Raw genomic sequence first — 57151 nt, 5'->3', positions numbered from 1 at the left:
CTTCCGCAGCGTCCCGCGCGAGGTTCCCCGACCGACTCCTGACGTTCACCCCGACCTCGCCGTCCCGTACCCCGACCCTGTCTGACTGGCCGGGTGAGGACCGGGACGCCCCGAGCACCCCTGACCCGCCGCGACGTGGTCGTGAGCGGCGTCGGCTTCACCGTCGGCGCCGGCGCCGTCGTCGCGACCCTGCGACCGTCGCCCGCCCCCGCCAGCCGCCACCGTCACTTCCAGCACGGCGCGGCGTCGGGCGACCCGGTCGCCGACGGCGTGGTGCTCTGGACCCGGGTGACGCCGACGCCCGACGCCCGCCCGGGCTCGGGACGCGGAGCCCCGACCGAGGTCGACTGGGAGGTCGCCGCCGACGAGGACTTCGTCGACGTCGTCGCCGCCGGCGTGGCGCGCACCGACGCCCGCCGCGACCACACCGTCAAGCTCGACGTCCGCGCCCTGCAGCCCGCGACGACCTACTGGTACCGCTTCCGGCACGGACCCGACACCGTCGGCGGCCGCACGCGCACGGCACCGGCCGAGGACGACGACGTGCAGCGGCTGCGGCTCGGCGTCGTCTGCTGCGCCAACTGGCAGGCCGGCTACTTCGCCGCCTACCGGCACCTGCTCGACCACGACCTCGACGCCGTCGTCCATCTCGGCGACTACCTGTACGAGTACCAGCCGGGGAAGTACTCCCACGGACCCGACTGGACCGACGTGCGGCGCCACGACCCGCCGCACGAGACCGTGTCGCTCGAGGACTACCGCCGTCGGCACGCGCAGTACAAGACCGACCCCGACCTGCAGCAGCTGCACGCGGCGCTGCCGATGGTCGCCACGTGGGACGACCACGAGATCGCCGACGGCTGGTACCCCGGCGGGGCCTTCGAGCACCAGCGCTTCACCGAGGGCCCCTGGGGCCGCCGCAAGCGCGCCGCGATGCGGGCGTACGACGAGTGGATGCCGGTCCGCCTGGGCGGCACGGCCCGCGTGGGCGACGGCACCCGCATCTACCGGCGGTTCCGGTTCGGCCGGCTGGCGGACCTCTCGATGCTCGACCTGCGCGGCTACCGCGACGAGCGCGTCGAGGCCGACGACCCGCGCCTGGACGACGCCGCCCGCTCCCTCACCGGGGCCGACCAGGAGGCGTGGCTGGTGGAGGGACTCGCTACGCGCGGTGCCCGGTGGCGGCTCGTCGGGAACCCCGTGATGGTCGCGCCGATGCTGATGCCGCCGCGTCCGCGCGGCCAGGAGCTCGCCCTGCGTCGCACCACCGACCCGATGACCTGGGGGCCCGCGGAACCGAACACCGACACGTGGGACGGCTATCCCGTGGAGCGCCGACGGGTGCTCGAGCGGATCAAGGAGGCGGGCGTCGACGACGTGGTCTTCCTCAGCGGCGACGTGCACACCGCCTGGGCCAACGAGGTCGAGCTCGACGGTGCCCCCGTCGCGACCGAGCTCGTGTGCAGCTCCGTCACCAGCAACAACGTCGATGACTTCATGGGCACCAAGCCCCGCACCGTCTCGCTGGCGATGGAGGAGGCGATCGTGCGCATGAACCCGCACGTGCGCTTCGTCAACCTCGACGACCACGGCTACAGCGTGCTCGAGCTGACGCCCGACGAGGCGCGCATGGAGTGGCACGCGGTCAGCGACCGCACCGACCCCGACGCCTCCTCGCGGCTCCTGGCGACCCGCCGCGTCCCGGCCGGGACGAACCGCGTCCTGCCCACCTGACCGTGCTGGTTCGCCTGCACCAGGGGCAGCGTGAGAGACTGCACGGAGGTCCTGCCGCGGGCTGCTGAGCCCGCGCGACCTCCCGCGTCCGCGCCACGTCCCGAGCGGTTGCGGCACGCACCCCGACCACCACCACCGCAGGAGCAGCACGACGTGAAGAGCACCACCGAGACCCTGAGCCCCACGCGGGTCAAGCTCACCATCGAGGTGCCGTTCGAGGAGTTCAAGCCGAGCCTCGACAAGGCGTACAAGACGATCGGTTCGCAGATCACCATCCCCGGCTTCCGCAAGGGGAAGGTGCCGGCCGCCATCGTCGACCAGCGCATCGGCCGCAGCGCCGTGCTGGACGAGGCCATCAACGGCGCCCTGCCCGGCTGGTACAACGAGGCCCTGCAGCAGGCGGAGATCCAGCCGCTGAGCCAGCCCGAGATCGACCTCACCAAGTTCGTCGACGGCGAGGACATCGAGATCACCGCCGAGCTCGACGTGCGCCCCACCCTCGAGCTGCCCGACCTGGCGAGCATCGAGGTGCAGGTCGCCGACGCCGAGGTCACCGACGCCGACGTCGACGAGCAGATCGACGCCCTGCGTGACCGCTTCGCCGTCACCACCGACGTCGACCGCGCCGCCGCCGACGGCGACGCCGTCACCATCGACCTCGTCGCGCGCGACAAGGACGGCTCCGACATCGAGGGCGCCGACGCCAAGGGCCTGCCCTACACGATCGGCTCCGGCACCCTGCTCGACGGTCTCGACGAGGCGCTCATCGGCCTCGAGAAGGGCGCGACGACCACGTTCGCGACCGAGCTGGTCGGCGGCGAGCTCAAGGGCACGCCCGTCGACGTCACCGTGACCCTGAACGAGGTCAAGGAGCGCCAGGTCGCCGAGCTCGACGAGGAGTTCGTCCAGACCGCCTCGGAGTTCGACACCGTCGAGGAGCTCAAGGCCGACGTGCGCGAGCGGCTCGTCCGCGGCAAGCGCATGGAGCAGGCCGCCGAGGCCCGCGACCTCGTCCTCGACGAGATCGTCGGCCAGGTCGAGGCGCCGCTGCCCGACGCCGTCGTCGCCGAGGAGCTGCAGGGTCGCCGTGAGCAGATCCAGCAGCAGCTCTCCTACGCCGGCATCCCGTTCGAGACCTACCTCGAGGACGAGGGCCAGACCGAGGAGGAGTTCGAGGCCGAGCTCGAGCGCCGGGTGCGCGACTCGATCGTCGCCCAGTTCGTGCTCGACCAGGTGGTCGCCGACTCCGAGATCGGCATCCAGGACGACGAGCTGAGCCAGCACATCTTCCGCCGGGCGCAGGAGTCGGGCCAGGACCCGAACTCCTACATCCAGCACATCATGGAGCACAACCACGTGCCCGAGATGGTGAGCGAGGTGCTGCGCGGCAAGGCGCTCGCCGAGCTGATGCAGCAGGCCGTCGTCAAGGACGCGTCCGGCACGGTGCTCGAGCTGGGCAAGCTGCGCGCCGACGGCTCCCTCGCCGACGACGAGGAGTCCGACGAGGCTGAGGCCACCCAGGCCTGACCCGACCCGTCACCGACGGCCCGACACCCGCACGGGTGTCGGGCCGTCGTGCGTGCGGCTGGCGCCGTGTGGGTGTGCGAACGCTGAGAACCTCGCCACGTGCGGTTCACATCGCGCTCAGATACCGGCAGTATGTAGCCATGCCCGGCTCACCCGCACGCACCACCGACGTGGCCGCGCTCGCGCTGGACCACCTCGACCGGCTGGTCGTCGGCACGGTGCGCGAGGTGCACGAGGCCGTGGCGGCGCGGGCCTTCCGCGCCACCCGTGTGGTCGGCGGCCGGGTGCCCGAGTCGCTGCACGACGCCGTCGTCACCTCCGTCTACGGCGCGGTCTCCGGCGTGCTGCGGGTCGGGAGCGGCTCGGTCCGTGCCCTCTCGGCACGAGGGATCGGTGCGCCGGTGGAGTCCACGCGCCTCGGCCGCAGCGTCGTGGCCGCCGTCAACGGCCTGATCGGCGACGAGCTGCGCATGCTGGACGACCCGCAGGCGATCGTCATGTCGGTGCGCGTCGACGGCGAGGACCTCCCGCCCACCGGCTGGCAGGTGGCCGAGGCCTTCCGCGACGCCGGCAGCCACCTGGTCGTGTTCCTGCACGGCCTCTGCGAGGACGACGAGTCGTGGACGCTCGGCTCCAAGGTGTCGGGCACCTCGTACGCGACGCGGATCTCGAGCGAGACCGACGCGACGCCCGTGATGATCCGCTACAACACCGGGCTGCACATCTCCGAGAACGGCAAGCACCTCGACGCGCTCCTCACCCAGCTCGTCGACGTGTGGCCCACCCCCGTCTCCCGCATCACGCTCGTCGGTCACTCGATGGGCGGTCTCGTGGTGCGCGCGGCCACCAACCACGCGACCGCCGGTGGGAAGACGTGGCAGCACCTCGTGCGCGACGTCGTGTGCCTGGGGACGCCGCACGCCGGCGCGAACCTGGAGAAGGTCGCCCACCTCGGCTCCTCCGTGCTGCGCTTCCTCCCCGAGTCGCGGCCCTTCAGCACCATCCTCGACACCCGGTCCGCCGGCATCGTCGACCTGCGGCACGGCTACATCTCCGCCGACGAGTGGGAGGGCCAGGACCTCACCCGTGCGTGGGGCCTCGACCGGATCGCCGCCGCCCCGCTCCCGCACGCCGAGTACCACTTCGTCGCCGGCACGCTCGGGGCGTCGCAGCGCCACCCGCTCAGCACCGTCCTCGGCGACCTGCTCGTGCACTTCTCCTCCGCCACCGGTGTCGGTCGCACCGGCCCGGTGGTCGAGGGCGCCCGCTTCGAGTACGTGCCGAGCGCCCACCACTTCGCCCTGCTCAACCATCCGACGGTCGCCGACTGGCTCGTCGAGTGGGTGCGTGCGGCGCACCGTCCCGTCCGGGCGCTGAGCGCGTCCGGCCAGGACTGAACCCGTCCCACCCCGCCCCGTCCCCGACACCTTGGGAGTCACCACCGTGCCGAACCGCAGCCTGATCGAGAGCTCCGTCGAGATCGACGCCCCGCCGTCCGTCGTCTGGAGCATCGTGTCCGACCTCAAGCGGATGGGGGAGTGGAGCCCCCAGTGCCGCCGCATGATCATCCGCGGCGGCGTGGTCCGGCAGGGCGCGCGCACGATCAACATCAACCGGCAGGGCTGGAAGGTCTGGCCCACCCGCTCCTCCGTCAAGGTGTTCGAGCCCGAGCACGAGCTGGCGCTCAAGATCGCCGAGAACGGCACCGTGTGGACCTACCGTCTCGAGGCGCTCGGCGGCGACCGGACCCGGCTCACCGAGTCGCGCACCGCACCGAACGGTGTCTCGAGCCTGTCGAACCTGCTGACGAAGCACGTGCTCGGCGGGACCGAGACGTTCGAGGACGAGCTCGAGCAGGGCATCCACCAGACCCTGCAGCGGATCAAGGCCGAGGCCGAGGCCGGGGTCCGTGCCGCCTGAGTTCCCCGCCGGGGGCCTGCCCGCCCTCGAGGCGGAGACCTCGATCGACGCGTCCGTCGACGTCGTGTGGAGCCTGCTGTCGGACCTGCGCTCGATGAGCGAGCGCAGCCCCGAGACCGTGCGCATGGTCATCGCCGACGCTCCCCGCGTCGGGTCTCGCGGTGTCAACCTCAACCGCAAGGGCGCGGTGCTCTGGCCGACGACCACCCGCATCACGCGCTGGAAGCCGCCCACCCACGACGGATCCGCCGCCCTCGCCTTCCGGATCTGGCCGGTCGACGTCGAGTGGTCCTACGAGCTGACCCCCGAGGACGGCGGCACGCACGTCGTCGAACGTCGCAGCGCCCTCCCGTCCGCCGGCCTCTCCACCCGCCTCGTCGGCAAGTGGCTCATGGGCGGCGCCGAGAACCACGACGTCGAGCTCCTCGACGGCATGCGTCGCACCCTCGCCGCCCTGAAGGCGGAGGCGGAGGGGCGCTGAGGGCTGGGTGGGCGGTAGGTGACGCGCGCCTCCTGGGCGCGGAGGTAGGTGACGCGCGTATCCCTGGGCGCGAAGGTAGGTGACGCGCGGAAAGAGCCTCTCATCCCGCGCGTCACCTACCTCTGCACGCGCAGGAGGCGCGCGTCACCTACCGCCCCCACGCCGGACCCGGCCGCGGCCCGGGGGACCCCCCGAGCATCGCGCCAGTCGCCCGGTCGAGGCTCTTGCGGCGGCCGACACCAGCGTGGGCCGAGGCAGCGCACCAGCACGACGAGATCCCCGCAGGCAGCGCACCAGCAGGCCAGACCCCCGCAGGCAGCGCACAGCAACCACAGGCCTGCCCGGCCCTGCCCAGCTGCGCGGCGTCAGCGGTCGACGAGGGTGACGTCGAAGCTGTAGAGGCCCGGGCGGTAGGCGTGGCGGCCGAACTCGACGGCCCGGCCGAGGTTGTCGTAGGCGGTGCGCTGCATGGTGAGCAGGGGCGCGTCGACCTCCTCGCGGAGCAGGCGCGCCTCGACGGGGCGGACGCCGCGGGCGCCGATGCTCTGGCGGGCGACGCGGATGACGAAGCCGGCGTCGCGCAGGTAGGAGTACAGGCCCTGCGCCTCGAGGTCGACGTCGCCGAGGTCGACGATGGAGGAGGGCAGGTAGTTGTGCATGACGGCGAGCGGCTCGCCGCCGGCGATGAAGCGCAGCCGCCGCAGCGACCAGACGGGCTCGCCGAGGTCGACCTGCAGCTGCTCGGCCACCTGCTCGTCCGCGGGGACGAGCAGCTGCTCGAGGACGGTCGTGCGGGGGTGCTGGCCGGCGGCGGCGAGGTCGTCGAACAGGCTGGTCAGCTCGACCTGGCGCCGCACCTGGCCGTGCACGACCTGGGTGCCGACGCCGCGGCGACGCACGAGCATGCCCTTGTCGACGAGGACCTGGATGGCCTGGCGCATGGTCGGCCGCGACAGGCCGAGGTCCTGGGCCATCGTGATCTCGTTCTCGAGCCGCTCGCCGGCGCCGATCTCGCCCGACACGATGGCACGCTCGAGCTGCTCGGCCACCTGGAAGTACAGGGGCACGGGGCTCGAGCGGTCCAGGGTGATCCGAGGGCTCGACATGCACGCAACCTAGCAGTCGAGCGTCCAACGTCAAGATGTCCTGACAAATGCTTGACAGTGACCCAGGACACGGTCCAGAGTCTTCCTCGGACGTCATGTCCTGACATTCGAAACCGCCGCTCTTCCCACTCGAGGACCCCCATGTCGCAGATCGCCTCCCGTTCCCGCATCGCCGGTGCCCCCATCTCCTGGGGCGTGTGCGAGGTGCCGGGCTGGGGTTACCAGCTGCCCGCCGACCGCGTCCTCCCCGAGATGCGCGAGCTGGGCATCGCCGCCACCGAGTTCGGCCCGGAGGGCTTCCTGCCCGACGCGCCGCAGGCGAAGGCGGAGCTGCTCGAGTCCTACGGCCTCTCCGCGGTCGGCGGCTTCCTGCCGCTCGTGCTGCACACCGACCACGACCCGATGCCCGAGGTCGACGCGTTCATCGACGACTGCCTCGCCGCCGGCGCCGGCGTCGTCGTCATCGCGGTCGCCACCGGCCAGGACGGCTACGACGAGCGTCCCGAGCTCAGCGACGTCGAGTGGAAGACGCTGCTCGGCCACCTCGACCGCATCGCCGACCGCGCCACCGAGCGCGGCGTCGTCGCGGCAGTCCACCCGCACGTCGGCACGCTCGTCGAGAACGCCGAGGAGACCCAGCGGGTCCTCGACGGCTCGCACGTCGGCCTCTGCGTCGACACCGGCCACCTGGTCGCCGCCGGCGCGGATCCGGTCGCGATCACCCTCGCCAACCTGGAGCGTGTCGTCCACGTGCACCTCAAGGACGTCGACGCCGACCTCGCCGCACGCGTCCAGTCCGGCGACCTCGCCTTCTCCGACGCCGTCTCGCAGGGTCTGTGGACGGTGCTCGGGCGCGGCAGCGTCGACGTGGCCGCGATGATCTCCGCGCTCGAGGGCCACGGCTACACGGGTTGGTACGTCCTCGAGCAGGACCTCAAGCTCACGGGCGAGCCGGAGGGCGAGGGCCCGAAGGTCGACGTCGCGGCCTGCCTCGCGTACGTCGAGGGCGCGCTCGCCGCGGAGACCGTCGCATGACGTACGAGGTCATCACGCTCGGCCGCTGCGGCGTCGACGTCTACCCCGAGCAGGTGGGCGTGGGCCTGGAGGACGTCGCGACGTTCGCGAAGTTCCTCGGCGGCTCGCCCACCAACGTCGCGGTCGCGGCCTCGCGGCTCGGCCACCGCAGCGCCGTCGTCACCAAGACCGGCGACGACCCGTTCGGCCGCTTCGTGCGCCGCGCGCTCGAGGGCTTCGGCGTCGACACCGCGTTCGTCGGCACCGACCCCGACCTGCCCACGCCGGTCACGTTCTGCGAGATCTTCCCGCCGGACGACTTCCCGCTCTACTTCTACCGCCGGCCCTCCGCGCCGGACCTGCAGCTGCGCGCCGAGGAGCTCGCCCCCTCCACCGACCTGTACCGCAGCGTCCAGGAGGCCGACATCCTCTGGTTCACGGTCACCGGCCTCAGCGAGGAGCCGAGCCGCGAGGCCCACCTCGCCGCGCTCGAGGCGCGGGGCAAGGACCGGCTGACGGTCATCGACCTCGACTACCGGCCCATGTTCTGGTCCGACCCCGCCGACGCCACCGCCGCGATCGCCGAGGTGCTGCCCTACGTCTCGGTCGCCGTCGGCAACCGCGAGGAGTGCGAGGTCGCGATCGGCGAGACCGAGCCGCAGGCCGCCGCCAAGGCCCTGCGCGCCGCCGGCGTGGAGACCGCGATCGTCAAGCAGGGCCCGGCCGGTGTGCTGGGCGTGCGGGGCGACGAGTCCGTCGTGGTGCCGCCGGTGCCGGTCGACGTCGTCAACGGTCTCGGTGCGGGCGACGCGTTCGGCGGGTCGCTCGTCCACGGACTGCTCTCGGGGTGGAACCTGGAGCGGACGCTCCGCTTCGCGAACGCGGCCGGCGCCTACGTGGCGGGCCAGCTCTCGTGCGCGGACGCCATGCCCACGCCCGACGTGGTCGAACAGGTCCTGAGCAACGGGAAGGTCGTCGCATGAGCATCGCCGAGCAGGACCGGAAGGGTCGCGCCACGGTCGACCAGGCCGCGATCAGCCGCACCATCGAGCAGCGCGTCAGCGACCCTGCCTCCATCGCCCGGGCCTGGGCCGAGCGCCGCCGACCGACGTCGCTCGTCGGCAGCACCGGACGCCTCATGCTCGTGGCCGCCGACCACCCCGCCCGCGGTGCGCTGCGCGCCGGCGACGATGCCTTCGCCATGGGCGACCGCGCGCGTCTGCTGGACCGCATGGTCCGTGCGCTCGCCCGGCCCGGCGTCGACGGTGTCCTCGGCACGGCCGACGTGCTCGACGACCTGCTGCTCCTCGGCGCCCTCGAGGGCAAGGTCGTCATCGGCTCGATGAACCGCGGTGGTCTCGCGGGCACGGCCTTCGAGATCGACGACCGCTTCACCGGCCACGACGCCGCGACGATCAAGCGCGACGGCATGCAGGGCGGCAAGATGCTGTTCCGCATCGAGCCCGACGACGCCGGCACCGTCGCCACGATGCAGGCGTGCGCCGAGGCCGTGCGCGACCTCGCCGAGGCGCAGGTCATGGCGATGGTGGAGCCCTTCATCTCCCACCGCCGCGACGGACGGGTCGTCAACGACCTGTCGACCGCCGCGGTCGTGCGCTCCGCGACGGTGGCTGCCGGTCTCGCGCCGACGTCGGCCTACACGTGGCTGAAGCTGCCCGTCGTCGACGACATGGACGCCGTCCTCTCGGCCACCGGCCTGCCGGTGCTGCTGCTCGGCGGCGAGGTCTCGAGCGACCAGGAGGCGCAGTTCGCGGCGTGGTCGAAGGCCCTCGCGCACCCGGCCGTCCGCGGCATGGTCGTGGGTCGCAGCCTGCTCTTCCCGCCCGACGGCGACGTCGAGGCCGCGGTCGACGCCACGGTGGCGATGCTCTGATGTCGCACGTCGTGCGCAAGGGCGAGGGTGCGGTCGCACCCTTCGTCCTCGACGTCACCCCGAAGAGCGCGGGCTGGGACCACACCGGCCTCAAGGTCCTCGAGCTGGCACCCGGTGCCTCGCAGACCGTCGCCGAGGACGGCCACGAGCTGCTCGTGCTCGCCCTGTCGGGCTCGGCCACCGTCGTGGTCGACGTCGACGGCACGCAGACCTCCTTCGACCTGGCCGGACGCCCCGACGTCTGGTCCGGGCCGAGCGACGTGGTGTACGCACCGCTGGGCTCGGCCGTCACCGTCACGTCGGCCGCCGGTGGCCGGTTCGCGATCCCGACCGCCGCTGCCACGGCGCGTCTGGAGCCTGCGTACCTGCCTGCGGCCGACGTGCCGGTCGAGATGCGCGGGGCCGGTCAGGCGAGCCGCCAGGTGAACAACTTCGGCGTCCCCGGCGTGCTCGAGGCCGACCGCATCATCGCCTGCGAGGTGCTCACGCCCGGTGGCAACTGGTCGTCCTACCCGCCCCACAAGCACGACGAGGAGCGCGAGGGCGAGACCCGGCTGGAGGAGATCTACTACTACGAGGTGGCGTCCGGACCTGCCCCGGCGGGGGTGCGGGGCGACGGGCCGCAGACGGAGCGCCCGGGCGTCGGGTACCAGCGCGTCTACGGGCACGAGAAGGCCGAGATCGACGTGCTCGCGGAGGTGCGCGACGGCGACGTCGTGCTCATCCCGCACGGCTGGCACGGGCCGTCGATGGCCGCCCCCGGCTACGACCTCTACTACCTCAACGTCATGGCCGGACCGGGCGACGAGCGGGCGTGGCTGATCTGCGACGACCCCGCCCACACCTGGGTCCGCGACACCTGGGCCGACCAGCCGGTCGACCCCCGACTTCCCTTCGGAGGGCACGCATGAGCAGCATCCCCGCCGCCCGCACCGTGCGACTGACCGTCGCCCAGGCGACGGTCCGCTTCCTCGAGGTGCAGCACGTCGAGCGCGACGGCCGGACGCACGCGTTCTTCGCCGGCTGCTGGGGCATCTTCGGCCACGGCAACGTCGCCGGGGTCGGGCAGGCGCTGCTCGAGCGCTCGCAGTCCGACGACCCGTCGCGCCTGGAGTTCTTCCACGGCCGCAACGAGCAGGCCATGGTGCACGCCGCCGTCGCCTACGCCCGCCAGTACGACCGCCTGCGGGCGATGGCGGTCACCGCCTCGGTGGGCCCGGGCTCCACGAACATGGTCACGGGCGCCGCGCTCGCCACCATCAACCGCCTGCCGGTGCTCCTGCTGCCCGGCGACGTGTTCGCCACGCGTCCGGCCAACCCCGTGCTCCAGGAGCTCGAGGACCCGTCGAGCATGGACACCACGGTCAACGACTCCTTCCGCGCCGTCTCGCGCTACTGGGACCGCGTGGCCCGACCGGAGCAGCTGCCCTCGGCGCTGCTGCAGGCCATGCGGGTGCTCACCGACCCCGCCGACACCGGTGCCGTCACCCTCTGCCTGCCGCAGGACGTGCAGGCCGAGGCCTACGACTGGCCGGTCGAGCTGTTCGAGACCCGCGTCTGGCACGTCGGTCGGCCGGTCCCGCAGCCCGCCGAGCTCGAGCGCGCCGTCGCGGCCATCAAGGCCAGCCGGCGTCCGCTCGTCGTCGCCGGCGGCGGCGTGATCTACGCGGGCGCCGACGCCGCCCTCGCCGCGTTCGCGGCGGCGACCGGCATCCCGGTGGGCGAGACGCAGGCCGGCAAGGGCTCGCTGCCGTACGACCACCCGCAGGCGCTCGGTGCGATCGGGGCCACCGGCACCACCGCCGCCGACGCCGTGGCCGCGGAGGCCGACCTCGTCATCGGCGTCGGCACCCGGTACAGCGACTTCACGACCGCCTCGCGCACCGTGTTCGCCGCCGAGGGCGTCCGCTTCGTCAACGTCAACGTCGCCCGCATCGACGCGCTCAAGCTGTCGGCCGCCACGCTCGTGGCCGACGCCCGCGAGGCGCTCGAGGCGCTCACCGAGGCCCTCGACGGCTGGCGCGTCGACGACGCCTACGCCGAGCGCAACACGGCCCTGGCGCAGGAGTGGGACGAGGTCGTCGAGGCGTCGCACCAGGCCATCTCGGGCGACACGCGACTCGTCCAGTCCGCCGTCCTCGGTGTCGTCAACGAGACGTCCGACCCGCGCGACGTCGTGCTCTGCGCGGCCGGCTCGATGCCCGGCGACCTGCACAAGCTGTGGCGCACGCGCGACCGCAAGGGCTACCACGTCGAGTACGGGTTCTCCTGCATGGGCTACGAGATCGCCGGCGGTCTCGGCGTCAAGATGGCCGCGCTCGACCAGGCCCGCGAGGGCACCGACGACGACCGCGACGTGTTCGTCATGGTCGGCGACGGCTCGTACCTGATGATGAACACCGAGCTGGTCACCGCGGTGGCCGAGGGCGTGAAGATCATCGTCGTGCTGGTGCAGAACCACGGCTACGCCTCGATCGGCGCCCTGTCGCAGAGCCTCGGCTCGCAGCGCTTCGGCACCCGCTACCGCTACCGCACCGACACCGGCCTCGACGGCGACGTCCTGCCGGTCGACCTCGCGGCGAACGCGGCGAGCCTCGGCGCCGACGTGGTCGTCGCGAGCAGCCTCGACGACCTCCGCTCGGCGGTGGTGAAGGCCAAGGAGTCCCCGCGGACGACCGTGATCCACGTCGAGACCGACCCGCTCGTGCCTGCGCCCTCCAGCCCGGCCTGGTGGGACGTGCCGGTCGCCGAGGTCTCCGCGCTCGACTCCACCCGCGAGGCCCGCACCACCTACGAGCAGCACAAGGCCGACCAGCGCCACCACCTGGCGCCCACCGACACCCCTTCCACCGCACAGCAGAGCGAGGACACCTCCCGATGACGTACGAGACCACCTACGACCACTGGATCGGCGGACAGAGCGTCGCCGGCACCTCCGAGCGCGTCGGCGACGTGTACGACCCGGCCCTCGGCACGCCGCAGAAGGGCGTCCGCCTGGCCTCCGTCGAGGACGTCGACGCCGCCGTCCAGGCAGCGCGCACCGCGTTCACGACGTGGAGCGAGACGTCCGTGACGGCCCGCTCACGTGTCATGTTCGCCTTCCGCCAGCTGCTCGTGGAGCGCGAGGAGGAGCTCGCGCAGGTCATCAGCGCCGAGCACGGCAAGACCCTCGACGACGCACGCGGCGAGGTCGTCCGCGGTCGCGAGGTCGTCGAGTTCGCGTGCGGCATCCCGCAGCTGCTCAAGGGCGAGTACAACGACCAGGTCTCCGGCTCGGTCGACTCCTACTCCTTCCGCCAGCCGCTCGGCGTGGTCGCGGGCATCACGCCGTTCAACTTCCCGATCATGGTGCCGCTGTGGATGCACCCGGTCGCGATCGCCACCGGCAACACGTTCGTGCTCAAGCCGTCCGAGCGGGTGCCCGGCGCGTCGGCCATGGTCGCGCGGCTCTACCAAGAGGCCGGTCTGCCCGACGGCGTCTTCAACGTCGTGCACGGCGACAAGGTGGCCGTCGACGCGCTCCTCGACCACGCCGACGTCGACGGGGTCTCCTTCGTCGGCTCCACGCCGATCGCGAAGTACGTGCACGAGCGTGCTTCCGCCTCCGGCAAGCGGGTCCAGGCCCTCGGCGGTGCCAAGAACCACGCGGTGGTCATGCCCGACGCCGACCTCGACTTCGCCGCCGACCACATCGTCGCCGCCGGCTACGGCTCGGCAGGCCAGCGCTGCATGGCCATCTCGGCCGTCGTCGCCGTCGGACCGGCCGCCGACACCCTCGTCGACAAGATCCGCGAGCGCACCCACGAGATCAAGGTGGGCGTCGGCACCGACCCCGACGCCGGCATGGGTCCCGTCGTGACCAAGGCGTCGCGCGACCGCATCGTCGACTACATCGGGCAGGGCGAGTCCGCCGGAGCGAAGGTCGTCGTCGACGGCCGCGACCTCGTCGTCGAGGACCACGAGGAGGGCTTCTTCGTCGGCCCGACGCTCATCGACCACGTCACGACCGACATGAGCGTCTACACCGACGAGATCTTCGGACCCGTCCTCGCGGTCCTGCGGGTCGACAGCCTCGACGAGGCGCTCGACCTCATCAACAGCAACCCCTACGGCAACGGGACGGCGGTGTTCACCTCCTCGGGAGAGGTGGCCCGGACGTTCCAGCGTCGGGTGCAGGTGGGCATGATCGGGATCAACGTCCCCGTCCCCGTGCCCATGGCCTTCCACTCCTTCGGAGGCTGGAAGGACTCGCTCTTCGGTGACCACCACGTCCACGGTCCCGAGGGCATCCGCTTCTACACCCGCGCGAAGGTGGTCACCGCCCGGTGGCCGCACGTGAGCGAGGAGTCCCTCGCCGCCCTCCATTTCCCGACGGCTCACTGACGCCGGGCCCAGAAAGAGAAGGAAACCCCCACCATGAAGAAGCTCAAGGTCATCGGCGCGGTGATCCTCGCCGGATCGCTGCTCGCCGCCTGCTCGGGCACCGGCAAGGAGGACACCGGAGCGTCCAGCGACACGAAGGACCTCACCTACGCGGTCATCACGCACTCCGGACCCGGCGACGCGTTCTGGGACCGCGTCAAGTCCGGTGCCGAGCGCGCCGGTGACGACTACGGCGTCAAGGTCGACTACAACGCCGACCCCGACCCGGCCAAGCAGTCGCAGCTGATCGACAACGCCGTCGCGCAGAAGGTCAACGGCATCGTCGTCTCGATGGCCAACCCCGACGGCCTCGAGTCGAGCATCAAGAAGGCCGTCGCCGCGGGCATCCCCGTCGTGACGATCAACTCCGGTGTCGACCGCTTCAAGGAGTTCGGCGCGATCACGCACATCGGCCAGTCCGAGACGATCGCCGGCGAGGCCGTCGGCGAGAAGCTCAAGGAGGCCGGTCTGAAGAACGGCATCTGCGTCATCCAGGAGGCCGGCAACGTCGGTCTGGAGGAGCGCTGCAAGGCTGCCGCGTCGACCTTCGGTGGGAAGATGACCAACATCCAGGTCGACGGCACGAACGACGCCGAGGTCAAGGCGACCATCAAGTCCAAGCTGCAGTCCGACGACAGCATCGACGCCGTGCTGACGCTCGGCGGCCAGTACGCGATCGACGCCGTCGGCGCCGTGGACGAGTCCGGCTCGGACGCCAAGGTCGCCACCTTCGACCTCTCCGAGGACGTCGTGAAGGACATCGAGGCCGGCAGCATCCTGTTCGCCGTCGACCAGCAGCCCTACGTCCAGGGCTTCCTCGGCGTCACGACGCTGTACCTGAAGTCGATCAACGGCAACGACGTGGGCGGTGGCCAGCCGATCAACTCCGGCCCCGCGTTCGTCACGAAGGACAACGCGGCCGACGTGGCGAAGTTCGCCTCGCAGGGCACGCGCTGACCCCGGGGGACGGGGACGATCCGGGGGATCGTCCCCGTCCCACCCCGGCGGCCCCGCCCGCCGACCAGCACCCCGCGCACCGCCCCACCCGTACGATCCCGCTCGGCCCCCGCCGGGCCCCACGAAAGGAGCTGTCATGACGACAGCCACGGCAGCACCAGACGAGAGACTGGCGACCACGTCGACGGTGTCGCGTCTCCTGACCCGCCCGGAGATGGGCGCCGCCGTCGCGGCCATCGCCGTCATGATCTTCTTCTCGCTCAACAGCGACCGCTTCCTCACCACGGCCGGTGCCGGCGTGTGGCTGGAGTCCGCCTCGACCTTCGGCATCATGGCCGTCGCGGTGGCCCTGCTCATGATCGGCGGCGAGTTCGACCTCTCCGCCGGCGTCATGACCGGCTTCACCGCCCTCGTGGTCGGCATCCTGACCACGAACTACGGACTCAACATCTGGGCCGCGGTGCTCATCGCGCTCCTCCTCGCGCTCGCCGTGGGCGCCTTCAACGGCTACATGGTCATGCGCACCGGCCTGCCGAGCTTCATCATCACGCTCGGCACGTTCTTCATCCTCCAGGGCATCGACCTCGCGGTGACGAAGCTGATCATCGGCCAGGTGACCATCCAGGGCATGACCGACGTGCCCTTCTACGACAGCATCCAGCCGGTCTTCGGCGCGTCGTTCACGATCGCGGGCGGCACCTTCTACGTCTCGGTGCTGTGGTGGCTCGCGGTCACCGCGATCGCCACCTGGGTCCTGCTGCGCACCAAGGCCGGCAACTGGATCTTCGCCGTCGGCGGCGCCCAGCAGTCCGCCCGCCAGGTCGGCGTGCCGGTGCTCAAGACCAAGATCGGCCTGTTCATGACGACGGCCGCCGCCAGCTGGCTCGTCGGCATGATCTCGCTGTTCCGCACCTCCACGGTGCAGGCGAACACCGGCGTCGGCCAGGAGTTCATCTACATCATCTGCGCCGTCGTCGGCGGCTGCCTCCTCACCGGCGGCTACGGCTCGGCGATCGGGGCGGCCCTCGGCGCGCTGATCTACGGCATGACCTTCCAGGGCATCACCTTCGCGCAGTGGGACACCAACTGGCTGCGCACCTTCCTCGGCGCCATGCTGCTGGCCGCCGTGCTCCTCAACAACTGGGTCCGGACCCGAGCGGAGACCTCACGATGACGAACGACACCCCGAAGCACACCACGACCGCCCCGGAGGGCGCCGCTCCCGGCACCCCGCTCATCGAGGTCGTCGACATCGGCAAGCGGTACGGCAGCATCATCGCGCTGTCCGACGTCACCACGTCGGTGAAGGCCGGCGAGGTCACCTGCGTCCTCGGCGACAACGGCGCCGGCAAGTCGACCTTCATCAAGATCCTCGCCGGTGCGCACGAGCACACCGACGGAGAGCTGCGGGTCGATGGCAAGGCGACGACGTTCTCCAACCCCCGCGAGGCGCTCGACGCGGGCATCGCGACGGTCTACCAGGACCTCGCGGTCGTCCCGCTCATGCCGGTCTGGCGCAACTTCTTCCTCGGCTCGGAGCCGAGCAAGGGGTTCGGCCCGTTCAAGCACATGGACGTCGACTTCATGAAGCGCACGACGAAGGCCGAGCTGGCCGCCATGGGGATCGACCTGCGCGACGTCGACCAGCCCATCGGCACGCTGTCCGGTGGTGAGCGCCAGTGCGTCGCGATCGCGCGCGCCGTCTACTTCGGCGCACGGGTGCTGATCCTCGACGAGCCGACCGCCGCGCTCGGCGTCAAGCAGTCGGGCGTCGTGCTCAAGTACATCGCGAAGGCCCGCGAGCGTGGCCTCGGCGTCGTGTTCATCACGCACAACCCGCACCACGCCTACCCGGTCGGCGACCGCTTCATGCTGCTGCGTCGCGGCAAGAGCATGGGCGACTTCCCGAAGAGCGAGATGACGCTCGACGACCTGACGTCGATGATGGCCGGCGGCGCCGAGCTGGAGTCGCTGGCGCACGAGCTGGAGCGCACCATGGGCACCGACTCGGCCGTGGCGCAGCAGCTGAAGGACGAGGTGGGGGCGTGACGCAGGAGACCACGCGGCGCCCGGAGCTGCGCGTCGGCGTCGTCGGGCTGGGCTGGATGGGGCAGGTGCACGCCCGGGCGATGACCCGGCTGCTGCACCACTACCCGGACGCCCCGCTGCGGCCGCGGCTCGTCGCCGTGGCCGAGCCCGTCGACGACGAGCGGACGCGGCGGGCGGTGGACGCGCTCGGCTTCGAGCACGTCCACACCGACTGGCAGTCGCTCGTCGAGCGTGACGACGTCGACGTCGTGTGCGTGACCGGTCCGAACTTCATCCACCGCGACGTCGCGGTGGCCGCGGCCCAGGCGGGCAAGCACCTGTGGGTCGAGAAGCCCGCAGGACGCGACGCCTTTGAGACGGCCGAGATCGTCGCCGCCGTCGAGGCGGCCGGCGTGCAGGCCGCCGCCGGCTTCAACTACCGCAACGTGCCCGCGGTCGAGCTCGCGAAGGAGCTCGTCGCGTCGGGCCGCATCGGTCGCGTCGAGCACTCCACCGTGCGCTTCCTGGCGGACTACTCGGCCGACCCGGACGCCGCGCTCTCGTGGCGCTTCCGCACGGCGACGTCGGGCACGGGCGTGCTCGGCGACCTGGTGAGCCACGCCGCCGACCTGCTGCGCCACGTGGTGGCCGACGTCGAGGAGCTCGTCGTCGACCGCGCCACGTTCATCGCGCAGCGTCGCGAGGCCGTCGCCGGTGCGATGCACTACGAGAAGGGCGCGGGGGAGCTGGGCGACGTCGAGAACGAGGACTACGTCAGCGCGCTCCTGCGCCTCGCCGACGGCTCGCGCGCCGTGCTCGAGTCGAGCCGCGTGGCCGTGGGCGAGCAGAACCGGTACGGCCTGGAGGTGCACGGCACCGAGGGCTCGCTGTCGTGGGACTTCCGCCGCATGAACGAGCTCCAGGTGAGCACGCGGGGCGCCGACGGCGCCTACCTCAACGCGTTCTCCACGACGCGCTACGCCACTCCCGGCGACGGCGAGCTGGGCGTCTTCCAGCCCGGCGCCAACAATCCCATGGGCTTCGACGACCTCAAGGTCGTGGAGGCCCGCCGGCTCGTGGAGTCGATCGCGACCGGCAAGCCCGTCGGCGCGACCGTCCACGACGCCCTGTCGGCGGCGCGGGTCGTCGACGCCATGATCACCTCCAGCGACGAGAAGAAGTGGGTACGACTGTGAGCAACACCAGGCTGCGCGTGGGCGTCGTCGGCGCCGGCGCGATGGGAGCGGCGCACGCGCGCACGCTCGCCACGTCGGTGCCCGGCGCCGAGGTCGTGCGCGTCTTCGACATGGACACCGAGCGCGCCAAGCAGGTGGCCCACGGCGTCGGCGCCGAGGCCGCCGACAGCGCCGAGGCGCTCGTGGCCGACGTCGACGCGTTCGTCGTCGCCTCGCCCGACTTCACGCACGCCGACCTCGCGGTCGCCGGCATCGAGGCCGGCAAGCACGTGCTCTGCGAGAAGCCGTTAGCCGTGACTGCGGACGACGCGCGTCGCGTGGTCGACGCCGAGGCCGCCGCGGGCCGGCGGTTCGTCCAGGTGGGCTTCAACCGCCGCTTCGACCCCGGCTTCGTCGACCTGAAGGCCGCGATCACCGACGGCTCGCTGGGCGACGTGCGCCTGCTGCACGGCATCCACCGCAACGCCTCGAACAGCACCAGCACCGACGACGCCACGCTCGTGACCGGCTCGATGATCCACGAGCTCGACACCTTCCGCTGGCTGCTCGACGGCGAGATCGTCGCGATCCGCGTCGAGTCGCCGGTCGTCGACGGGTTCCGCGACCCGCAGGTCGCGACGCTGTGGACCGACGGCGGCCAGATGGCCACCGCCGAGGTCTTCGTGAACGCGGCGTACGGCTACGACGTGCGCGTCGAGGTCGTCGGCACGGGCGGGTCCGCGTCGCTCGAGCCCCGCCACCCCGTGCTGCGCCGCGTCTCGGGCCAGGGCGGCTCGGCGATCGGCAGCGACTTCGTGGAGCACTTCGCCGACTCCTACCGGATCGAGCTGGCCGCCTGGGCCGACGCGTCGCTGCGTGGCGAGGTCGTCGGCGCGAGCGCGTGGGACGGCTACGTGGCCAACGTCGTGGCCGCGGCCGGCGTCGACGCGCTGCGCTCGGGGCAGAAGCGCGACGTCGTGGTGCCGGAGCGTCCGTCGCTCTACGCCTGAGCCTCAGGCTGGCGCCGGACCGGTGGTGCTGCGCACCACGAGCTCCGGCGTCAGCACCACGTCCCGGGCGGGCTCGCCGGCGAGGAGTCCGAGTGCTCCCGCCACGGCCCGCTCGGCCATCTCCCGTGCGCTCTGCGACACGGTGGTCATGAGGTCCTGCCGAGCGACCGCCAGGCGCGAGTCGTCGTACCCCGTGACCGAGACCTGACGAGGCACGTCGCGACGAGCGCGCAGCAGTGCGTCGAGGACGCCCGACGCGCAGTGGTCGTTGAAGGCGACCACACCCGTGGGTGGCGTGCTCGCCTCGAGCAGGGTGGCGGTGGCCCGGACGCCGTCGCGCTCGGTCGCGCCGCCCGCCAGCACCCACGGGTCGAGGCCGTGACGTCGAGCCGCCTCGACGAAGCCGCGACGACGCTCCTCGGCGCCGGGCGCCGAGCCGCCGTCGACGTGCGCCAGCCGGACGTGACCGAGCGACACGAGGTGGTCGACCGCCAGGCCCACCCCCAGCTCGTCGTCCCCCCGCACGGCCGCGACCTCGGGGGTGCCGCTGCGCCGTGCGACGACGAGGGTCGGCAGGTCGGTGCCGAGCGCCGCGAGGTCGTCGGTGGAGAGGTCGGGACCGAGGAGGACCAGCGCGTCGCAGCGCTCGCGGCGCAGCGCCTGCACGGCCGACCGTTCGTCGCGCGAGGGCGCCACGGCGCTGATCGCGACGTCGTAGCCGTGCTCGGCGGCGGCGGCGTACAGGTGCTCGACGAGATCGCCGTGGAACGGCTGGTGCAGGTCGAACGTGACACCGAGCAACCGCGTGTCGGTGCTGCGCAGGAGGCGGGCACGTTGGTCGGGCACGTAGCCGAGACGGTCCGCGACGTCGCGGACGCGGGCGCGGGTGACGTCGCTGGCACCGGGGGCGTCGCGCATGACGATCGAGACGAGTGCCACCGAGACACCCGCCTCGCGCGCCACGTCGGCGAGGGTCGTACGCGCCATCGCTGCTCCTGTCGTCCGGACGTCGAGCGTGCGGGGCGGGCTACCCGTTGACGCTGGACGTGGTCACACCCTACCCTTCCCTAGAACGTTCTACTAGAACGTTCTAGTCGTGCCGGACGTGTCCCAGCAGAGGCGACGCAGCGAGAAGTGTCGCGGCGCGACGTACCGCACCATCGACCCCCGCACCCCTGTCCGAAGGACCACCATGACCTCCACCCCCGTCCGCGTCGCGCTCGTCGGCGCCGGTCGCATCGGCGCCGCCCACGCCGAGACGCTCGCGCGCCGCGTGCCCGACGCGCACCTGGTCGCTGTCGTCGACCCCCGCCCCGGAGCCGCCACCGCGGTCGCCACGCCCCTCGGTGCGCGTGCCGAGACCGAGGTCGACGCCGTGCTCGGTGCCGCCGACGTCGACGCGGTCGTCGTGGCTGCCTCGTCGGTCGCCCACCGCGACCTCGTCGTGGCTGCCGCCGACGCGGGCAAGCACGTCTTCTGCGAGAAGCCGGCCGGCATGTCGCTCGTCGAGATCGACGAGGCACGCCGGGCCGCTACCGCGGCCGGCGTGGTGTTCCAGGTCGGCTTCAACCGCCGCTTCGCCCGCGAGTTCGCGCAGGCGCGCGACCTCGTCGAGAGCGGGACGCTCGGCGAGGTGCGACAGCTGCGCTCGCTGACCCGCGATCCTGGTCGCGGCCCGTCCGACCCGGACGTCGTCCCGCCGTGGACGATCTTCACGCAGACGCTGATCCACGACTTCGACACGCTCAACTTCCTGAACCCCGGGGCGCACGCGGTCGACGTCGTGGCCACGGCCGACTCGCTGCTGTTCCCCGGCCACGCGACGCTGCTCGACCACGCCACCGTGGTCGTGCGGTACTCCAACGGCGCCCTCGGCACGGCGGAGGCGAGCTTCGCCGCCGTGTACGGATACGACGTCCGCGGGGAGGTGCTCGGGAGCGAGGGCATGGTCACGATGGGCGAGGGTGCGTCGTCGTCGTTGCGCGTGCACGGGCAGGGCGGTCGCACCGCGAGCACGGCGCACAGCGACACGGAGCTGCTGCGCGACGCCTACGCGGCCGAGCTCGCCGAGCTGTGCGCGGCCGTCCGCGAGGGACGCCCGCCGGCGGTCGGTGCCGACGAGGCGTTCGCCGCCTTCGCCGTCGCGCAGGCGTGCATCGACTCCATGACCACCGGCGGCCGCGCGGCCGTCGCCACCAGCGTCCTCCAGGAGGCATGACATGAGCTTCACCCTCGCGATCTGCTCGGAGATGGTCCTCACCGAGCTGCCACACCTCGAGCGGGTCCAGCACATCCACGACGCCGGCTTCGCGGTCGAGATCTGGGACTGGACGCAGAAGGACGCCGAGGCGCTGCGTGCGACCGGCGCGTCGTTCACGTCGATGACCGGCTACGTCACGGGCGACCTGACGACGCCCGGCGGTGCCGACGACCTGCTGCGGACGGCCGAGGAGTCGATCCCGTTCGCGCAGGCGATCGGCTGCCCGTCGCTCAACATCCACGGCACGGGCCTGGGGGAGGGCGGCCTCCCGGTGCGGCCCGTCGAGGTCACGACCGGGGAGGACTGGGTGGCAGCGGTGCGCACGCTCGAGCGGGTGGCCGAGCTGGCCGAGCGGCACGACGTCACCTACGTGCTGGAGAACCTCAACACGGCGGTCGACCACCCCGGCACGCCGTTCGCGAGGGCCGCCGACACGCTCGCCCTCGTGCGCGCGGTCGACAGCCCGCACCTGCGGATGAACCTCGACCTGTACCACGCGCAGATCGGCGAGGGGAACCTCGTCGATCTCGTGCGCGAGGCCGTCCCGTTCACGGGGGAGGTGCAGGTGGCCGACGTCCCCGGACGCTGCGAGCCCGGCACCGGCGAGGTGCGCTGGTCGTTCGTGGCGCAGGCACTCGCCGACGCCGGCTACACCGGCGTCGTGGCGATGGAGGCGTGGGCGAGCGACCCCTCCGTCGACGGCAGCCGCCGCGCGATGGACGCCTTCCGCGAGGCCTTCACCGTCTGACCCTCACCCCTCGCGCCCTCCCCACCCCCGCTGAGCGTGACGTTTGCGGGGCGGATCGACCGGATTCGCCCCGCAAACGTCACGCTCAGCGGGGCTGGTCACGCTCAATGGGGCTGGGCGTGGTCAGGGGGTGGTGAAGGCGCGGGGGAGGTTGAACGGCGTCACGACCTGGACCTGCGACGGCACCGACGTCGGCGCGCCGGGGAGGGCGCCGTGGTGCTGCAAGAGGAGGCGGCAGGCGCGTCGGGTGTCGGCGCGCAGGTCGTGGTGCAGGGCGTAGTGGACGCGGCGCGTCCGCAGCAGCTCGGTGTTGTCGGCGTCGAGGTCGTGCGCGACGAAGACCCGCGGCGCGCGTCCGGCGTCGGCGAACGCCTCGAGCGTCGCACGGTTGCCGCCGCCCACCGAGTAGACGGCATCGACGTCGGGGTGGTCGGCCAGCGCCGCCCGCACACCGGCGCCCGTGGTCGGGTCGAGGCCGTCGGTGTCCGTCAGGTCGACGACGCGACGGGCGGGGGAGAGGTCGTGCAGCGCGTCGACGAAGGCCGACACCCGCTGCTCCTCGCCCCGGAAGTCGCTGCGGCTCAGCGTCACGAGGACCGCGCCCGACGCCGGCGCGCCCTGCGCGACCAGGTAGGCGGCCGTGCGCCCGGCGGCGTCGTTGTCGATGCCGACGTACGCCAGCCGGCGGCTGCGCGGCACGTCGGTGACCAGCGTGACCACGGGGACGCCCGCGTCGGCCAGGGCCGCCACCTCGGCCGCGACGTCGGGATGGTCGGGCGCCTTCAGCACGACGCCGTGGGAACGCCGACGTCGTACGTCGCGCAGGGTCGCGACCATGGCGGCGACGCCGGCCTCCTCGCGCAGGTGGAACCGCGAGCGCACGACCGCGGGCCGCAGCGACGGCAGCTCGGCCTCCAGCGCGGCGCGGACCGCCGTGCTGAACCGGACGGGCGCCTGCATGACGAGGTCGAGCAGGAACGTGCGTCCGACGAGCCGCAGCTGGGACGCCTGCCGGTCGAGCTCCTCGACGGCGCGCTCCACCTCGGCCACGGTGGCCGCGCGCACGCCCGGGCGGCCGTGCAGCACGCGGTCGACCGTGGCCTCGCTCAGCCCGCTCTGCTGCGCGATCTCGCGGACCTTGTGACGGTGGGGCACCCGCGCAGCCTAGTGCGCGCGACCTCGTCCTGAGGTGTTCTTGAGGGGTTCTCGACCCTCCACGCACCCACGGACGGACCTAGCGTGGTGGCGTACCCACCCGCCCCGCCCGACCCGAGGAGCCGAGCATGAGTCTCGTCGACCACACCGCCCCTGCCGACCGAGGCGCCGCGCGCCGTGCGCGGTTCACCCCCGACGACGTGCGCCTCGCCGACCTCGTCGAGGTCGTGTCCGAGCCCACCCGCGCCGACGACTACCCGCACGCGGCCGGCGTCGAGCAGGGTGTCGTCGTCTACGCCTCGGTGACGCTGCGCGCTGCCGTCGCGTCGCCCGAGGGCGAGGACGCCGTGCGCGCCGAGCTCGTCCACGCCCTCACCGACGGACCGGGGATCGTCGTGCTCAAGGGCGCCTGGGACGACCACGACGTCGTCGACCGCGCCACGGCCGCCTTCGAGGAGGTCATCGCCCAGGAGAAGGCCGCCGGGGGAGCCGCGGGCGACCACTTCGCCAAGCCCGGCGCCAACGACCGCATCTGGAACGCGCTGGAGAAGCTGGCCGTCACCGACCCCGCCACCTTCGTCGACTACTACGCCAACGACGTCCTGGCCCTCGTCTCGACCGCCTGGCTCGGCCCCGCCTACCAGGTGACGTCGCAGGTCAACGTCGTCCGACCCGGCGGGGTGGCGCAGGACCCGCACCGCGACTACCACCTCGGCTTCCTGTCCGACGAGGTCGCGGCGCGGTACCCGGCGCACGTGCACCTGCTCTCGCCCGTCCTCACGCTCCAGGGCGCGGTCGCGCACGTCGACATGCCCGTCGAGAGCGGCCCGACGCTGTACCTGCCGCACTCGCAGAAGTACGGACCCGGCTACCTCGCCTACCGTCGCGACGACGTGCGCGACTACTTCGCCGACCACCACGTGCAGCTGCCGCTGGAGAAGGGCGACGCCGTGTTCTTCAACCCGGCCCTGCTGCACGGGGCGGGCAGCAACGTCTCGGCCGACGTGCAGCGCGTCGCGAACCTGCTGCAGGTCTCGTCGGCGTTCGGGCGTGCCATGGAGGCCGTCGACCGGGCCCGTGCCACGACGGCGGTCTACCCGACGCTGCTGGAGCGCCGGGCGGCCGGCTGGTCCGACGCCGCCCTGCGTCGCGTGGTCGCGTCGGTCGCGGAGGGCTACCCGTTCCCGACCAACCTCGACCTCGACCAGCCGGTCGACGGCATGACCCCGCTGTCGCAGGCGGAGATCGTCGAGCAGGCGCTCGCCGCGGGCCGCGACGTCGACCAGGTGGGCCAGGCGCTCGGCGCCTACGCCGCGCGGCGTCGCACGGACGGAGCCGTCTGATGGGCAGCCTCGACGACCGCGTCGTCCTGGTCTCCGGAGGCACCCAGGGCGTCGGTCTCGCCATCGCCCAGGCCGCGCTCCGCGAGGGCGCCCGGGTGGTCGTCACCGGACGACGCGCCGACGTCGGCGAAGCGGCGGCCGCCGACCTGTCCGCCCTCGGTGACGCCCGGTTCGTGCGCTGCGACGTGGCCGACGTCGAGGCGTGCCGCGCCGCCGTCGAGGCCACCGTGACCGCCCACGGGCGGGTCGACGGACTGGTCAACGCCGCCGGGTTCACCGAGCGCGGCAGCGTGCTCGACACGACGCCGGAGATGTTCGAGCAGCACGTCGCGGTGAACCTGCGCGGCCCGTTCTTCCTGATGCAGGCCGCGATCGGCGACATGGTCCGCCGTGGTGAGCCGGGCTCGGTCGTCAACGTGCTCACCATGAGCGCACACGGTGGGCAGCCCCACCTCGCGCCGTACTCGGCCACCAAGGCGGGGCTCGCCGGGCTGACGAAGAACGCCGCCTACGCCCACCGGTTCGACCGCGTGCGCGTGAACGGCGTGAACATCGGCTGGACCGACTCCGACGGCGAGGACGTCATCCAGCGTCGCTTCCACGACGCCGGCGACGACTGGCGGGAGCAAGCAGCCAAGCGCCTGCCTGCCGGGCGGCTCGCGACGCCCGAGGACGCGGCGGGCATCGTCGTGCTGCTGCTGAGCGACGCGAGCGGGGTCGTCACGGGCTCGGTCATGGACTGGGACCAGACCGTCGTGGGCACGTCGGACTGACCGGGTCGGGGCGCGAGGCGTGTCACGCTGTCAGCGAACAGGGCGTGTTCGCGCGTGTCTCGCGCCCCTTCGCCCTCTAGGGTCGAGAACGTGAACACACCAGACGTCAGCACCCAGCACGGTCCGGGTCCGGACGCGTCGGGCCTGCGCATGATGGCCGGCACCGACGTCGGGCCCTCCGACCTCGACGGCCACATCTACCAGCGCCTGCTGCGCGAGCGGATCATCTTCCTCGGGTCGGAGGTGCGCGACTCCAACTCCAACGCGATCTGCGCACAGATGCTCCTGCTCAACGCGGAGGACCCGAACGCCGACATCTTCCTGTACATCAACAGCCCCGGCGGCTCGGTCGACTCCGGCATGGCCATCTACGACACCATGCAGTTCATCTCCAACGACGTCGCCACCGTGGCCATGGGCCTCGCCGCGTCGATGGGGCAGTTCCTGCTGGCCGCCGGCGCGCCGGGCAAGCGCTACGCGCTGCCGCACGCGCGCATCATGATGCACCAGCCCTCGGGCGGCATCGGCGGCTCCGCGTCGGACATCAAGATCCAGGCGCAGCAGTCCATCCTGCTCAAGAAGCAGCTCAACGAGCTCCAGTCGCTGCACACCGGCCAGTCGATCGAGCAGATCGAGGCCGACGCCGACCGCGACCGCTGGTTCACGCCCGACCAGGCGAAGGACTACGGCTTCATCGACCAGGTCATCAAGAGCGCCGGAGAGGTTGCACGATGAGCTACTACATCCCCCAGTGGGAAGAGCGCACGTCCTACGGGTTCCGGCGCATCGACCCCTACGCGAAGCTGTTCGAGGACCGCATCATCTTCGTCGGCACGCCGATCAGCGACGACGTGGCCAACGCGGTCATGGCGCAGCTGCTCTGCCTGCAGCAGATGGACGCCGACCGCGACATCCAGCTGTACATCAACAGCCCGGGTGGCTCGTTCACCGCGATGACGGCCATCTACGACACGATGCGCTACCTCAAGTCCGACGTGCAGACCGTCTGCCTGGGCCAGGCGGCCTCCGCCGCCGCGGTCCTGCTGGCCGCCGGCACGCCCGGCAAGCGCTACGCGCTGCCGAACAGCCGCATCCTCATCCACCAGCCGTACACCGAGGGCACCGGCGGCCAGATCTCCGACCTGGAGATCCAGGCCAACGAGATCCTGCGCATGCGCTCGCTGATGGAGCAGATGATCGCCGACGCGACCGGCAAGACGCCCGAGGACGTCAGCAAGGACGTCGAGCGCGACAAGATCCTGACGGCCGAGCAGGCCAAGGAGTACGGGATCATCGACCAGGTCTTCGACTCGCTGAAGACCCCCGCCGTCTGACCGACCCGGCGACGCCACGACACGCGCGTGGCGTCGCCGGTTCGCAGGTGGTGGTCCGAGCCGGCCGGTAGTGTGAGGCTGGCGACACGACGTCCGCGTCGTGAGTGTTCGTCCGACGGAAGGGAGCGCGCCCGTGGCACGCATCGGTGAGACCGCCGACCTCTTGAAGTGCTCGTTCTGCGGCAAGAGCCAGAAGCAGGTCAAGAAGCTCATCGCCGGCCCCGGCGTGTACATCTGCGACGAGTGCATCGACCTCTGCAACGAGATCATCGAGGAGGAGCTGGCCGAGGGTGCCGAGCTGAGCCTCGGCGAGCTGCCCAAGCCGCACGAGATCTTCGAGTTCCTCAACGGCTACGTGGTGGGCCAGGACAACGCGAAGAAGAACCTCGCGGTGGCCGTCTACAACCACTACAAGCGCGTGCAGGCCCAGGCCACCACCGGACGCGCCAAGGACGACGGTGTCGAGCTGGCGAAGTCCAACATCCTCATGGTCGGCCCCACGGGCTGCGGCAAGACCTACCTCGCCCAGACCCTCGCGCGCATGCTGAACGTCCCGTTCGCCATCGCCGACGCCACCGCCCTCACCGAGGCCGGCTACGTCGGTGAGGACGTCGAGAACATCCTCCTCAAGCTCATCCAGGCCGCCGACTACGACGTCAAGAAGGCCGAGACGGGCATCATCTACATCGACGAGGTCGACAAGATCTCGCGCAAGGCCGAGAACCCGTCGATCACCCGCGACGTGTCGGGCGAGGGCGTGCAGCAGGCGCTGCTGAAGATCCTCGAGGGCACGACCGCGTCGGTGCCGCCCCAGGGTGGGCGCAAGCACCCGCACCAGGAGTTCATCCAGATCGACACCACCAACGTGCTGTTCATCGTCGGTGGCGCGTTCGCGGGGCTCGAGGAGATCATCGAGCAGCGCAGCGGCAAGGTCGGCCTGGGGTTCAACACCGGCGGCGTCGCGGAGAAGAAGCCCGAGACCGCCCCGGAGAAGCTGTTCTCCCAGGTGCTGCCGGAGGACCTGCTGAAGTTCGGCCTCATCCCCGAGTTCATCGGCCGTCTGCCGGTCATCGCCGCGGTCGACAAGCTCGACAAGCCGGCGCTGGTCTCCATCCTCACCGAGCCGCGCAACGCGCTCACCAAGCAGTTCGTGCGGCTCTTCGAGCTCGACGACGTCGAGCTGGAGTTCACCGACGACGCCTGCGAGGCCATGGCCGACCTCGCGCTCGCCCGCGACACCGGCGCCCGCGGTCTGCGCTCGATCATCGAGCACGTGCTGCAGCCCGTCATGTACGACATCCCCTCGCGCGACGACGTCGCCAAGGTCGTCGTCACCGGCGCGACCGTCCGCGGCGAGGAGGGCCCGACCGTCCTCACCCGCGACGAGGTGGCCAAGAAGGCCTCCTGAGCGGACCAGGTCTCGTCGACGCCCTCCTCCGGCTGCTGCCGGGGGAGGGCGTCCGCCGTCCTGCGGGTGCTCGACGGGTGCGCGCTAGGGTCGCGACATGACCGTCGACATCACCCTGTTCGGGGCCACCGGGTTCACCGGCACGCTCACCGCCGTCTACCTCGGCACCCACCTGCCCGAGGGCGGGACGTGGGCCGTCGCCGGGCGCAGCGCCGCCAAGCTGCAGAACGTGGTCGACGAGGTCGAGGCCGCCGGCGGCACGGCGCCCGAGATCGTGCTGGCCGACGTGTCCGACGCCGCCTCGATGCGGGCGATGGCCGAGGGCACGCGCGTGCTCATCTCGACCGTCGGTCCGTACGTCCAGCACGGCGACCCGGCCGTCAGGGCGGCCGCGGAGGCCGGCATCGCCTACGTCGACCTGACCGGCGAGCCCGAGTTCGTGGATCGCACCTGGTTGGAGCACCAGGAGACCGCGCTGCGCACCGGCGCGACGCTCGTGCACGCGTGCGGCTTCGACTCGATCCCCTACGACCTCGGCGTGCTGTACACCGTCGAGCAGCTGCCGGAGGGCGTCCCGATCGACGTGAAGGGCTACATCCGCGCCGGGGGGACGGCGTCGGGCGGCACGTACCACTCGGCCATCGGCGCGTTCTCGCGGCTGCGCCAGTCGGCCGCCACGGCCAAGGAGCGCAAGCAGCGCGAGCAGCGTCCGCAGGGCCGCTCGGTCCGCGGCGGCGGCTCGATCGGGCGAGGCGCCGGCGGTAAGGGCTGGGCGCTCCCGCTCCCGACCATCGACCCGCAGGTCGTGCTGCGCTCGGCGCGCGCCCTCGAGCGCTACGGCCCGCAGTTCACGTACTCCCACTTCGCCCAGTTCACGAAGCTCCCCGTCCTCGCCGGCACCGTGGTCGGGGCGGGCGTCCTGCTCGCGGGCTCGCAGCTCGCGCCGACCCGCAAGGCGCTGCTGAAGCTGCGCGCGCAGGGCGACGGTCCCAGCCCGGAGAAGCGCGCGTCGTCGTGGTTCTCGCTCCGCCTGGTCGGTGAGGGCGGCGGCAAGCGGGTCGTCACGCAGGTGAGCGGCGGCGACCCGGGCTACGACGAGACGGCGAAGATGCTCAGCGAGTCGGCGCTGTGCCTCGCGTTCGACGACGTGCCGAAGGTCGCCGGCCAGACCACCACCGCCGTCGCCATGGGCCGCCCGCTCATCGAGCGCCTCCAGGCCGCCGGCATCCGCTTCGAGACCCTCGAGACCGCCTGACCGAGCGCGCGGACTCTGCTCGTTTGCGTGGGGCCCCACGCAAACGAGCTCGCCCCCACGCAAACATGCGCCGTAGGTGCACGTTCACGTGGGGCCCCACGTAAACCGGCTCGCCCCCACGCAAACATGCGCCAGAAGTGCGTGCTTGCGTGGGGCCCCACGTAAACGTGCGCGAGGGGAAGGGGCTACTCGGTGGGGGCGAGGGTGGCGTCGGTGACGAGCTCGGTGGTCGAGTCGTCGGCCGACGTCGTCAGCTCACCGGTCACGCGACCTGCGGCCCGCACGTCGTCGACGGCCAGCAGGAGGCGGTCGAGCGACGTCTGCGGTCCGCGGACGGTCACTGCCGACACCTCGGTGCGCTGGCTCACCTTGGCCACCGACTTCGCGCCACGGATGCCCGCGAGCGCCTCGGCGGCGGTCGGCAGCAGGGCGACGTCACCGTCGACGGCGACGTCGTCGACGCTCGGCCACGCCGCACGGTGCACCGAGCCCTCCTGCCACCAGCTCCAGACCTCCTCGGTCACGTACGGCAGGAACGGCGCGAGCAGGCGCAGCTGGGTCGACAGCGCGAGCACGAACGTGGCCTTCGCCGACGTCCCGCCCTCGTCGTCGCGGCGCGCGCGTTCCTTGACGAGCTCGAGGTAGTCGTCGCAGAAGTCCCAGAAGAACTTCTCCGTGACCTCCAGCGCCGACGAGTAGTCGTACGCCTCGAAGTGAGCGGTCGCCTGCTCGACGACCCGGCCGAGCGCAGCGAGGACCGACCGGTCGAGCGGCTCGGTCACGCGGGCGAGGTCGAGGTCGGCGGCGGTCGCGCCGAGACCGTAGTCCTCGGGGGCCGCGAGCACGAACTTGCTCGCGTTCAGCACCTTCATCGCCAGGCGACGTCCGACCTTCATCTGCGTCTCGTCGAAGGGGGAGTCCGAGCCGGGACGTGCCAGGGCGGCGCGCCAGCGCACGGCGTCGGCGCCGTACTTGTCGAGGATCTCGTCGGGCACGACGACGTTGCCCTTGGACTTGCTCATCTTCTTGCGGTCGGGGTCGACCACGAAGCCCGACAGCGCCGTGTGGCTCCACGGGACCTGCCCGAACTCCTGGTGCGAGCGCACGACGGTCGAGAACAGCCAGGTGCGGATGATGTCGTGACCCTGCGGGCGCAGGTCCATCGGGAACGTGCGCTCGAAGAGGTCGGCGTCGCGCTCCCAGCCGCACACGATCTGCGGGGTCAGCGACGACGTGGCCCAGGTGTCGAGCACGTCGGGGTCGGCGACGAAGCCGCCGGCCTGGCCGCGCTGGGACTCCTCGAAGCCGGGCGGGGCCTGCGACGCGGGGTCGACCGGCAGCGTGTCCTCGGCGGCGAAGATCGGCTCGTCGTAGTCGGGCTGGCCCTCGGCGTCGAGGCGGTACCAGACCGGGAACGGGATGCCGAAGAAGCGCTGGCGGCTGATCAGCCAGTCGCCGTTCAGACCCTCGATCCAGTTGGTGTACCGGCTCTGCATGTAGCCGGGAGTCCAGTGGATCTCGTCGCCGCGAGCGACGAGCGCCGCGCGCAGATCGGCGTCGCGGCCGCCGTTCTTGACGTACCACTGGCGCGTGGAGACGATCTCGAGCGGCTTCTCGCCACGCTCGTAGAAGTTGGCGACGCGCTGCGTCGGCTGGGGCTCGCCGTCGAGGTCGCCGCTGTCGCGCAGCGCCTGCACGATCGCCTCGCGCGCGCTGAACGTCGTCTTGCCGGCCAGCTCGGCCCACAGCTGCTCGCCCGGGCCGCCCGCGATCCACTCGGGCACGTCGCGCAGCACGCGGCCGTCGCGGCCGATCACGGTGCGGTTGGGCAGCTGCAGCTCACGCCACCACTGCACGTCGGTCAGGTCGCCGAACGTGCAGCAGTGCACGATGCCGGAGCCCTTCTCGGGGTCGGCGAGCGTGCTGGAGTGGATGGGCACCTCGACGCCGAACAGCGGCGACGTGGCGGTGCCGCCGAAGAGGTGGGAGTACCGCTCGTCGTCGGGGTGGGCGATGAGCGCGACGGCGGCGGGCGTCAGCTCGGGGCGCGTCGTCTCGACGTGCACCGTGCTGCCGTCGGGCAGGTGGTAGGCGACCCGGTGGTAGGCGCCGGGGTAGTCGCGCGCCTCGAGCTCGGCCTGCGCCACCGCGGTCTGGAAGGTGACGTCCCAGAGCGTGGGGGCGTCCTGCATGTACGCCTCGCCGCGGCCGACGTTGCGCAGGAACGCGCGCTGGCTCGTGGCCTGCGCGTCGGCGCCGATGGTGGTGTACGTCTGGCTCCAGTCGACCGACAGGCCGAGGGTGCGCCACAGCCTCTCGAAGACCTTCTCGTCCTCGACCACGAGCTCGTTGCACAGCTCGATGAAGTTGCGCCGGCTGATCGGCACCTGCTTCCCCCCGCTCTTCGAACCCGTGTCGGGCTTGGCGGGCGGGGTGAAGTCGGCGTCGTAGGGCAGTGACGGGTCGCAGCGCACGCCGTAGTAGTTCTGCACCCGACGCTCGGTGGGCAGGCCGTTGTCGTCCCAGCCCATCGGGTAGAACACCTCCTTGCCGCTCATCCGCTGGTAGCGGGCGACGAGGTCGGTGTGGGTGTAGCTGAACACGTGACCGACGTGCAGGGAGCCCGAGACGGTGGGCGGCGGGGTGTCGATGGAGTACACCTCGTCGCGGCTCTTCGTCCGGTCGAACGCGTACGTGCCCTGCTCGGCCCATACCCCGCTCCAGCGCTCCTCGAGACCTTCGAGGGCGGGCTTGGCGGGGACGCGGTTCTGTGCGGTGGTCACGGGAGGACAGTCTAGGAGGTGCCCCGGCGGGGGTGCCGGGCCGTGGGCGGCGAAGGGGTGCGCGGGGCGCCGGGCCGTGGGCGGCGGACGGGTGCGCGGGGGTGCCGGGCCGTCGCGGTTCAGTCGAGGTCGAGGGAGAGCGGCTTGGGCTCGCGGAGGTCCGCCTTCTCCTCGGTGGAGAGGGTGGAGGCCTGGAGCTCCGCTCCGGAGGTCTGCGACGTCAGGGTGAGTCGCGTCCGCCCGGCGTCGAGGTCGACGGACACCACGTGGTCGTCGGCGCTCGCGGTGATGCTGCGTCCTCCGTCGAGTCCGTCCAGCACCTCCGACGTCTCGAGGCCGAGGTCGACGAGGGTCGTGCGGACCTCCTCGGGGTCGACCGGCTGCTGCGTGCGAAAGGTCGCCTGGGCCTCGTAGGCGTAGAGGAGGGTGCTGCCGGAGGACCCGGCCTGGACGTAGGCGCCTCGGACGTCGCGGGGCTCGGCGCGGACCACCGCGCCCACCGCGTCGGTGGCCTCGGCGAGGCCACGGTCGGCGCGGGTCTTGATCACGCTCAACCCCTCGCGACCCTCGGGCACGTCGTCGTCACCGCCTCCGCAGGCGGAGAGCAGCAGGGCCAGGAGACCCATCGCGATCATCCCTCTCATGGCGCGGCTCACGGCTCGAACCCGGTGTCGCGGCGCGCGGGCTGTCGATCTTCCTCGGGGTCCTGCATCGGCCCGTACCACGGGTCGTGACGGTGCTCGGCGTCCAGCACGGCGTCGTCGTTGCCGGCGACGATCTGGCCCATGTTGTAGAGCGACTCCGTGTTCGGTTGGTAGTACTGGTTGTGGTCCCAGATCCAGTCGTGGGTCCCGCGAGCGACGTTCTCGGCCTGGAAGCGCTGGGCCCCGAAGTCCTCGTCGGTGGGGTCGAGCCCGAGGCCCGTCCCGACCCAGCCGTTGCGGGCGAGGTGGCTGACGGCGTCCTCGCTGGCCGACCCGGCCCAGACGTGGGCGGCCGGCAGACCGAGGTCGGTGGCGTGGTCGGCGGCGTGGCCCGCACCGGGGCTGCCGATGAGCACGACGTCATCGGCGGGGATCCCGTGGTCGGTGGCGGCGTTGCCGACCGTGGTGGACCCGTAGCTGTGGCCGATCACCGTCAGGTGGGCGCGGCCGTGGACGTCCTCGTCGCGTACCTCGCGCATCCCGTCCAGGAAGTCCGCTAGGCGCTCGCCACCGGCGTCGGCGAGGCCCTCGTCGATCACCTGGAGGGTGTCGAGCCCGTGCACGCCGAAGTTCGAGGGCGCGTCGTACCCGATCCACATCGTGGAGGCCACGGACTGGCCGGGGTTCGCCAGGCGCGCGGTGGCGTAGAGGTTGCCCACGCTCTCGGTGCCACCCTCGATGGAGGCGCCGTCGTTGAGCATGCCGGGCACCGACACCGACACGTTCTGGGCGGTGTCGGGGTTGCCGACCGAGACGGCCACGGCGCCGTCCCCGCCGAACGCCGTGGGGTCGTAGAGGCTCAGGAAGCCCTCGAGCGGCTCGTTCGTCACGGGGTCCCTGCGGGCCGCCACGTCGTCGAGCGCGGTCTGGGCCGCCTGGGCCCGCTCGAGGTGCCGTCGTTCGGCGAAGGTCAGGGACCCGCCGTCGTCCTCGCGGGTCTCCAGCCGGTCGAGGTCGAGCGCGAGCGAGATCCGGTTCGCCTCGTCGCGCGCGGCGGTGGGGATGCCGTCGGTGTTGCCGATGATCTGCGGGTGCGCGGCGATGAGTGCCTGCTGCTGGGACGCGTCGAGCGAGGTCCACCAGTCGTGCACGCTGGCGGGGGTCGCGCCGTCCGTGCCCGGGGCCCCGGGGCGGTCCAGGAGCGCGTCGGCGGGGTCGACGAGGCCGACGGCGGCGCGGGTCACCTCGGCCGAGGAGTCGACGGCCTGCAGCTTCTGCGCGATCTGCTCGTCGGCGGTGCGGCAGTCCTGCTGGAGGTCGGCGTGGTCGCGGTCGAACGCCTCGACGTCGAGCCGCAGCTGCTCGGCACGCTGCTGGAGCGTCTGGATCGCCTCGTCGCTCACGTCGACGGCGGCGCGGACGTCGGCCGTGAGGTCCTCGCGGCGCGAGAGGAGCGTGGACCGACGCTCCACGAGGCCGTCGCGCCGACGCTTGCGGTCGGCGAGTCCGGTGGCGTAGTCCTCGACCTGGCCGCTGACCTTGCGCAGCACGAGCGAGCGGTCGTCGGCGTCGTCGGCGGTGCCGACGGCGGCCCGCCGGTACGCCTCCGCGGCCTCGCCCTCCCAGTGCTCCCCGCTCAGCACGTCACCGGCGAAGGTGGCGAGGTCGTCGAGACCGGAGGAGACGGTGAGCAGGTCCGCGGCGAAGTCGCGGAGCGCGGCGGCGTCGCCGGGCACGGGGGCCACCGCCACGGGAGCGGCGGGGATCGTGATCGTGACCGTGCTCATCGCTCGCCCCCGCCCATCTGCAGCAGCCACTCCTGGAAGGACTCCTGGCTGCGGACGTCGGACTCGACGTAGGCCCCGTGCGCCTCCATCATCCTGTCCTCGAAGTCGCGGGCGGTCTCGGCCAGGTCGTCGACCATCGTGGCCCACTCCCTCACGAAGGCGGCGGCGGCGCCCTCGACGGAGGGCGGGAAGCCGGACTGGTCGGCCAGGCGCAGCCGCTTCGCGGTGCCCTCCAGCGCGTCGGCACGGTCACGCCAGTCGGTGGAGGCGCGCATGAGGGAGCCGGGCTGGACGGACCAGGCGCCGCTCACGACCGGGCCTCCGCCCGCAGTGCCCGGAGCGTCCTCGGGCGTACCGGGACCGCAGGGCCGTGCACCTCGAGGAGGACGGCGCCGTCGTGCACCGTGAGCCGGAGGTCGCGGTCGTCGCGCTCGGCGACGAGCAGCGGCAGGCCGGCCTGGGGCTCGGAGGTGGTCCAGCCCAGGTCGGTGAGGACGGCGCGGCTCGTGCCGACGAGGTCCTCGCCCCGCTCGTCCCGGCTGCGCTGGGAGCGGACGGGTCGCGCGGTGCCTGGCACCGGGCTGCTGGTCCAGCGCACGGGTGACGGCTCCGGCGGACCACCGAGGAGGAGCTCCCACACCGACGCGAACTCCTGGTCGAGCCGGGCGGCCAGCTCCTGTGCCGTCTCGACCGAGACCGGGTCCCGGTCCGACCCGGGAGGCGCCGTGGCCTCGGCGGGCGGCAGCAGCACGACGTCGACGTCGGGGTGGCGTCGACGCACCACGTCCCAGAACGGCTCGCGTCCCCCCGGTTCGCTCATGGGCAGGAGCGTAGTGGGGTTCTCGATCCGAGTGAAGCCTCCAGGTCAGGTGGGGGCAGGTGGGGTCAGGCGAGCCAGTGCAGCGTGCGTCCGTGCCCGTGGGCCCCAGCGACGGCCTGCCCGTCCAGGCCCAGCACGAAGGCGTGGCGCTCGGGACCGGGGGAGGAGGCGGTCGCGGTGATCGACGGGAGCACACGTGAGGACTCGTTGCTCACCCAGTGGCAGGCGCCGTCGGCGACCAGGCCGCGAGCCAGCTCGTCGAACGCGACGCGCTGGTGGTCGTCGAGGTAGGCGATCACGGCGCTGTGGAGCACGACGACCGGGCCGTCGGCCGCGGCCTCCTCGACCAGCTGCGGCAGCTCGGTGAGCAGGTCGCCCGCGACGACGTGCGGAGGGTCCGCCCGTGCGACCTCGAGCGCGGCGCGGAGCCGGGCGCGTCGGTCGTCGTGCTCGGGCCAGACGAGCGTCTCGAGCCACGCCACGTCGTCCGGCGAGGTGACGTCGAGCGGGTTCAGATCGATCCCGCGACGTGCGGCGACGCGGGGGACACGCTGGGGGAGAGGCGCCGGACCCGTGACGTCGCAGGCGAGCCCAGGACCCGTGCCGACGACGACGTCGCCGCCTTCCGTGCGCCAGCGGTACGTGTAGCGGTCGGGGTAGAGGCACAGGCCGGCGCTCGCCCCGACCTCCAGGAGCGACAACGGGGCGTCGTCGTGCTGTGCCGCCACGATCGCGAACGCAGGGGCGAGCGTCGCGAGCCGGCCGACCTCGTTGGTCTGCGTCGACCGTTCCAGCACGGTCGCGCGGATCGGTCCGTCGGATCCGTCGGCGAGGAGCGCCTCGCGCAGGGCCGCGTACGGGCCGGGTGCCGGGACCCCGTGCAGGCGTGCGGCGGCGAGCACCAGGTTCGGCTGCTGCTTGGCGCGCGGCAGCGTGGCGAGCCAGTCGAGCACCTCGGCGTCGTCGGCGACCGCGGCCGACCACGCCATGAAGGTGGCCGAGTCGGCCGCCTGCGCCGCGAACTCGCGGTACTCCTCGGCGAGCTCCTGCCCGTGCTCCATGGGTCGAGTCTGCTCCCCGGACCGCGTGCCGACTAATCCCGGTGGTCGGGCGCGTGGTGCCCGGCGACGTGGTCGGCCGGGTGGGCCGCGTCGGCGGCGTGGTGCGCCACCGGGTGACCGGTCGACGACGCGTGGCCGCCGTCGGTGCGAAACAGCGCGCTCGGCCACCACATCCAGCGCCCGAGGTCGAGGGTGAGCGCCGTGACCAGCACCGACCGCACGACGAGCGTGTCCAGCAGGACGCCGAGCGCGACCGCGAAGCCCAGCTCGGCGAGGAACACGATGGGCAGGGAGCCGAGCGCGGCGAACGTGCCGGCGAGCACCAGCCCGGCCGACGTGATCACCCCGCCCGTCGCGGCGAGGCCGATCAGCGCACCCCGCCGGGTGCCGTGCACGAGTGACTCCTCGCGCACCCGGGTCATCAGGAAGATGTTGTAGTCGATGCCCAGCGCCACAAGGAACACGAACGCGTAGAGCGGGAACGAGGAGTCGGTGCCGCCGAAGCCCAGCACGTGCCGGAACACCAGCGCACTGATGCCGAGCGCGGCGCCGAAGGACAGCACGACGGTCACGAGCAGCACGAGCGGTGCCATCACCGACCGCAGCAGCACGCCGAGGATCAGCAGGACGGCGAGCAGCACCACCGGGATGATCAGCCGGGTGTCGGCGGCCGACGCCTGCTGCACGTCGTGGTTGATGGCGGTGGTCCCGCCGACGAGCGGGTCGCCCGGCACGTCGGCGAGGGCGGCACGGGCCCGGTCGACGGTGTCGAACGCGGCCCGGGAGTCGGGGGCGGCCTCGAGGGTTCCCTCCACGTAGCCGACGTCGCCGCGGACCACGGGCTCCGAGACCGAGTCCGGGGCGATGCCCTGCACGCCCTGCAGCGTCGAGGCGGCGTCGTCGACGTGTGCGGCGTCGACCACGACCTGCACCGGTGCGCCAGCGCCGCCGGGGAAGTGCTCGGCGAGCTTCCCCTCGGCGACGATCGACGGCTGCTCGGTCGTGAACTGCTCCGCGTCGGACAGGCCGTTCGCGTCGAGCTGCACGAGGCCGACGGTGAAGCCGGCGAGCAGCAGGGTGGTCACGGCCCAGACGGCGCGCGGGCGTCGGGCGATGCGTCGACCCACCCGGCCCCAGACCCCGTCCTCGGCGGGCTGCGGGTCGCCGAACCGGGGGACGAAGGGCCAGAAGACCCAGCGTCCGCACACGACGAGGAGGGCGGGCAGCAGCACGAGCATCGTGAGCAGGGCGACGACGATGCCCGCCGCGGCGACCGGGCCGAGGCCCGCGGTGGCCTGCATCTGGGCGAGCAGCAGGCACAGCAGGCCGACCACGACGGTGGACCCGCTGGCCAGCACGGCGGGGGCGGCCCGGTGCAGGGCGTGCGCCATCGCCGCGTGCCGGTCCTCGGTGTTGCGCAGCTCCTCGCGGTAGCGGGCCACGATCAGGAGCGCGTAGTCGATGCCGGCGCCGAGCACGAGCACCGAGAGGATGCCCGCGCTCTGCCCGTTGACGGTCAGGTCGGCGTACTTGGCGAGCAGGTACACCACGCCCTGCGCGGCGAACACGCTCAGCACCCCGCAGAACAGGGGGATGATCCACAGGACGGGGCTGCGGTAGGTGAGCAGCAGCATGACGACGACCACCGAGATCGCGGCGATGAGCAGGATGCCGTCGATGCCGGCGAACGCCTGCGCCTGGTCCGCGGCCAGCGCGGCGGGTCCGGCCACGTACACGTCGGCACCGCCGGCGTCCTGCGCCGCGACGTCGCGCAGCTCGTCGACGGTGTCGGGCAGCTGCTCGAAGCCCTCGTCGGGGTCGACGCGCAGGTTGACGACGAGCTGGGCGGCCTCGCGGTCCTGCGACGGGATCGGTCCGATGACGTCGCCGGTCACGCCCGGCAGGCTCGCGAGCCGTTCCTTCAGGGCGGCCAGGCGCTGGACGTCGTCGGGGCGTGCGCCGCCGTCGCGCACGAGCAGCACGACGGCGGGCACGACGTCGGGGTCGGCGAAGGTGGAGGCCTGGTCGATCACGCGGGTCGACTCCGCGCCGCCCGGCAGGAACGACGCCGCGTCGTTGCGCTGCACCTCACCCAGCCTCGACCCGAACGACCCGAGGCCCCCGAGCAGCACGAGGAGGACGACGAGCGCACCCCACGTGCCGAAGCGGTGCACGATCCAGCTGCTGGCCTGGCGGCTCATCCGGTCTCTCCTCGGGTGACGGCCGCGACCCGCGTCGCAGCCGCACCAGCATGGCGCAGGGTCGGGGTCCCGGGGAATGGGTGGAACCCCTGGGACGACCCCGGTGCGGCCACCGACGCTCCGACCGGCGGTCGCGGGGCCGGGCCTGGGATACTGGGGGCGATGAGCAACCCCACCTACGCCGAGGTCGAGGCGGCCCTGCTGGGCCGCTGGCCCGAGACCAGGCTCGAGCCGTCGCTCGAGCGCATCACCGCGCTGTGCCGCCTGCTCGGCGACCCGCAGGACGCCTACCCGGTCGTGCACCTCACCGGCACCAACGGCAAGTCCTCGACCGCGCGCATGGTCGACGCGCTGCTGCGGGCGCTCGACCTGCGCACCGGCCGCTTCACCAGCCCGCACCTGCAGAGCATGACCGAGCGGATCAGCCTCGACGGCGAGCCGCTCACCGAGGAGCAGTTCGTCGAGGCGTTCGCCGACGTCGCGGCGTACGCGCAGGTCGTCGACGACAGCCAGCCGCACCCGGTCTCGTTCTTCGAGCTGACCGTCGCGATGGCGTTCGCTGCGTTCGCCGACGCACCGGTCGACGCCGCCGTCGTCGAGGTCGGCATGGGCGGCTCGTGGGACGCGACCAACGTCGCGCACGGCAAGGTCGCCGTGGTCACCCCGGTGGCCGTCGACCACGCTCGCTACCTCGGCGACACCGCCGCCGAGGTAGCCGTCGAGAAGTCGGGCATCATCAAGGCCGGCTCGCACGCGGTGCTCGCCGCGCAGGAGCCCGACGTGCTCGACGTGCTCGTGCGCCGCAGCCTCGAGGTCGGCGCCACGGTGCTGCGCGAGGGCGTCGACTTCGGCGTCGTCGAGCGGCTCAACGCCGTCGGTGGGCAGCAGGTCGCGCTGCAGGGCCTCAACGCGCGCTACGACGACGTGCTCCTGCGGCTGCACGGTGCCCACCAGGCGCAGAACGCCGCCGTGGCGCTCGCGACGGTGGAGGCGTTCGTCGACGCCGAGCTCGACGGCGACCTCGTGCGCGCCGCGTTCGGCGAGGTCACGTCGCCCGGTCGCCTCGAGGTCCTGCGCCGCAGCCCCACGGTGCTCGTCGACTCCGCCCACAACCCGCACGGCGTGCGGGCGGCGGTCGAGACGGTGCAGGACGCGTTCACGTTCAGCCCGCTCGTCGGCGTCGTCGGCGCCATGGCCGACAAGGACGTCGAGGAGATGCTGCGCGAGCTGGAGCCCGTGCTGGCGCACGTCGTGTGCACGCAGAACAGCCTCGACCGCTCGATGCGCGCCGAGGAGCTCGGCGAGCTGGCCGAGGAGGTGTTCGGCGAGGACCGCGTGACGGTCGTGCGCAGCCTCGACGACGCCCTGGTGCGGGCGATCGCCATGGCCGAGACCGGCGAGGGCATGGAGGAAGCGATCGGCAGCGGTGGCGTGCTCGTGATCGGGTCCGTCGTGACGGCCGGCGAGGCGCGCATCCTGCTCGGCGGCGGGCCGGCCGGCGGTGCCGCATGAGGGGCATGTGCGCCGCGATGCTCACGTTCGAGGCGATCCTCCTCGGTCTGAGCACCCCGGTCATGATCACCGTCGAGGACGTGCCGGCCTCCACCGCGCTCCCGCTCGGGCTCGGCCTGGCGGTGCTGTGCATCCTCACCGCGGGCATGCTGCGCCGGCCGTGGGGCTACACCGTCGGGCACCTCATCCAGGTGGCGTCGGTCGCGCTCGGCTTCCTGGTGCCGGCGATGTTCTTCGTGGGCGGCATGTTCGCGCTGCTCTGGGTCAGCGCGTTCGTGCTGGGCCGACGGATCGAGGAGGACAAGCGGCGCTGGGCCGAGGAGGGCCCCGACCCGGTCTGACGCCCTCGCGTCGTGGCCCCGACCTGCCTACGGTGGAGCCATGGTGCGTGTGCTGGCAGTGTCCGACGAGGTGGTGGACTCGATCCACCACCCGCAGGTGCGTCGGCTCGCGCCCGACCTGGTGGTCGGCACGGGGGACCTGCCGTGGGACTACCTCGAGTTCCTGGCCTCGGCGCTCGACGTCCCGGTCGTCTTCGTCCCGGGCAACCACGACCCCGAGGTCGTCACGCGGGCGACCGGCTGGCGGGCGGTGCTGACCGGTGACGGCATGCCGCACGCCGACCCGCGACCGATCGGGTGCAGGAGCGCCGACGGACGGGTCGTCGAGGCGGCGGGCCTGCGGATCGCCGGGCTCGGCGGCAGCATCCGCTACAGCAACGGCGCCAACCAGTACACGCAGCGCCAGCTCGCGCGTCGCGCCCGACGGCTCCTGCGCCGCGCCGGCGAGGAGCCCGTCGACCTCCTCCTCACCCATTCCCCGCCGAGCGGCCTCGGCGACGAGGACGACCCGCCCCACCGGGGCTTCGACGCGCTGCGCCAGGTGCTCGACGTCCTGCGACCGACGTGGCACCTGCACGGGCACGTCCACCCCTACGGCATGGCCAAGCCCGACCGGCACGTCGGGCCGACCACGCTGCGCAACGTCATCCCCTACCAGCTCATCGACGTCGAGCCGGTCCGCCGGCCGGTCGGCGTCGCCGTCGAAGGAGACTCCGATGGTCAGTGACTCCGGCTCGCCCCGGGTGGACGCCGAGAGCGACTTCCTGCGCGCCCGCCGCGCGCAGGTGCTCGCGTCGCTCGCGGCGCGGCTGCGCAACGACCGCGACGACGTCGTGCGGTCGCTGTCCTTCGACGAGGTCGTGGAGGCCCTCGGCCGTCGCGGCGAGCACTACGTCGGGACGAAGGTCATCCCGCTCGACGCGATCGTGGGGTCGGTGGACAAGGAGCGCGACTTCGACCGACGCTTCCGCCCGACGTCGACGCGCAGCCGCGAGCGCTGGGAGAGGCTGGCGCTGGCCAGCCGGCGGGGCGAGGTCATCCCGCCGATCGAGGTCTACCAGGTCGGCGACTACTACTTCGTGCGCGACGGCCACCACCGCGTCTCCGTGGCCCGGAGCATGGGGGAGTCGGTGATCGAGGCCCGCGTGACCGCCGTCGACACGCTGCTCACGCCGACGGGCGTCGACGTCCGGTCCGACCTCGAGCTCAAGCACTGGCGACGGCTCATGCTCGAGCGCGTGCCCTTCACGGGGGAGGCTCGTGCGGCGATCGCCTTCGACCACCCCGAGCAGTACGGCGAGATCGCCGAGACGGTGGAGGCGTGGGGAGCGCGGACGATGCACGCCGAGCGCGCCTACATGGACAAGGAGACGATGGCGGCGCGCTGGTACGCCGAGGAGTTCGAGCCCGTCGCGCGGCTCATCGAGGACGCCGGCGTCCGCGGCCCCAAGGAGCGTCTGGCTGCCGCGTACCTGCGGGTGGCCTGCGAGCGGTACCGCCTCATCCGCGAGCACGACTGGAACGCCGAGGTCATGGGGCAGGTGCGGGTGCGGTCCCGACCGCCGCGACGCTGAGGCGCCTCGGCGGCCGGTCCGCCGACCGGACCACGACGGTCAGAGGCCGACGGTGAGGTTCTCGCCGCTCTTCGGGTCGAAGAAGTGCAGCCGGTCGGAGTCGATGAACAGGGTCACGTCGTCGTCGCCCTGCGCGCCGCTCGCCGCGTCGAGCGAGACGACGAGCTGGGTGCGCAGCGACTCGCTGTCGGCCTCGCGGGCGAGGTCGCGCAGCTGGTCCTGGACCTGCGCCTCGGCGTCGTAGGGCACGTAGGCGTACTGCTGGTCGCCGAGCCACTCGCGCACGTCCACGTGGGCCTGGAACGTGCGCGTGCCGTCGACCGCGTCGTCGGCCATCACGGACACGTCCTCGAAGTGCTCGGGCCGGATGCCCGCGAGCAGCAGCCCCTTGCCCTCGGTGCGCTCGGCCTTGTCGGCGGGCAGCGGGAACGTGCCGAACGGCAGCGTGACCTGGCCGTCCTCGACGGTCGCGGGCAGGAAGTTCATCGGCGGGGAGCCGATGAAGCCGGCCACGAACAGGTTGACGGGCTGCTCGTACAGCTCGCGGGGCGAGGCGAGCTGCTGCAGGACGCCGCGCTTCATGACGGCCACCCGGTCGCCGAGCGTCATGGCCTCGGTCTGGTCGTGCGTGACGTAGACGGTGGTGATGCCGAGCTGCTTTTGCAGCCGGGCGATCTCGGTGCGCATCTGGCCGCGCAGCTTCGCGTCGAGGTTCGACAACGGCTCGTCGAACAGGAACGCCTTCGCGTCGCGGACGATCGCGCGACCCATCGCCACGCGCTGGCGCTGACCGCCGGACAGGTTGCCGGGCTTGCGCTCGAGGTGCTCGTCGAGGTCGAGCGTCCTGCTCGCCTGACGGACCTTCTCGTCGATCTCCTTCTCGGGGCGCTTCTTCAGCCGCAGCGGGAAGGCGATGTTCTCGTACACCGTGAGGTGCGGGTAGAGCGCGTAGTTCTGGAAGACCATCGCCAGGTTGCGGTCGCGCGGCGCGAGGTCGTTCACGCGCTCGCCGCCGATGACCATGTCGCCGGAGGTGATGTCCTCCAGGCCGACGATCATCCGCAGCAGCGTCGACTTCCCGCAGCCCGAGGGGCCGACGAGGATCAGGAACTCGCCGTCGGCGACGTCGATGCTGACGTCGTTGACCGCGGGGAAGCCGTCACCGTACTTCTTGACGATGTTCTTCATCTCGATGGTGGCCATGGATCAACCCTTCACTGCGCCGGCGGTGAGGCCCGCGACGATCTTTCGCTGGAAGAACAGGACGAGGAGGATGACCGGCACCGTGGCGACGACGGCGGCGGCCGCCAGCAGCGAGGCCGGCCGGTTGAACGGGTCGGCGCCGACGAAGAACGACAGCGCCGCGGGGATGGGTCGGGCACGCTCGGTCGACGTGAGCGAGATGCCGAAGACGAAGTCGTTCCACGCGAAGAAGAACGTCAGGATCGCGGCGGTGAACACGCCGGGCGCCGCCAGCGGGACGATCACCTTGCGGAACGCCTGCCACGACGTCGCGCCGTCGACCTGCGCGGCCTGCTCCATCTCCCACGGGATCTCGCGGAAGAAGGCCGAGAGCGTCCAGATCGCGAGGGGCAGCGTGAAGGAGATGTAGGGGATCATCAGGCCCCACCACGTGTCGTACAGCCCGAACGTGCGCCACATGTCGAACAGCGGCCCGACCAGCGAGACCACGGGGAACATGGCGATCACGAGCGCGGTGGTGAGGACGAACCGCTTCCCCTTGAACTCCAGTCGCGCGACCGCGTACGCGGTGAGCGTGGCCAGGGCGACGGAGATCAGCGTGGCGCTCAGCGACACGACGATCGAGTTGCGGATGGCGAGCAGGAAGTTGTCGTCCTGCAGCACCTGTCGGTAGTTGTCGAGGCCCGTCCAGGCGTCGCCGGGGAGGAACCCTGGGCTGCCGTTGGTGACCGCCTCCTGGCTCTTGAACGACAACGAGATGATCCAGGCCACCGGCAGGAGGCACCACAGCAGGATCAGGACGAAGCCGACGAGCGTGCCGACGCGGGTGAGGGGGTTCTTGGTCATCTCACGCCTCCTGCCGCGCGTCCGCGAGGTTGACGCGGAAGATCTTGACGATGAGGAAGGCGACCACCAGCACCGAGAGGAACAGCAGCACCGAGAGGGCCGAGCCGATGCCCAGCTGGAACTGCTCGATCACCTGCCGGTAGGTCAGGAAGGAGATCGACTCGGTGCCGTTGGCGCCGGCGGTCATGACGAAGATGTTGTCGAAGATGCGGTAGGCGTCGAGCGCGCGGAACAGCACCGCCACCATGATGGCGGCGCGCATGTTCGGCAGGATCACCTTCCACAGCCGCTGCCACCACGTGGCGCCGTCGACCTTGGCCGCCTCGAGCATGTCCTCGGGCACCTGGGCCAGACCGGCGAGCAGGAGCAGCGCCATGAACGGCGTGGTCTTCCAGATCTCCGACACCATGATCGCGACCATCGAGCTCTCGTAGCTCGCGAACCAGTTGAAGTCGTCGGCGACGAACGGCAGCCACTGGTTCACGAAGCCGTTGGTGTTGGAGAACGCGAACTGCCAGGCGAAGCCGGAGACGACGGTGATGATGCCGTAGGGGATGAGGATCGAGGTCCGCACGAGCCCGCGGGCGAAGATCAGCCGGTGCATCACCATCGCGAAGGCGAAGCCGATGACCAGCTCGACGGCGACGGTCACGACCATGATGAAGACGGTGTTCGCGGTGTCGCGCCAGAAGAGGCTGTCGGTCAGGGCCGTCACGTAGTTGTCGAGGCCGACGAACTCGCGCTCGTCGGGAGCCGTCAGCGAGTAGCTGAAGAGCGACAGGTAGAGCGCACGCAGCATCGGGAACGCGGTGACGAGCAGCATCAGCGCGACGGCCGGCGCCACCAGCCTCAGGGCGAGCCGGTTCTCGCCGCGGCTGCGGTCGGAGGCGCGGGTGGCGGTGGAGGTGCTCACAGCAGGGCCTCCCCTCGGAGGACGGCGCCCAGGAAGTCGGCCGACTTCTTCGGCGTGGTGTCGGGGTCGACCTGGCGCGGGGAGTGCCAGACGGACTGGATCGCGCTCGAGATCTGGCTGTAGAACGCGCTCTTCGGGCGCGGGCCGCCGGTGTCGATGCTCTCGGCCCACAGGGCGAGCAGGTCGGCCGGGTAGGCGTCCTTGAGCGCCGCGGAGTCGTAGACCGACTGGCGCGCCGGCATGAGGCCCTCGTTGACGGCGAGGTCGCGCTGCGCCTCGGCGTTCGTGACGCACACGGCGGCCTCCTGGGCGAAGTCGGGGTGCTTCGAGAAGGCGCCGACGCCGATGTCGATGCCGCCGATCGGGGGCCGTGACTCCTCGCCCTCCACGGTCTGTGGGTAGCGGGCCCAGCCGAGGTCCTTCAGCTCGTCCTCGTCCTTCGGTCCGCCCGCCTTGCCGACGAGTCCCTCGTAGTTCTTGTAGACGAAGGTCCAGTTGGTCATGAACTCACCGGGCCCCTCGGCCGGGAACATCTGGCCGAGGCTGGTGCCCTCGTTCGACGTCGTGAAGTCGGGCTGCGCGGCCTTGGACCTCGCCAGCTTCCGGATGACGGCGGCGGCCTCCTTGCCAGCCTCGCTGTCGATGGTGACCTTGGCGTCGCGACCGTCCTCGACGGTCGACGGGTCGAGGATGTTGCCGCCCGCGCCCTGGATGAGGCTGTTGATCCACACGACGTACGCCTCGTACTTGTTGGCCTGGACGCCGACGGTGCCGCCCTCCTGCGAGGCGGCGTCGATCACCTGGTCCCACGTGACGGGCCGGCTCATGTCGAGACCGGCCGCCTGCGCGAGGGACTTGCGGTACCAGACCACCTGGGTGTTGGCCCACTGCGGCGCGGCGACCACCTCGTCGTTCCACGTGACCGTCTCGGCAGCGCCCTTGAGGACGTCGTCGTCGAGCACCGCGTCGGCCTGCTCGCCCTCGAACGGCTTGAGCCACTTCGCGTTCGCGAACTCCGGCACGAACACCGGATCGAGGCTCATCAGGTCGGTCGAGCTGTCGCCGGCCGCGAGCCGCCGCGCGAGCTGCGTGCGCTGGTCGGTGGCGCTGGCGGGCAGCAGCCGGATGTCGATGTCGTAGTCGTCGGTGCTGCACCTGTCGGCCAGCGCGTTCAGCGTGTCCTGGCCGTCGGGGTTGATGTACCAGGTCAGCGTCGGCTTCCCGCTCGACCCGCCGCACGCGGCGAGCAGCGAGGAGCCGAGCGCGACGCTCGCGACCACCGCTGCGGTCCGTCGTCGTCTGCCCGTCATGAGCTGCCTCCCGTTCGCTCGTCCCGTGGTGATCGGCGCCACACGGGACTCCTCAACGTAGGGGCGCGCCGACGACGACGCAACCCAGGACCGGGACGATCGGTCAGGACCCGGTGAGGCGTGTCCACACGGTCGTGTCCGACGGGAGCCGGCCGTCGTCGAGGTCGCCGCTGGCCACGAGGACCTCGCCGGCGGGGAGCGTGACGGGGGCGTCGGAGAGGTTCGTGCGCACCTCCGCGACGCCCGTGCCGTCGGCGTCGAGGAGCCGCAGGGCGAGCACGTCGGGCGGGGCGTCGGGCAGCCACGTGAGGGTGGCCGTGCCGAGCCCGAGCTCGCGACGGACGCGCAGGAGCCGGCGGTAGAGCTCGAGCGTCGAGCCCTCGACGCCACGCTGACGACCGGGCGCCAGGTCGGCGTACCCGGGAGGCTGCGGCAGCCACGGCTCGCCGGGCCCGAAGCCCAGCGACGGGCCGTCGGACGCCCACGGCACGGGCACGCGGCACCCGTCGCGTCCGTGGCGGGTGCCGCCCGAGCGCGCGAACGTCGGGTCCTGCAGCACCTCGTCGGGCAGCCGCGTGTGGTCGGGCAGGCCCAGCTCCTCGCCCTGGTAGAGGTAGGCCGATCCGGGGAGCGCGAGCATGAGCGCGGTGGCCGCGCGAGCACGGCGCAGACCGAGCACGGGGTCGGGCTGCTCGTCGCGCGGTCCGATCCCCTCGACCTCGGCCACCTGGGTCGCGTCGGACCGGCCGAGACGCGTCGCGTGACGCACGACGTCGTGGTTGGAGAGCACCCACGTCTGCGGCGCACCGACGGCGCCGGCGCTGGCCAGGGCGTCGTCGACCGACGCGCGCAGGGCGTCGGCCCGCCACGGCGTCATAAGGAAGGAGAAGTTGAAGGTCTGGTGCAGCTCGTCGGGCCGCACGTACGCGGCGAGCGCCTCGGCGGGCTGCACCCAGGCCTCGCCGCACAGCATCCGGTCGTCGTCCTCGCCCCACAGCGCGGTCTGCGTGCCGCGGTACTCCTCGACGAGCGCGCGCCACCGGCGGTACACGTCGTGCACGCCGGGCTGGTCCCACATGGGCAGGAGGCTGCTGCGGTCGCGGGTCTCGTCGAGGCTGAGGTCGGCGTCGGGCAGCCCGTCGGCCTTCACCAGGCCGTGCGCGACGTCGATGCGGAACCCGTCGACGCCGCGGTCGAGCCAGAAGCGCAGCACCGACTCCAGCTCGGCGTGCACCTCGGGGTTCGTCCAGTCGAGGTCGGGCTGCGAGCCGTCGAAGAGGTGCAGGTACCACTCGCCGGGGGAGCCGTCGGGGTCGGTCGTGCGGGTCCAGGCCGGGCCGTCGAACTTGGACTGCCAGTTGTTCGGGGGCTCGGAGCCGTCGTCGCCGCGGCCCGGGCGGAACACGTAGCGGGCGCGTTCGGGGCTGCCGGGACCGGCGGCGAGCGCGGCGTGGAACCAGGGGTGCTCGCTCGACGTGTGGTTCGGCACGACGTCGACGACCACCCGCAGGCGGAGGTCGTGGGCGCGCGCGACGAGGGCGTCGAGGTCGGCGAGCGTGCCGAACAGCGGGTCGACGTCGCGGAAGTCGGCCACGTCGTAGCCGCCGTCGTTCTGCGGGGAGACGTAGAAGGGCGAGAGCCACAGCGCGTCGACGCCGAGGTCGGCGAGGTGCTCCAGGCGCGACGTGATGCCGGGCAGGTCGCCGACGCCGTCGCCGTCCGCGTCGGCCCACGAGCGCGGGTAGACCTGGTAGATGACGGCGTGGCGCCACCACGGCTGGTTGCTCACGGTTCCTCCGGGGCTCGCGGGTCGACGGTCGAGGACGCGTCGTGCCGCCGCCAGGTGGTGGGTGAGGGCCCGCGCCCCCGCCGCCGGAGGTCGTGTCCCACGCTACCGACGCAGCCACCACGGTCGGGCGGGGAGCCCCGCCCCCGCTAGGTTGAGGGCATGTCCCAGCGCACGCTCGTCCTGCTCAAGCCCGACACCGTCCGCCGCGGCCTCGTCGGCGAGGTCCTCCGCCGCTACGAGGCCAAGGGCCTCACGATCGTGGCGATGGAGCACCGCGCCATCGACGCCGAGCAGGCCGACGCCCACTACGCGGAGCACGTCGAGCAGCCCTGGTACCCGCCGCTGCGCGCGTTCGCGACCTCGGGCCCGCTCGTCTCCCTCGTGCTGGAGGGCGACGAGGCCATCGCCGTCGTCCGTGCGCTCAACGGCGCCACCGACGGCCGCGCCGCCGCCCCCGGCACCATCCGCGGCGACCTCTCGCTGTCGAACCGCGAGAACCTCGTCCACGCGTCGGACTCCGAGGAGTCCGCCGCCCGCGAGATCGCCCTCTGGTTCCCGTCCCTCGCCTGACCCCACCTCGGCGCAAGATTCTGCGTTCGTGTGCGGCCGGCCGAACGATGCTGCGTCGGTGACGGGATCCCGACACGAACGCAGCGTCGTGGACCGTCACGCACGGGAACGTCGCATCGTGCGCCGGTTCGGGGAGCGCGGCAGGAGCTCGGGTGCCGGGGCGCCCTCCCAGCCGTGCGCCCGAGCCATGCGGTCGAGCTGGTCCAGGACGCTCCCTGGGTGGTTCCGCACCGCGTAGGAGGAGAAGGTCAGGCCGTGCCGACCGGTGATCACCACCTCGTTGGCGCGCACCAGGTCGTCGTCCCACTGCTCAACCGCGAGGTGCGGGATCCCGTGGACCTCCACACCGAACCCGAGCTGCTCGCACCAGACGTCGAGGTAGAAGCGCCCGCTCGGTCCGCGGACTGCCTCCTGCCTGCTGGCTCGGGGCAGCCCGCTCGCGCGCCAGATCGCGGCGAAGTCGCGCTCGGGCACCGACTGGATGCCTCCCGACGCGTCGAGGATCGAGGAGACGATGACGCTGCGGTGGCGGCACCGACCGCGTCGGGCCAGGGCCTCGCGCAGGTGCCGGGGCGTGACGAGCCCGCACTGCAGCGCGCTGATGACGATCCAGCGGGCGTACCGCTCGCTGCCGTGCCACGAGGCGGCGTCGAGCACCGACCGAGCGGGCCGTGTGCGGCGTGGACGACGCTCGGGATGCACGTCGTCGTCATCGAGCGCGCCGGACCAGTGCGGGGTCGCATCCGGCCACGACGGTGCTCGTGCCCCCGACGGGAGCACGACGAGGTGGCGCGGGTCGCGGGCGTCGAACCCGTCGTGGCGCAGCGCCGCGGCCCCGCCGAGGGCCGAGCGCGGGGGTGACGACGCGAGCGCCAGAAGGTCGCGCTCGTGCTGGCTCAGTGGTCCACTGTGGGTGACGACGACACCGCGGCAAGGGCGGGTCCAGAGGCCGTCACGGATGCGCCGCCGGACGGGCCATGCGCCGAAGAGGTCCTGCGCCTCGCGGATGCTCAACACCGTGTCCATGCGTCCACGCTGCCTGGCTCCGCGCTGTGACGGGGACGGGTGTCGGCGAGCTGTGGACGACCGTGTCGTCGGCGTAGGCCCGTCCACAACCGCGCGCACGATGCTGCCTTCGCGTGCCGAGCTCGAGCGCTTATGCGTTCGCGACGGGATCCGGACGTGAACGCAGCATTCTTTGGCCCGGTGCGCAGGATCGCTCAGGAACGCAGAATCGTGCGTCCCCACCAGCCAGGTCAGGCGGGGTCGAGCGGGGGAGGCTCGGCGGGGCCGGCCCAGGGGACGACGACGTGGGCGAGGACGCCGTGGAAGCGTCCGCGGACCTCCTCGGGCAGCCAGACGACCTCGTGCGACTGCGAGGCGATGTCGACGGTGCCCTGGAGGGTCACGGCGTCGACCGCCTGGCGCGGCGCGTCGCCGACCCGGTCCTCGTACTCGACGAGGGTGACGCCGACGCTGATCGGCACCTCGTTGCGGTTCACGAGGCCGACGCCCCAGAACTCCGCCGGCTCGAGGGTCGCTCGCTCCTCGAGATCGACCATGACGGCCTCGACCGGAGCGACGACGCCGTCGAGGTCGACCTGCTCCATGGACTCGACGTGCACCTCGACGCCGCGCACGTTGCGGGCGCCCTGACCGTGGAAGTGCAGCACGTCGACGGCGCTCGCGCCCGGTGGGGCGACGACCTCGCCGCGGTCGATGCCGAGCACGGTGCCGACCTCGACGTTCGGCAGCTCACGGCCGTACACGTCGCGCGGGACGAAGCGCAGGATCGGACGCAGCCCGACCTCGGAGCCGTTGCGCAGCGTGACCGTCTGGTCCGGTGCGTCGGGATCGGTCGACTTCGGGACGTAGGAGAGCGTGATCGGTGGCTTGCGCCGGTTGAACAGACCCATGGCAGGAGAGCCTACGGACGTCGGCTCAGTACCAGCCGGCACCCTGCTTGAACGACCACGCCTCGCAGGGGGATCCGTAGCGGTCCTGGATGTAGCCCAGACCCCACCGGATCTGCGTGGCGGGGTTCGTCTGCCAGTCGGAGCCGGCCGACGCCATCTTCGAGCCGGGCAGCGACTGCGGGATGCCGTAGGCGCCGGACCCGGGGTTCTCGGCGTCGACCTGCCAGCCGCTCTCCTGCGTCCAGATGTTGTCGAGACACTGGAACTGGCTGGCGTCCCAGCCGAAGTCGGCGAGCATGGCACGCGCGACGGCGCGGGGGTCGGCGTCCTCGAGCGCCTTCTGGCGAGCGGCCTCCGCCTTCGCCTCGGCGGCGGCCTTGCGCCGCGCCTCCGCGCGGGCTGCGGCCTCGCGGGCCTCGTCGGCGGCGCGCTCGCTGGCGGCCCGCTGGCCCTCGGCCTTCGCCTTCAGCTCATCGACCTTCGAGTCGGCCTCCTGCTGCACGAGCACCGCGTCGGACACACGCTGTGCGGCGGCGAGGGGCGTCGCGATCGCGGCGACGGGACGCAGCCCGGCCTCCTCGGTGGCCGCGGCGGCGGGGCTGGAGCCCACGGCCTGGGCACCGGCGGTCAGGCCGCTGACCACCACCACGCCGCCCACGGCGCACACCGAGAGGGCGCGCTTGCTGGGCAGCGCGTCGGTGACGTCGGCCAGGGTGTCGAGGGCGCGATCACGCCGGCGCTCGAACGCCGACGGTGCGCGGTGACGTGCCATCCGGTGCCGACCGCCCGACCGGTCGACGGTGTCGTCGTGACGCACACACTCTCCTGCAGGCTCGGGGACGGGGCGGGGAAGGGCCCGGGACGAAGCCTCCACTGTAGACGCCGAGACTGAGAGCCGCGGCAGGTTCTCTCAGGTCGGACGCAGGGGCCGAGCCCGCGGGGTCTCGACCACGCCCGTTCGCCCCGTACCCTGGAGGGCATGTCCGTCGAGTCCGTCTTCCCTCGTCTCGAGCCCCTCCTGCCCACCGTCGGCAAGCCGATCCAGTACGTCGGCGGCGAGCTCAACGCGACGGTGAAGGAGTGGGACGACGTCAGCGTCCGCTGGGCGCTGATGTACCCCGACGCCTACGAGGTGGGCCTGCCCAACCAGGGCGTCCAGATCCTCTACGAGGTGCTCAACGAGCGCGACTGGCTGCTCGCCGAGCGCACCTACGCCGTGCAGGCCGACATGGAGGCGGTGATGCGCGAGCACGCGATCCCGCAGTTCACGGTCGACGCGCACCGCCCGGTGCGGGCCTTCGACGTGCTCGGCATCTCCTTCGCCACCGAGCTCGGCTACACGAACATGCTGACGGCGCTCGACCTCGCCGGCATCCCGCTGCACGCCTCTGACCGCACCGACGACGCCCCGATCGTCCTCGCCGGCGGGCACAGCGCCTTCAACCCCGAGCCGGTGGCCGACTTCCTCGACGCCGCCGTGCTCGGCGACGGCGAGGAGATCGCCCTGGCGATCAGCGAGGTCGTGCGCGAGTGGAAGGACGAGGGACGTCCGGGCGGACGCGACGAGCTGCTGCTGCGCCTCGCGGCGTCCGGCGGTGTCTACGTGCCGCGCTTCTACGACGTCGACTACCACGACGACGGCCGCATCGCGTCGGTCCGGCCGAACCGTGACGGCGTGCCCTGGCGCGTCCGCAAGCACACCGTGATGGACCTCGACCAGTGGCCGTACCCGCGCAACCCGCTCGTGCCGCTCGCCGAGACCGTCCACGAGCGCTACTCCGTCGAGATCTTCCGTGGCTGCACGCGCGGCTGCCGGTTCTGCCAGGCCGGCATGATCACGCGCCCGGTGCGCGAGCGGTCGCTGCAGACCATCGGCGAGATGATCGACACCGGGCTGCAGCGGTCGGGCTACCAGGAGGTCGGCCTGCTGAGCCTCTCGAGCGCCGACCACACCGAGATCGGCGACCTGGCCAAGCAGCTGGGCGACCGGTACGAGGGGACGAACACGTCGCTGTCGCTCCCGTCGACGCGGGTCGACGCCTTCAACATCACGCTCGCCAACGAGTTCAGCCGCAACGGCCGACGCTCCGGCCTGACGTTCGCGCCCGAGGGCGGCAGCGAGCGGCTGCGCAAGGTGATCAACAAGGCCGTCACCGAGGACGACCTCATCCGCACCGTCACCGCCGCCTACTCGCACGGGTGGCGGCAGGTGAAGCTCTACTTCATGTGTGGCCTGCCGACCGAGACCGACGAGGACGTGCTCCAGATCGGCGTGCTCGCCAAGAAGGTCATCGAGGCCGGACGTGAGGCGTCGGGGCGGCGCGACATCCGCTGCACCGTGAGCATCGGCGGCTTCGTGCCGAAGCCGCAGACCCCCTTCCAGTGGGCCGCGCAGCTCGACCACGAGACGACCGACGAGCGGCTGCGGAAGCTGCGCGAGTCGGTGCAGTCGGACAAGCGCTTCGGTCGCGCCATCGGCTTCCGCTACCACGACGGGCGCCCTGGCATCGTCGAGGGACTGCTCTCGCGCGGCGACCGTCGTGTGGGCCGGGTCATCGAGGAGGTGTGGCGCGACGGCGGCCGCTTCGACGGCTGGAGCGAGCACTTCTCCTTCGAGCGCTGGGAGTCGAAGGCGGCCGACGTCTTCGCCGACCAGCCCGTCGACCTCGACTGGTACACCACCCGCGAGCGCGGTCACGACGAGGTCCTCCCGTGGGACCACCTCGACGCCGGCCTCGACAAGGAGTGGCTGTGGGAGGACTGGGAGGACGCTCTCGACCCCGAGGCCCTCGAGATCGAGGACTGCCGCTGGACGCCCTGCTACGACTGCGGCGTCTGCCCCCAGATGGGCACCGACATCCAGATCGGCCCGACCGGCCAGAAGCTGCTGCCGCTCACCGTGGTGTGAGGCTCGTGCCGTCTGCGTGATCGTGGCGCTGCGGGGGTCTCTTCTTGCTGCTGCGCTGCCGTAGGTGGCTTGTGCTTGCTGGTGCGCTGCCGCAGGGCGTCTGGTCTTGCTGGTGCGCTGACTCGGCTCACGCTGGGGTGGCCTCCGAAAGGGCCTCGACCGGCAGCGGTCCTGGCCATGGCTTCGGGTCTCGGGGTCTGGTCTGGGCTCGCGCTTGGACGCAGGATTCTTCGTCTCTGCGGTTCTCGGGCGAAGGTTCGGCGTTGGCGGGCTGTTGGCGCAGACGTCTCTGCGTTCGCGCGCTCAAGTCCGAAGGCTTCTGCGTTCACGACGGGATCCCATAGCAAACGCAGAACCCTGCGCCCACTCCGTGCCCGAGCCACAGCCCGAGACCCCAGACCAGCGCGGAGGCCAGCCGCCCGGTCGAGGCCCTTTCGGAGACCAGACACAGCGAAGGCCAAGGCAGCGCACCAGCAGGTCGTGGCCCCCTGCGGCAGCGCAGGCAGCGCTCCCAGCGGGAACGGACCCCCCGCCCGACCCTCACCCCACCCGCGACGCGGACGCGAGGTCGTCCTCGACGGTGCCGCCACGGTCGACGAGGGTGCCGAGGAAGCCGATGAGGACGGCGGCGGCCATGAGGACGACGACGGGGACGGTCCAGGAGCCGGTGAGGTCGTGGAGGAGGCCGGTGCCGAACGGGCCGAGGCCGGCGAGGAGGTAGCCGACGGACTGGGCGAAGGCGGAGAGGGCGGCGGTGCCCTCGGTGGTGCGGGTGCGACGACCGAACATGATCAGCACCCAGGTGAAGGTGCACCCGCCCAGGCCGAGCAGCACGGCCCACAGCCACGGTGCGGCCGTCGGCGCGGCCAGCACGCCGCCCCAGCCGGCGACGGTGAGCGCCGCGAACGACCACGGCAGCACGCCGGTGCCGCCGAGCCGGGCGACGAGCGGCGGCAGCAGCAGCGTCATCGGGATGCCGACGGCGGCGAGCAGGCCCTGCATCGCTCCGGCCGTGCCGCTCGCGAGGCCCGCGTCGGCGAGGATCGTCGGGAACCAGCCGAACTGTGCGTAGGCCTGCGCGGCCTGCACGGCGAAGCAGAGGGTGCACACCCACGCGAGCCGGCTGCGGGCTACCTGCGACAGCGGGATGCCCGATGGCCGCTCCAGCCCTGCGGTCCGGCTCGACCGCAGCGCCACCGGGAGCCACGGCAGCAGGGCGGCGACGGCGAGCAGCGCCCACACGGCCACACCGGCACGCCAGTCGCCGAGGGCGTCGGACACGGGCACGGTGACCACCGAGCTGGCCGCACCGCCGGCCATGAGCGCCGCCCCGTACAGCGCCCCGACGAGGGCCAGGCGGTCCGGGAAGTGCTCCTTCGCGAGGGCCGGCAGGATCACGTTGCCGACCGCGCAGGCGGCGAGCGTCACCACGGAGAGGACGAGGAACGGGACGGTGGAGCCGACCGTCGCGCGGGACGCCAGGCCGAGCGCCAGCACCACGAGCAGCGTCGCGGCGGTGCGGTCGAGGCCCAGGACGCGGACCACCCGCGACGTCGTCGCCCCGAACACGGCGAAGCACAGCACCGGCAGCGTCGTCAGCACGCCGGCGACGGTCGCGCTCATCCCGAGGTCGTCACGCAAGGGGTCGACCACCACGCCGACGCTGCCGACGGCGACCCGCAGGTTCAGGGCGAGCAGCACGATCGCGGCGCCGACCAACCAGGCCGGACCGCTGCGCGTCGACGAGGTCGTGCCGGAAGAGGTCGTGCCAGGCGAGGTGGGGTCGGCGGGGGAGGTCACCGACCCATCCAACGCCAGGGTCCCGGCCGTCGCGCGGGCGACCCGACCCGACCCGCGGCGCGACGTCGCTCGGTACCCTCGACGACATGTCCGACGGCAGCACGACCCTGCGCGGCACCCCCAACCCCGAGGCGCCCAACCCGCAGCTGCCCATCGTGCAGCGGCTGCGGATCCGTTTCGCCAAGCGTGGTCGGCTACGGTTCACGAGCCACCGCGACTTCGGCCGCGCGTTCGAGCGCGCCGTGCGCCGCGCGCGGGTGCCGATCGCCTTCTCCTCCGGCTACACGCCGCACCCGAAGATCTCCTTCGCGGGAGCGGCCCCCACGGGTGCCGCCAGCGAGGCGGAGTTCCTCGAGATCGGCCTCACCGAGACGCGCGACCCCGAGGCCGTGCGCGCCGCGCTCGACGACGCGCTCCCACCGGGAATCGACATCCTCGAGGTCGTCGCGGCACGGCAGGGCGCAGGCTCGCTCGCCGACCGCCTGGAGGCCAGCGAGTGGGTCATCGAGCTGCGCGACACGCCGGTCGAGCGGGCCCAGGAGGCGGCCGACGCGTTCCTCGCGGCGGAGCAGGTCGACGTCGAACGGATGACCAAGCGCGGCATGCGCACCTTCGACGCGCGGGCCGCCGTCCAGTCGCTGTCGGTCGGTTCGTCCGACGGTCCGGGTGTGGCGTATGCGATACTGACCGTGGTCGTCCGGCACCAGAACCCGTCGGTACGACCGGACGACGTACTCTCCGGACTCCGCATCCGCGGGGACCTGACGCTCGAGCAGACGCCGCTGGCGACCCGCTCGGCCCAAGGTCCTCTGGACGCAGGGACCGGGACGGTCGGCGATCCGCTCGCCCTCGACCGCGACGCACCCTGATCGGGTGCTGACCGCGGCGGGCCGGGCGAGGAGCCAGTGACAGGCCGCACGTCGACCACCCCGGGACGCGCCAGCGCTCCGGGCCCGACAGAAGACTTTCGGCACCGGCCCCTCGGGGCGGGAGCCGCAGACGCAGAACCCCGTCCGCCCTGCGGCGTACCCGGGGACTGAGGAGAGCACATGCTCGACGACGACACGAACACTCCGACCACCGAGTCCACCCCCGCGGTGCGCACCAGGCGCCGGGCCGCCGGCCGGCCCGCCGGGCCACCTGCCGCGGTGAGCACCGACATCTTCGCGGCGCCCGCCTCGGACGCCCCCGCCGCGCCGACCATCCCGCCGGCCGAGAAGGCACCGACCGCCACGGTCGTCACCAAGACGCCCGCGCGACGCTCCACCCGCAAGGCCGCGCCGCCGGCACCCGTCGCCGATGACGCCGCAGCACAGGCCCCGGCCGACGACGTGGCGACCGCCGGTGACACCACGGCCGACGCCGCTGCGGCCCCGGCTGCCAAGCCGGCTCGCAAGCGTCCGCCGCGCAAGAAGGCCGCCCCGAAGCCCGCCGCCGAGGACGCGCCGACGGACTCCACGGCCGACGAGACCGTCGCCGAGGAGCCGGTGACCGACGAGGCCGGTGCGAGCGAGGAGCAGCCTGCCAAGGCCCCCGCCAAGCGTCCCGCGCGCAAGCGCGCCCCCCGCGCCGCTCGCCCGGCCGACGAGGTCTCGCCCGTCGCCGTCGCCTTCCAGGCCCCCGAGCCGG

General features: G+C 72.3%; 50 protein-coding genes and 1 pseudogene (1 of these 51 cut by a window edge). 32 read left to right on the top strand and 19 right to left on the bottom strand.

The genetic code is table 11. The features are described from left to right. Window positions 1-93 precede the first annotated feature (93 nt). From Aeryth_RS12240 to Aeryth_RS12220, 5 genes are all read left to right on the top strand, one after another. Window positions 94-1734 carry an alkaline phosphatase D family protein gene (locus tag Aeryth_RS12240; RefSeq protein ID WP_202967668.1) on the top strand — a complete coding sequence of 547 codons (1641 nt, stop codon included), beginning with the start codon at window positions 94-96 and terminating at the stop codon, window positions 1732-1734. A gap of 153 nt (window positions 1735-1887) precedes the next feature. Beyond that, the gene (gene tig, locus Aeryth_RS12235; protein ID WP_067859082.1) at window positions 1888-3261 is read left to right on the top strand and encodes a trigger factor; all 1374 of its coding nucleotides are present in this window, start codon (window positions 1888-1890) and stop codon (window positions 3259-3261) included. A gap of 140 nt (window positions 3262-3401) precedes the next feature. Further along, entirely contained in the window at window positions 3402-4658 is a 1257-nt protein-coding gene (locus Aeryth_RS12230; protein WP_067859078.1) for a lipase family alpha/beta hydrolase, read from the top strand. A 46-nt stretch (window positions 4659-4704) separates the two neighbouring features. Continuing rightward, window positions 4705-5181 carry an SRPBCC family protein gene (locus Aeryth_RS12225; RefSeq protein ID WP_067861732.1) on the top strand — a complete coding sequence of 159 codons (477 nt, stop codon included), beginning with the start codon at window positions 4705-4707 and terminating at the stop codon, window positions 5179-5181. Then, entirely contained in the window at window positions 5171-5662 is a 492-nt protein-coding gene (locus Aeryth_RS12220) for an SRPBCC family protein (protein ID WP_067859075.1), read from the top strand. The genes Aeryth_RS12225 and Aeryth_RS12220 overlap by 11 nt, the downstream gene beginning before the upstream one ends. A 365-nt stretch (window positions 5663-6027) precedes the next feature. On the opposite strand, the gene Aeryth_RS12215 is transcribed toward Aeryth_RS12220, so the two are convergent. Then, window positions 6028-6768, bottom strand: a complete 741-nt coding sequence (locus tag Aeryth_RS12215; RefSeq protein ID WP_067859072.1) for a GntR family transcriptional regulator — start codon at window positions 6766-6768, stop codon at window positions 6028-6030. Between the two features lie 141 nt (window positions 6769-6909). Here Aeryth_RS12215 and Aeryth_RS12210 point away from each other — a divergent pair, with 141 nt between their 5' ends. The 11 genes from Aeryth_RS12210 to Aeryth_RS12160 all read left to right on the top strand — a co-directional run bounded on the left by Aeryth_RS12210 (window position 6910) and on the right by Aeryth_RS12160 (window position 19268). Beyond that, window positions 6910-7803, top strand: coding sequence for a TIM barrel protein (locus tag Aeryth_RS12210; protein ID WP_067859069.1), 894 nt, complete (start codon window positions 6910-6912; stop codon window positions 7801-7803). Next, the gene (gene iolC, locus Aeryth_RS12205; RefSeq protein ID WP_067859066.1) at window positions 7800-8765 is read left to right on the top strand and encodes a 5-dehydro-2-deoxygluconokinase; all 966 of its coding nucleotides are present in this window, start codon (window positions 7800-7802) and stop codon (window positions 8763-8765) included. Before Aeryth_RS12210 ends, iolC begins: the two co-directional genes overlap by 4 nt. Beyond that, entirely contained in the window at window positions 8762-9676 is a 915-nt protein-coding gene (locus tag Aeryth_RS12200; protein ID WP_236749734.1) for a Cgl0159 family (beta/alpha)8-fold protein, read from the top strand. The genes iolC and Aeryth_RS12200 overlap by 4 nt, the downstream gene beginning before the upstream one ends. After that, window positions 9673-10587, top strand: coding sequence for a 5-deoxy-glucuronate isomerase (gene iolB, locus Aeryth_RS12195; RefSeq protein WP_470207148.1), 915 nt, complete (start codon window positions 9673-9675; stop codon window positions 10585-10587). Before Aeryth_RS12200 ends, iolB begins: the two co-directional genes overlap by 4 nt. Then, complete coding sequence (gene iolD, locus Aeryth_RS12190) at window positions 10584-12557, top strand: 3D-(3,5/4)-trihydroxycyclohexane-1,2-dione acylhydrolase (decyclizing) (protein WP_067859060.1); 1974 nt, start codon at window positions 10584-10586, stop codon at window positions 12555-12557. The genes iolB and iolD overlap by 4 nt, the downstream gene beginning before the upstream one ends. Continuing rightward, a complete protein-coding gene (locus Aeryth_RS12185; protein WP_067859057.1) occupies window positions 12554-14059 on the top strand; it encodes a CoA-acylating methylmalonate-semialdehyde dehydrogenase in 1506 nt (501 codons plus the stop codon). The genes iolD and Aeryth_RS12185 overlap by 4 nt, the downstream gene beginning before the upstream one ends. Window positions 14060-14092: 33 nt before the next feature. Further along, entirely contained in the window at window positions 14093-15055 is a 963-nt protein-coding gene (locus Aeryth_RS12180; RefSeq protein WP_067859053.1) for a sugar ABC transporter substrate-binding protein, read from the top strand. Window positions 15056-15191: 136 nt separating this feature from the next. After that, on the top strand, window positions 15192-16229 hold the full coding sequence (locus tag Aeryth_RS12175) for an ABC transporter permease (protein ID WP_067859050.1): 1038 nt from the start codon (window positions 15192-15194) through the stop codon (window positions 16227-16229). Next, window positions 16226-17104, top strand: coding sequence for an ATP-binding cassette domain-containing protein (locus Aeryth_RS12170; protein WP_067859048.1), 879 nt, complete (start codon window positions 16226-16228; stop codon window positions 17102-17104). The genes Aeryth_RS12175 and Aeryth_RS12170 overlap by 4 nt, the downstream gene beginning before the upstream one ends. Next, window positions 17101-18279, top strand: a complete 1179-nt coding sequence (locus tag Aeryth_RS12165; RefSeq protein WP_236749733.1) for a Gfo/Idh/MocA family protein — start codon at window positions 17101-17103, stop codon at window positions 18277-18279. The genes Aeryth_RS12170 and Aeryth_RS12165 overlap by 4 nt, the downstream gene beginning before the upstream one ends. Beyond that, on the top strand, window positions 18276-19268 hold the full coding sequence (locus tag Aeryth_RS12160) for a Gfo/Idh/MocA family oxidoreductase (protein ID WP_083516427.1): 993 nt from the start codon (window positions 18276-18278) through the stop codon (window positions 19266-19268). The genes Aeryth_RS12165 and Aeryth_RS12160 overlap by 4 nt, the downstream gene beginning before the upstream one ends. A gap of 3 nt (window positions 19269-19271) precedes the next feature. Here the strand turns inward: Aeryth_RS12160 and Aeryth_RS12155 are convergent, their stop codons facing one another. After that, on the bottom strand, window positions 19272-20255 hold the full coding sequence (locus Aeryth_RS12155; protein ID WP_067859045.1) for a LacI family DNA-binding transcriptional regulator: 984 nt from the start codon (window positions 20253-20255) through the stop codon (window positions 19272-19274). Between the two features lie 205 nt (window positions 20256-20460). Between Aeryth_RS12155 and Aeryth_RS12150 the strand changes: the two genes are divergently transcribed. Beyond that, entirely contained in the window at window positions 20461-21486 is a 1026-nt protein-coding gene (locus tag Aeryth_RS12150; RefSeq protein WP_083516426.1) for a Gfo/Idh/MocA family oxidoreductase, read from the top strand. Between the two features lies 1 nt (window position 21487). Then, window positions 21488-22276: a TIM barrel protein gene (locus tag Aeryth_RS12145; RefSeq protein ID WP_067859042.1), complete on the top strand. Its 789-nt coding sequence runs from the start codon at window positions 21488-21490 to the stop codon at window positions 22274-22276. 123 nt (window positions 22277-22399) lie between these two features. Here Aeryth_RS12145 and Aeryth_RS12140 read toward each other — a convergent pair whose 3' ends face one another. Further along, window positions 22400-23431: a LacI family DNA-binding transcriptional regulator gene (locus tag Aeryth_RS12140; protein WP_067859040.1), complete on the bottom strand. Its 1032-nt coding sequence runs from the start codon at window positions 23429-23431 to the stop codon at window positions 22400-22402. A gap of 128 nt (window positions 23432-23559) precedes the next feature. On the opposite strand from Aeryth_RS12140, the gene Aeryth_RS12135 reads away from it, so the two are divergent. From Aeryth_RS12135 to Aeryth_RS12110, 6 genes are all read left to right on the top strand, one after another. Next, entirely contained in the window at window positions 23560-24774 is a 1215-nt protein-coding gene (locus Aeryth_RS12135) for a phytanoyl-CoA dioxygenase family protein (RefSeq protein ID WP_067859037.1), read from the top strand. Beyond that, on the top strand, window positions 24774-25547 hold the full coding sequence (locus Aeryth_RS12130; protein ID WP_067859034.1) for an SDR family oxidoreductase: 774 nt from the start codon (window positions 24774-24776) through the stop codon (window positions 25545-25547). The genes Aeryth_RS12135 and Aeryth_RS12130 overlap by 1 nt, the downstream gene beginning before the upstream one ends. Before the next feature lie 153 nt (window positions 25548-25700). Then, on the top strand, window positions 25701-26282 hold the full coding sequence (locus Aeryth_RS12125; RefSeq protein WP_067861717.1) for an ATP-dependent Clp protease proteolytic subunit: 582 nt from the start codon (window positions 25701-25703) through the stop codon (window positions 26280-26282). Beyond that, window positions 26279-26881 carry an ATP-dependent Clp protease proteolytic subunit gene (locus Aeryth_RS12120; protein WP_067859031.1) on the top strand — a complete coding sequence of 201 codons (603 nt, stop codon included), beginning with the start codon at window positions 26279-26281 and terminating at the stop codon, window positions 26879-26881. Before Aeryth_RS12125 ends, Aeryth_RS12120 begins: the two co-directional genes overlap by 4 nt. 133 nt (window positions 26882-27014) lie before the next feature. Continuing rightward, window positions 27015-28289 (top strand): ATP-dependent Clp protease ATP-binding subunit ClpX, encoded by a 1275-nt coding sequence (gene clpX / locus Aeryth_RS12115; protein ID WP_067859029.1) that lies wholly within the window; start codon window positions 27015-27017, stop codon window positions 28287-28289. A gap of 97 nt (window positions 28290-28386) precedes the next feature. After that, window positions 28387-29544, top strand: a complete 1158-nt coding sequence (locus tag Aeryth_RS12110; protein WP_067859026.1) for a saccharopine dehydrogenase family protein — start codon at window positions 28387-28389, stop codon at window positions 29542-29544. Window positions 29545-29729: 185 nt separating this feature from the next. On the opposite strand, the gene valS is transcribed toward Aeryth_RS12110, so the two are convergent. The 7 genes from valS to Aeryth_RS12075 all read right to left on the bottom strand — a co-directional run bounded on the left by valS (window position 29730) and on the right by Aeryth_RS12075 (window position 38840). Then, a complete protein-coding gene (gene valS / locus Aeryth_RS12105; protein ID WP_067859023.1) occupies window positions 29730-32327 on the bottom strand; it encodes a valine--tRNA ligase in 2598 nt (865 codons plus the stop codon). A gap of 119 nt (window positions 32328-32446) precedes the next feature. Further along, window positions 32447-32971 (bottom strand): hypothetical protein, encoded by a 525-nt coding sequence (locus tag Aeryth_RS12100; RefSeq protein ID WP_144433766.1) that lies wholly within the window; start codon window positions 32969-32971, stop codon window positions 32447-32449. An 8-nt stretch (window positions 32972-32979) separates the two neighbouring features. After that, window positions 32980-34758 carry an alpha/beta hydrolase gene (locus Aeryth_RS12095; RefSeq protein WP_067859017.1) on the bottom strand — a complete coding sequence of 593 codons (1779 nt, stop codon included), beginning with the start codon at window positions 34756-34758 and terminating at the stop codon, window positions 32980-32982. After that, the gene (locus Aeryth_RS12090; protein WP_067859014.1) at window positions 34755-35069 is read right to left on the bottom strand and encodes a hypothetical protein; all 315 of its coding nucleotides are present in this window, start codon (window positions 35067-35069) and stop codon (window positions 34755-34757) included. Before Aeryth_RS12090 ends, Aeryth_RS12095 begins: the two co-directional genes overlap by 4 nt. Then, the gene (locus Aeryth_RS12085; RefSeq protein ID WP_067859011.1) at window positions 35066-35578 is read right to left on the bottom strand and encodes a hypothetical protein; all 513 of its coding nucleotides are present in this window, start codon (window positions 35576-35578) and stop codon (window positions 35066-35068) included. Before Aeryth_RS12085 ends, Aeryth_RS12090 begins: the two co-directional genes overlap by 4 nt. 65 nt (window positions 35579-35643) lie before the next feature. Continuing rightward, a complete protein-coding gene (locus tag Aeryth_RS12080) occupies window positions 35644-36639 on the bottom strand; it encodes a DUF2332 domain-containing protein (protein WP_067859008.1) in 996 nt (331 codons plus the stop codon). A 32-nt stretch (window positions 36640-36671) separates the two neighbouring features. Next, window positions 36672-38840, bottom strand: a complete 2169-nt coding sequence (locus tag Aeryth_RS12075) for an MMPL family transporter (protein ID WP_083516425.1) — start codon at window positions 38838-38840, stop codon at window positions 36672-36674. A 162-nt stretch (window positions 38841-39002) separates the two neighbouring features. On the opposite strand from Aeryth_RS12075, the gene Aeryth_RS12070 reads away from it, so the two are divergent. The 4 genes from Aeryth_RS12070 to Aeryth_RS12055 are packed head-to-tail and all read left to right on the top strand — an operon-like array spanning window position 39003 to window position 42267. Then, entirely contained in the window at window positions 39003-40352 is a 1350-nt protein-coding gene (locus tag Aeryth_RS12070) for a bifunctional folylpolyglutamate synthase/dihydrofolate synthase (protein WP_067859005.1), read from the top strand. After that, complete coding sequence (locus Aeryth_RS12065) at window positions 40349-40693, top strand: DUF4233 domain-containing protein (protein WP_067859002.1); 345 nt, start codon at window positions 40349-40351, stop codon at window positions 40691-40693. The genes Aeryth_RS12070 and Aeryth_RS12065 overlap by 4 nt, the downstream gene beginning before the upstream one ends. A gap of 40 nt (window positions 40694-40733) precedes the next feature. Continuing rightward, complete coding sequence (locus Aeryth_RS12060; RefSeq protein ID WP_067858999.1) at window positions 40734-41420, top strand: metallophosphoesterase family protein; 687 nt, start codon at window positions 40734-40736, stop codon at window positions 41418-41420. After that, on the top strand, window positions 41410-42267 hold the full coding sequence (locus Aeryth_RS12055) for a ParB N-terminal domain-containing protein (RefSeq protein WP_067858996.1): 858 nt from the start codon (window positions 41410-41412) through the stop codon (window positions 42265-42267). Before Aeryth_RS12060 ends, Aeryth_RS12055 begins: the two co-directional genes overlap by 11 nt. 39 nt (window positions 42268-42306) lie before the next feature. Here the strand turns inward: Aeryth_RS12055 and Aeryth_RS12050 are convergent, their stop codons facing one another. From Aeryth_RS12050 to Aeryth_RS12030, 5 genes are all read right to left on the bottom strand, one after another. Beyond that, on the bottom strand, window positions 42307-43470 hold the full coding sequence (locus Aeryth_RS12050; protein WP_067858993.1) for an ABC transporter ATP-binding protein: 1164 nt from the start codon (window positions 43468-43470) through the stop codon (window positions 42307-42309). Window positions 43471-43473: 3 nt separating this feature from the next. Next, window positions 43474-44316, bottom strand: a complete 843-nt coding sequence (locus Aeryth_RS12045) for a carbohydrate ABC transporter permease (protein WP_067858990.1) — start codon at window positions 44314-44316, stop codon at window positions 43474-43476. 1 nt (window position 44317) lies between these two features. Then, window positions 44318-45229 (bottom strand): carbohydrate ABC transporter permease, encoded by a 912-nt coding sequence (locus tag Aeryth_RS12040; RefSeq protein ID WP_083516424.1) that lies wholly within the window; start codon window positions 45227-45229, stop codon window positions 44318-44320. Continuing rightward, complete coding sequence (locus Aeryth_RS12035) at window positions 45226-46539, bottom strand: extracellular solute-binding protein (RefSeq protein WP_144433765.1); 1314 nt, start codon at window positions 46537-46539, stop codon at window positions 45226-45228. The genes Aeryth_RS12040 and Aeryth_RS12035 overlap by 4 nt, the downstream gene beginning before the upstream one ends. Window positions 46540-46642: 103 nt before the next feature. After that, window positions 46643-48328, bottom strand: a complete 1686-nt coding sequence (locus tag Aeryth_RS12030; RefSeq protein ID WP_236749732.1) for a glycoside hydrolase family 13 protein — start codon at window positions 48326-48328, stop codon at window positions 46643-46645. Window positions 48329-48487: 159 nt separating this feature from the next. Between Aeryth_RS12030 and ndk the strand changes: the two genes are divergently transcribed. Beyond that, window positions 48488-48898 (top strand): nucleoside-diphosphate kinase, encoded by a 411-nt coding sequence (ndk, locus tag Aeryth_RS12025; protein ID WP_067858982.1) that lies wholly within the window; start codon window positions 48488-48490, stop codon window positions 48896-48898. A 96-nt stretch (window positions 48899-48994) separates the two neighbouring features. Here ndk and Aeryth_RS12020 read toward each other — a convergent pair whose 3' ends face one another. From Aeryth_RS12020 to Aeryth_RS12010, 3 genes are all read right to left on the bottom strand, one after another. After that, entirely contained in the window at window positions 48995-49924 is a 930-nt protein-coding gene (locus Aeryth_RS12020; RefSeq protein ID WP_067858979.1) for a hypothetical protein, read from the bottom strand. A 230-nt stretch (window positions 49925-50154) separates the two neighbouring features. Next, complete coding sequence (locus tag Aeryth_RS12015) at window positions 50155-50814, bottom strand: hypothetical protein (RefSeq protein WP_067858976.1); 660 nt, start codon at window positions 50812-50814, stop codon at window positions 50155-50157. 25 nt (window positions 50815-50839) lie between these two features. Then, window positions 50840-51631, bottom strand: coding sequence for an aggregation-promoting factor C-terminal-like domain-containing protein (locus tag Aeryth_RS12010; protein ID WP_067858974.1), 792 nt, complete (start codon window positions 51629-51631; stop codon window positions 50840-50842). 162 nt (window positions 51632-51793) lie between these two features. Between Aeryth_RS12010 and Aeryth_RS12005 the strand changes: the two genes are divergently transcribed. Continuing rightward, window positions 51794-53722 carry a TIGR03960 family B12-binding radical SAM protein gene (locus Aeryth_RS12005; RefSeq protein ID WP_067858971.1) on the top strand — a complete coding sequence of 643 codons (1929 nt, stop codon included), beginning with the start codon at window positions 51794-51796 and terminating at the stop codon, window positions 53720-53722. 540 nt (window positions 53723-54262) lie between these two features. Here the strand turns inward: Aeryth_RS12005 and Aeryth_RS12000 are convergent. After that, entirely contained in the window at window positions 54263-55522 is a 1260-nt protein-coding gene (locus tag Aeryth_RS12000; RefSeq protein ID WP_083516422.1) for an MFS transporter, read from the bottom strand. A gap of 86 nt (window positions 55523-55608) precedes the next feature. On the opposite strand from Aeryth_RS12000, the gene Aeryth_RS11995 reads away from it, so the two are divergent. Both Aeryth_RS11995 and Aeryth_RS11990 read left to right on the top strand, forming a co-directional pair. After that, window positions 55609-56391, top strand: coding sequence for a TIGR03936 family radical SAM-associated protein (locus Aeryth_RS11995; RefSeq protein ID WP_067858965.1), 783 nt, complete (start codon window positions 55609-55611; stop codon window positions 56389-56391). A gap of 180 nt (window positions 56392-56571) precedes the next feature. Next, window positions 56572-57151 (top strand): annotated as a pseudogene (locus tag Aeryth_RS11990) (Rne/Rng family ribonuclease) (its annotated part continues 1841 nt past the right edge of the window); the annotation flags it as partial.

The organism is Aeromicrobium erythreum (assembly GCF_001509405.1).
In the GTDB taxonomy this organism is placed as follows: domain Bacteria; phylum Actinomycetota; class Actinomycetes; order Propionibacteriales; family Nocardioidaceae; genus Aeromicrobium; species Aeromicrobium erythreum.
The sequence above is the reverse complement of the archived record's forward strand: the minus strand, read 5'-3'. Positions and strand labels throughout refer to the sequence as shown.

Coding starts and splice junctions, on each gene's coding strand:
- Aeryth_RS12230 (WP_067859078.1), top strand. CDS start 3,402: ATGCCCGGCTCACCCGCACGCACCACCGACGTGGCCGCGCTCGCGCTG.
- Aeryth_RS12215 (WP_067859072.1), bottom strand. CDS start 6,768: ATGTCGAGCCCTCGGATCACCCTGGACCGCTCGAGCCCCGTGCCCCTG.
- Aeryth_RS12210 (WP_067859069.1), top strand. CDS start 6,910: ATGTCGCAGATCGCCTCCCGTTCCCGCATCGCCGGTGCCCCCATCTCC.
- iolC (WP_067859066.1), top strand. CDS start 7,800: ATGACGTACGAGGTCATCACGCTCGGCCGCTGCGGCGTCGACGTCTAC.
- Aeryth_RS12200 (WP_236749734.1), top strand. CDS start 8,762: ATGAGCATCGCCGAGCAGGACCGGAAGGGTCGCGCCACGGTCGACCAG.
- iolD (WP_067859060.1), top strand. CDS start 10,584: ATGAGCAGCATCCCCGCCGCCCGCACCGTGCGACTGACCGTCGCCCAG.
- Aeryth_RS12185 (WP_067859057.1), top strand. CDS start 12,554: ATGACGTACGAGACCACCTACGACCACTGGATCGGCGGACAGAGCGTC.
- Aeryth_RS12180 (WP_067859053.1), top strand. CDS start 14,093: ATGAAGAAGCTCAAGGTCATCGGCGCGGTGATCCTCGCCGGATCGCTG.
- Aeryth_RS12175 (WP_067859050.1), top strand. CDS start 15,192: ATGACGACAGCCACGGCAGCACCAGACGAGAGACTGGCGACCACGTCG.
- Aeryth_RS12170 (WP_067859048.1), top strand. CDS start 16,226: ATGACGAACGACACCCCGAAGCACACCACGACCGCCCCGGAGGGCGCC.
- Aeryth_RS12155 (WP_067859045.1), bottom strand. CDS start 20,255: ATGGCGCGTACGACCCTCGCCGACGTGGCGCGCGAGGCGGGTGTCTCG.
- Aeryth_RS12150 (WP_083516426.1), top strand. CDS start 20,461: ATGACCTCCACCCCCGTCCGCGTCGCGCTCGTCGGCGCCGGTCGCATC.
- Aeryth_RS12145 (WP_067859042.1), top strand. CDS start 21,488: ATGAGCTTCACCCTCGCGATCTGCTCGGAGATGGTCCTCACCGAGCTG.
- Aeryth_RS12135 (WP_067859037.1), top strand. CDS start 23,560: ATGAGTCTCGTCGACCACACCGCCCCTGCCGACCGAGGCGCCGCGCGC.
- Aeryth_RS12130 (WP_067859034.1), top strand. CDS start 24,774: ATGGGCAGCCTCGACGACCGCGTCGTCCTGGTCTCCGGAGGCACCCAG.
- Aeryth_RS12125 (WP_067861717.1), top strand. CDS start 25,701: ATGGCCGGCACCGACGTCGGGCCCTCCGACCTCGACGGCCACATCTAC.
- Aeryth_RS12120 (WP_067859031.1), top strand. CDS start 26,279: ATGAGCTACTACATCCCCCAGTGGGAAGAGCGCACGTCCTACGGGTTC.
- Aeryth_RS12110 (WP_067859026.1), top strand. CDS start 28,387: ATGACCGTCGACATCACCCTGTTCGGGGCCACCGGGTTCACCGGCACG.
- Aeryth_RS12100 (WP_144433766.1), bottom strand. CDS start 32,971: ATGAGAGGGATGATCGCGATGGGTCTCCTGGCCCTGCTGCTCTCCGCC.
- Aeryth_RS12095 (WP_067859017.1), bottom strand. CDS start 34,758: ATGAGCACGGTCACGATCACGATCCCCGCCGCTCCCGTGGCGGTGGCC.
- Aeryth_RS12085 (WP_067859011.1), bottom strand. CDS start 35,578: ATGAGCGAACCGGGGGGACGCGAGCCGTTCTGGGACGTGGTGCGTCGA.
- Aeryth_RS12080 (WP_067859008.1), bottom strand. CDS start 36,639: ATGGAGCACGGGCAGGAGCTCGCCGAGGAGTACCGCGAGTTCGCGGCG.
- Aeryth_RS12075 (WP_083516425.1), bottom strand. CDS start 38,840: ATGAGCCGCCAGGCCAGCAGCTGGATCGTGCACCGCTTCGGCACGTGG.
- Aeryth_RS12070 (WP_067859005.1), top strand. CDS start 39,003: ATGAGCAACCCCACCTACGCCGAGGTCGAGGCGGCCCTGCTGGGCCGC.
- Aeryth_RS12065 (WP_067859002.1), top strand. CDS start 40,349: ATGAGGGGCATGTGCGCCGCGATGCTCACGTTCGAGGCGATCCTCCTC.
- Aeryth_RS12060 (WP_067858999.1), top strand. CDS start 40,734: ATGGTGCGTGTGCTGGCAGTGTCCGACGAGGTGGTGGACTCGATCCAC.
- Aeryth_RS12055 (WP_067858996.1), top strand. CDS start 41,410: ATGGTCAGTGACTCCGGCTCGCCCCGGGTGGACGCCGAGAGCGACTTC.
- Aeryth_RS12050 (WP_067858993.1), bottom strand. CDS start 43,470: ATGGCCACCATCGAGATGAAGAACATCGTCAAGAAGTACGGTGACGGC.
- Aeryth_RS12045 (WP_067858990.1), bottom strand. CDS start 44,316: ATGACCAAGAACCCCCTCACCCGCGTCGGCACGCTCGTCGGCTTCGTC.
- Aeryth_RS12035 (WP_144433765.1), bottom strand. CDS start 46,539: ATGACGGGCAGACGACGACGGACCGCAGCGGTGGTCGCGAGCGTCGCG.
- ndk (WP_067858982.1), top strand. CDS start 48,488: ATGTCCCAGCGCACGCTCGTCCTGCTCAAGCCCGACACCGTCCGCCGC.
- Aeryth_RS12020 (WP_067858979.1), bottom strand. CDS start 49,924: ATGGACACGGTGTTGAGCATCCGCGAGGCGCAGGACCTCTTCGGCGCA.
- Aeryth_RS12015 (WP_067858976.1), bottom strand. CDS start 50,814: ATGGGTCTGTTCAACCGGCGCAAGCCACCGATCACGCTCTCCTACGTC.
- Aeryth_RS12005 (WP_067858971.1), top strand. CDS start 51,794: ATGTCCGTCGAGTCCGTCTTCCCTCGTCTCGAGCCCCTCCTGCCCACC.
- Aeryth_RS11995 (WP_067858965.1), top strand. CDS start 55,609: ATGTCCGACGGCAGCACGACCCTGCGCGGCACCCCCAACCCCGAGGCG.